Source organism: Haliscomenobacter sp. (genome assembly GCF_040403615.1).
In the GTDB taxonomy this organism is placed as follows: Bacteria; Bacteroidota; Bacteroidia; order Chitinophagales; family Saprospiraceae; genus Haliscomenobacter.
Genome location: NZ_JBBAKG010000023.1, coordinates 1 through 57,671 on the forward strand (window position 1 = coordinate 1; position 57,671 = coordinate 57,671).

44 protein-coding genes (1 of these 44 running past the window's edge) are annotated in these 57,671 nt (G+C 46.5%); 18 read left to right on the plus strand and 26 right to left on the minus strand.

Translation table 11 applies throughout. The annotated features are described in order from the left end of the window. The 3 genes from ABW391_RS09470 to ABW391_RS09480 form a co-directional block, all read left to right on the plus strand. Positions 1 to 720 (plus strand): IS4 family transposase (locus ABW391_RS09470; RefSeq protein ID WP_353481611.1); only part of this gene is annotated, 720 nt, incomplete at its 5' end. Between the two features lie 226 nt (positions 721 to 946). Continuing rightward, positions 947 to 1,345 (plus strand): DUF4258 domain-containing protein, encoded by a 399-nt coding sequence (locus tag ABW391_RS09475; protein WP_353481612.1) that lies wholly within the window; start codon positions 947 to 949, stop codon positions 1,343 to 1,345. Next, the gene (locus tag ABW391_RS09480) at positions 1,342 to 1,575 is read left to right on the plus strand and encodes a DUF2283 domain-containing protein (RefSeq protein ID WP_353480714.1); all 234 of its coding nucleotides are present in this window, start codon (positions 1,342 to 1,344) and stop codon (positions 1,573 to 1,575) included. Before ABW391_RS09475 ends, ABW391_RS09480 begins: the two co-directional genes overlap by 4 nt. 291 nt (positions 1,576 to 1,866) lie before the next feature. Here the strand turns inward: ABW391_RS09480 and ABW391_RS09485 are convergent, their stop codons facing one another. Beyond that, positions 1,867 to 4,674, minus strand: coding sequence for a TonB-dependent receptor domain-containing protein (locus ABW391_RS09485; RefSeq protein ID WP_353481613.1), 2,808 nt, complete (start codon positions 4,672 to 4,674; stop codon positions 1,867 to 1,869). 187 nt (positions 4,675 to 4,861) lie between these two features. Beyond that, complete coding sequence (locus ABW391_RS09490) at positions 4,862 to 6,304, minus strand: MFS transporter (RefSeq protein ID WP_353481614.1); 1,443 nt, start codon at positions 6,302 to 6,304, stop codon at positions 4,862 to 4,864. A 567-nt stretch (positions 6,305 to 6,871) separates the two neighbouring features. On the opposite strand from ABW391_RS09490, the gene ABW391_RS09495 reads away from it, so the two are divergent. Next, a complete protein-coding gene (locus ABW391_RS09495) occupies positions 6,872 to 8,509 on the plus strand; it encodes an aspartate:alanine exchanger family transporter (RefSeq protein WP_353481615.1) in 1,638 nt (545 codons plus the stop codon). 90 nt (positions 8,510 to 8,599) lie between these two features. On the opposite strand, the gene tyrS is transcribed toward ABW391_RS09495, so the two are convergent. Then, a complete protein-coding gene (gene tyrS / locus ABW391_RS09500) occupies positions 8,600 to 9,874 on the minus strand; it encodes a tyrosine--tRNA ligase (RefSeq protein WP_353481616.1) in 1,275 nt (424 codons plus the stop codon). 283 nt (positions 9,875 to 10,157) lie between these two features. Between tyrS and ABW391_RS09505 the strand changes: the two genes are divergently transcribed. Next, entirely contained in the window at positions 10,158 to 12,311 is a 2,154-nt protein-coding gene (locus ABW391_RS09505) for a T9SS type A sorting domain-containing protein (RefSeq protein ID WP_353481617.1), read from the plus strand. A gap of 288 nt (positions 12,312 to 12,599) precedes the next feature. Here ABW391_RS09505 and ABW391_RS09510 read toward each other — a convergent pair whose 3' ends face one another. From ABW391_RS09510 to ABW391_RS09525, 4 genes are all read right to left on the minus strand, one after another. After that, complete coding sequence (locus tag ABW391_RS09510; protein ID WP_353481618.1) at positions 12,600 to 14,660, minus strand: S9 family peptidase; 2,061 nt, start codon at positions 14,658 to 14,660, stop codon at positions 12,600 to 12,602. Between the two features lie 66 nt (positions 14,661 to 14,726). Next, on the minus strand, positions 14,727 to 16,211 hold the full coding sequence (locus tag ABW391_RS09515) for an acyl-CoA synthetase (RefSeq protein ID WP_353481619.1): 1,485 nt from the start codon (positions 16,209 to 16,211) through the stop codon (positions 14,727 to 14,729). Positions 16,212 to 16,248: 37 nt separating this feature from the next. After that, positions 16,249 to 16,587 (minus strand): DUF5615 family PIN-like protein, encoded by a 339-nt coding sequence (locus ABW391_RS09520; protein WP_353481620.1) that lies wholly within the window; start codon positions 16,585 to 16,587, stop codon positions 16,249 to 16,251. Continuing rightward, entirely contained in the window at positions 16,587 to 16,814 is a 228-nt protein-coding gene (locus ABW391_RS09525) for a DUF433 domain-containing protein (protein ID WP_353481621.1), read from the minus strand. The genes ABW391_RS09520 and ABW391_RS09525 overlap by 1 nt, the downstream gene beginning before the upstream one ends. A 166-nt stretch (positions 16,815 to 16,980) precedes the next feature. Here ABW391_RS09525 and ABW391_RS09530 point away from each other — a divergent pair, with 166 nt between their 5' ends. Then, on the plus strand, positions 16,981 to 20,052 hold the full coding sequence (locus ABW391_RS09530) for a WD40/YVTN/BNR-like repeat-containing protein (protein ID WP_353481622.1): 3,072 nt from the start codon (positions 16,981 to 16,983) through the stop codon (positions 20,050 to 20,052). A gap of 151 nt (positions 20,053 to 20,203) precedes the next feature. Here the strand turns inward: ABW391_RS09530 and ABW391_RS09535 are convergent, their stop codons facing one another. The 6 genes from ABW391_RS09535 to ABW391_RS09560 all read right to left on the minus strand — a co-directional run bounded on the left by ABW391_RS09535 (position 20,204) and on the right by ABW391_RS09560 (position 29,118). Further along, positions 20,204 to 21,127, minus strand: coding sequence for an AEC family transporter (locus tag ABW391_RS09535; RefSeq protein ID WP_353481623.1), 924 nt, complete (start codon positions 21,125 to 21,127; stop codon positions 20,204 to 20,206). 18 nt (positions 21,128 to 21,145) lie between these two features. After that, positions 21,146 to 21,958, minus strand: coding sequence for a nucleotidyl transferase AbiEii/AbiGii toxin family protein (locus ABW391_RS09540; RefSeq protein ID WP_353481624.1), 813 nt, complete (start codon positions 21,956 to 21,958; stop codon positions 21,146 to 21,148). Then, on the minus strand, positions 21,958 to 22,785 hold the full coding sequence (locus ABW391_RS09545) for a type IV toxin-antitoxin system AbiEi family antitoxin domain-containing protein (protein WP_353481625.1): 828 nt from the start codon (positions 22,783 to 22,785) through the stop codon (positions 21,958 to 21,960). Before ABW391_RS09545 ends, ABW391_RS09540 begins: the two co-directional genes overlap by 1 nt. An 82-nt stretch (positions 22,786 to 22,867) precedes the next feature. Continuing rightward, positions 22,868 to 24,694, minus strand: coding sequence for a CocE/NonD family hydrolase (locus ABW391_RS09550; protein WP_353481626.1), 1,827 nt, complete (start codon positions 24,692 to 24,694; stop codon positions 22,868 to 22,870). A 231-nt stretch (positions 24,695 to 24,925) separates the two neighbouring features. Continuing rightward, the gene (locus ABW391_RS09555; protein ID WP_353481627.1) at positions 24,926 to 27,817 is read right to left on the minus strand and encodes a 3-keto-alpha-glucoside-1,2-lyase-like domain-containing protein; all 2,892 of its coding nucleotides are present in this window, start codon (positions 27,815 to 27,817) and stop codon (positions 24,926 to 24,928) included. A gap of 20 nt (positions 27,818 to 27,837) precedes the next feature. Next, positions 27,838 to 29,118 carry a Gfo/Idh/MocA family oxidoreductase gene (locus tag ABW391_RS09560; protein ID WP_353481628.1) on the minus strand — a complete coding sequence of 427 codons (1,281 nt, stop codon included), beginning with the start codon at positions 29,116 to 29,118 and terminating at the stop codon, positions 27,838 to 27,840. 216 nt (positions 29,119 to 29,334) lie between these two features. Here ABW391_RS09560 and ABW391_RS09565 point away from each other — a divergent pair, with 216 nt between their 5' ends. The 3 genes from ABW391_RS09565 (at position 29,335) to ABW391_RS09575 (ending at position 31,123) form a co-directional block, all read left to right on the plus strand. Next, positions 29,335 to 29,727 (plus strand): nuclear transport factor 2 family protein, encoded by a 393-nt coding sequence (locus ABW391_RS09565; protein ID WP_353481629.1) that lies wholly within the window; start codon positions 29,335 to 29,337, stop codon positions 29,725 to 29,727. 52 nt (positions 29,728 to 29,779) lie between these two features. Continuing rightward, positions 29,780 to 30,283, plus strand: coding sequence for a nuclear transport factor 2 family protein (locus tag ABW391_RS09570; RefSeq protein WP_353481630.1), 504 nt, complete (start codon positions 29,780 to 29,782; stop codon positions 30,281 to 30,283). 174 nt (positions 30,284 to 30,457) lie between these two features. Then, complete coding sequence (locus ABW391_RS09575) at positions 30,458 to 31,123, plus strand: hypothetical protein (RefSeq protein ID WP_353481631.1); 666 nt, start codon at positions 30,458 to 30,460, stop codon at positions 31,121 to 31,123. A 65-nt stretch (positions 31,124 to 31,188) separates the two neighbouring features. Here the strand turns inward: ABW391_RS09575 and selD are convergent, their stop codons facing one another. The 3 genes from selD to hemF are packed head-to-tail and all read right to left on the minus strand — an operon-like array spanning position 31,189 to position 34,159. Beyond that, a complete protein-coding gene (gene selD, locus ABW391_RS09580; protein WP_353481632.1) occupies positions 31,189 to 32,229 on the minus strand; it encodes a selenide, water dikinase SelD in 1,041 nt (346 codons plus the stop codon). Beyond that, on the minus strand, positions 32,213 to 33,244 hold the full coding sequence (gene mnmH, locus ABW391_RS09585; RefSeq protein ID WP_353481633.1) for a tRNA 2-selenouridine(34) synthase MnmH: 1,032 nt from the start codon (positions 33,242 to 33,244) through the stop codon (positions 32,213 to 32,215). The genes selD and mnmH overlap by 17 nt, the downstream gene beginning before the upstream one ends. Continuing rightward, positions 33,245 to 34,159, minus strand: a complete 915-nt coding sequence (gene hemF, locus ABW391_RS09590; protein WP_353481634.1) for an oxygen-dependent coproporphyrinogen oxidase — start codon at positions 34,157 to 34,159, stop codon at positions 33,245 to 33,247. A 230-nt stretch (positions 34,160 to 34,389) separates the two neighbouring features. Here hemF and ABW391_RS09595 point away from each other — a divergent pair, with 230 nt between their 5' ends. Beyond that, complete coding sequence (locus ABW391_RS09595; RefSeq protein WP_353481635.1) at positions 34,390 to 35,277, plus strand: nucleoside phosphorylase; 888 nt, start codon at positions 34,390 to 34,392, stop codon at positions 35,275 to 35,277. A gap of 80 nt (positions 35,278 to 35,357) precedes the next feature. Here the strand turns inward: ABW391_RS09595 and ABW391_RS09600 are convergent, their stop codons facing one another. Next, on the minus strand, positions 35,358 to 35,747 hold the full coding sequence (locus tag ABW391_RS09600; protein ID WP_353481636.1) for a GxxExxY protein: 390 nt from the start codon (positions 35,745 to 35,747) through the stop codon (positions 35,358 to 35,360). A 183-nt stretch (positions 35,748 to 35,930) separates the two neighbouring features. Continuing rightward, positions 35,931 to 41,540 carry an MG2 domain-containing protein gene (locus tag ABW391_RS09605; RefSeq protein WP_353481637.1) on the minus strand — a complete coding sequence of 1,870 codons (5,610 nt, stop codon included), beginning with the start codon at positions 41,538 to 41,540 and terminating at the stop codon, positions 35,931 to 35,933. A 143-nt stretch (positions 41,541 to 41,683) separates the two neighbouring features. Between ABW391_RS09605 and ABW391_RS09610 the strand changes: the two genes are divergently transcribed. After that, positions 41,684 to 42,319, plus strand: coding sequence for an LON peptidase substrate-binding domain-containing protein (locus ABW391_RS09610; RefSeq protein WP_353481638.1), 636 nt, complete (start codon positions 41,684 to 41,686; stop codon positions 42,317 to 42,319). Positions 42,320 to 42,464: 145 nt separating this feature from the next. Next, positions 42,465 to 43,244, plus strand: a complete 780-nt coding sequence (locus tag ABW391_RS09615) for a 3-keto-disaccharide hydrolase (RefSeq protein WP_353481639.1) — start codon at positions 42,465 to 42,467, stop codon at positions 43,242 to 43,244. A 49-nt stretch (positions 43,245 to 43,293) separates the two neighbouring features. Here ABW391_RS09615 and ABW391_RS09620 read toward each other — a convergent pair whose 3' ends face one another. From ABW391_RS09620 to dusB, 3 genes are all read right to left on the minus strand, one after another. After that, complete coding sequence (locus ABW391_RS09620; RefSeq protein WP_353481640.1) at positions 43,294 to 44,109, minus strand: c-type cytochrome; 816 nt, start codon at positions 44,107 to 44,109, stop codon at positions 43,294 to 43,296. Positions 44,110 to 44,128: 19 nt separating this feature from the next. After that, positions 44,129 to 45,544, minus strand: a complete 1,416-nt coding sequence (locus ABW391_RS09625; RefSeq protein WP_353481641.1) for a CCA tRNA nucleotidyltransferase — start codon at positions 45,542 to 45,544, stop codon at positions 44,129 to 44,131. A gap of 61 nt (positions 45,545 to 45,605) precedes the next feature. Continuing rightward, complete coding sequence (gene dusB, locus ABW391_RS09630; protein WP_353481642.1) at positions 45,606 to 46,607, minus strand: tRNA dihydrouridine synthase DusB; 1,002 nt, start codon at positions 46,605 to 46,607, stop codon at positions 45,606 to 45,608. A 221-nt stretch (positions 46,608 to 46,828) separates the two neighbouring features. Here dusB and ABW391_RS09635 point away from each other — a divergent pair, with 221 nt between their 5' ends. After that, the gene (locus ABW391_RS09635) at positions 46,829 to 47,203 is read left to right on the plus strand and encodes a lipocalin-like domain-containing protein (RefSeq protein WP_353481643.1); all 375 of its coding nucleotides are present in this window, start codon (positions 46,829 to 46,831) and stop codon (positions 47,201 to 47,203) included. A gap of 53 nt (positions 47,204 to 47,256) precedes the next feature. Here ABW391_RS09635 and ABW391_RS09640 read toward each other — a convergent pair whose 3' ends face one another. The 3 genes from ABW391_RS09640 to folE form a co-directional block, all read right to left on the minus strand. Beyond that, a complete protein-coding gene (locus ABW391_RS09640) occupies positions 47,257 to 47,877 on the minus strand; it encodes a MiaE family protein (protein WP_353481644.1) in 621 nt (206 codons plus the stop codon). Positions 47,878 to 47,919: 42 nt separating this feature from the next. Beyond that, entirely contained in the window at positions 47,920 to 48,573 is a 654-nt protein-coding gene (locus tag ABW391_RS09645) for an ABC transporter ATP-binding protein (RefSeq protein WP_353481645.1), read from the minus strand. 63 nt (positions 48,574 to 48,636) lie between these two features. Next, positions 48,637 to 49,317 carry a GTP cyclohydrolase I FolE gene (folE, locus tag ABW391_RS09650; protein ID WP_353481667.1) on the minus strand — a complete coding sequence of 227 codons (681 nt, stop codon included), beginning with the start codon at positions 49,315 to 49,317 and terminating at the stop codon, positions 48,637 to 48,639. A 412-nt stretch (positions 49,318 to 49,729) separates the two neighbouring features. Between folE and ABW391_RS09655 the strand changes: the two genes are divergently transcribed. Together ABW391_RS09655 and ABW391_RS09660 are read left to right on the plus strand one after the other, a co-directional pair. After that, a complete protein-coding gene (locus ABW391_RS09655; protein WP_353481646.1) occupies positions 49,730 to 51,040 on the plus strand; it encodes an NAD(P)/FAD-dependent oxidoreductase in 1,311 nt (436 codons plus the stop codon). Between the two features lie 138 nt (positions 51,041 to 51,178). Continuing rightward, complete coding sequence (locus tag ABW391_RS09660; protein ID WP_353481647.1) at positions 51,179 to 53,077, plus strand: KUP/HAK/KT family potassium transporter; 1,899 nt, start codon at positions 51,179 to 51,181, stop codon at positions 53,075 to 53,077. A 45-nt stretch (positions 53,078 to 53,122) separates the two neighbouring features. On the opposite strand, the gene ABW391_RS09665 is transcribed toward ABW391_RS09660, so the two are convergent. Next, the gene (locus ABW391_RS09665) at positions 53,123 to 53,413 is read right to left on the minus strand and encodes a DciA family protein (RefSeq protein WP_353481648.1); all 291 of its coding nucleotides are present in this window, start codon (positions 53,411 to 53,413) and stop codon (positions 53,123 to 53,125) included. A gap of 55 nt (positions 53,414 to 53,468) precedes the next feature. On the opposite strand from ABW391_RS09665, the gene ABW391_RS09670 reads away from it, so the two are divergent. Then, positions 53,469 to 54,050: an LOG family protein gene (locus ABW391_RS09670; protein ID WP_353481649.1), complete on the plus strand. Its 582-nt coding sequence runs from the start codon at positions 53,469 to 53,471 to the stop codon at positions 54,048 to 54,050. Positions 54,051 to 54,088: 38 nt separating this feature from the next. Here the strand turns inward: ABW391_RS09670 and ABW391_RS09675 are convergent, their stop codons facing one another. Further along, on the minus strand, positions 54,089 to 55,414 hold the full coding sequence (locus tag ABW391_RS09675; RefSeq protein ID WP_353481650.1) for a DASH family cryptochrome: 1,326 nt from the start codon (positions 55,412 to 55,414) through the stop codon (positions 54,089 to 54,091). A gap of 150 nt (positions 55,415 to 55,564) precedes the next feature. Here ABW391_RS09675 and tilS point away from each other — a divergent pair, with 150 nt between their 5' ends. Next, positions 55,565 to 56,914, plus strand: a complete 1,350-nt coding sequence (gene tilS, locus ABW391_RS09680; RefSeq protein WP_353481651.1) for a tRNA lysidine(34) synthetase TilS — start codon at positions 55,565 to 55,567, stop codon at positions 56,912 to 56,914. A gap of 48 nt (positions 56,915 to 56,962) precedes the next feature. After that, a protein-coding gene (locus ABW391_RS09685) for a T9SS type A sorting domain-containing protein (RefSeq protein WP_353481652.1) crosses the window boundary here: on the plus strand, positions 56,963 to 57,671 show its 5' portion. 362 nt of this gene lie beyond the right edge of the window; 709 of the gene's 1,071 nt are visible here — the first part of the coding sequence; the start codon lies at positions 56,963 to 56,965; the stop codon falls past the right edge of the window.

Here is a 57,671-nt window from a genome sequence, read left to right on the forward strand (position 1 = left end):
GAAACATTAGGGATAAAAATCGTTTCTGGTCATGAAAATGATGCATGTTACTTAGAAGACTTAAATAATCATTTAACAGAAAAATGTTTATACATAAAAGATTTAGGCTACGTCAATTTGAGTCACTTTGAGCGTATTGATAAGGAGAAAGGATATTTTCTATCTCGTTTCAGAAGTTCAATTAATTGTTACATAAAGGATGAAGCTGGCAACTATGAGGAGGTACAGATGCATGATTTAGTACCCGCCTATGGAGAGAGCAAAGATATAGCTTATATATATATTGGTCAAAAGAAAATAAAAGTCCGTATGGTAATTCAGTCAATACCGGAAGAATTCGTAGAGAGACGTAAGAAAAAAGTGATTCGGAATAATAAAACACATGGTTCAAAGACATTTCATGAGAATACGCTGCTGCTGTGCTACTACAATGTGTATATAACCAACGCAGATGTTTCAATTTTACCAACGGATAAAATAAGGCTTTTATACGCTTTGAGATGGCAAATCGAATTGATATTCAAAATTTGGAAGTCAATTTTTGATATTGATAAAGTCAAACAAATGAATATTTTCCGCTTTGAATGCTATTTATATGGGCGATTGATGGCAATTTTGCTCTTTGAAAAAATCCAAAATCTCTATAGAGACTATTTGTGGGAGGAAGAAGAAGTAGAAATAAGCGAATACAAATGTGCTAAAATTTTAAAAAAAACTTGATGTGCTTCGGGAAGCAATTGAGCACGGAGAGCTGGCGATTTTAATCTTTTTTGAAGCTTTTTTTCAACTTATTGTTAAAAAAGGCAGGAAGGATAAAAGAAAATTACCTGATAAATCTTATAGACCTACACCAAGAGAGTTCATTAATAGCTTAGCCTGACGGCTATGGTCGGAGACGCGGGGATAATGGGAACAAGTCTGGAGACGTTGTTCCAGCGGTAGCGCAATGTTTTTGGTTGGTTTGGAAAGACTCAGGCTAGCGGGTATAGCATTTATTTTAGATGTAGCCCTTAAGAAGGCCGAAACGCGGTTATCAAACTTGATTTTTGCTTTGAATTACTTTACATTTGTTAGCCTAACCTTTAAAATAATGGAGCGTAAACCCTTTATTTTTTCACAACACTTGGAAACACGTCTTCAGGAGCGCAATTTGAAGCGTGAATGGATTGAAGATACCCTTGAAAATCCAGATTCCAAAGAAGAAGTAGAAGTAGACGAAACTCATTTTTTCAAAAGAATTTTGGAAGCCGCAAGCCGCTGCTTGAAGGTTGTATTGAATCCTTTAACGAATATTGTCATTACTGCGCATTTTGATCGCAAGAAAACCAAAAATGACTGCAAATGAAATTTACCTACGATAATGAAGCGGATGCGCTCTACATCCAACTTAGCAATCAGTCAATTGTAGACAGTGAGGAAGTTGAGCCACATGTCGTTGTCGATTACGATAAAAGCGACCAAATTGTTGGCATTGAAATCCTGTATTTTGTACAAAAGCACAAGAATGAGTTATTCCCTGCTTTTAAGGCAATGGAACAAGCAGTTTGGCAAGAGGAATATAAAAAAGTGGGATGAGAATAAGTTAGGATTTTGGTCCGAGCATATTCAACCCCGTCAAGCTGGTATCAAAGAGAGAAAGACTTCGTATACCGAGAAGTAGAAGGCGGAAGGCACGATCAAACGACCTGGGGAAGGGTGATGCCCGAGTTTTTGAAATGGGCGTTTTAGAATTGTAATGTTTCTATACTGAGTGGCATTTTATTTCACGCAGATGTTACACGGATTAAAACGCAGATTTTTTCTGTGTGAAATCTGCGTGAAAATCTGTGCTTCATCTGCGTGAAATGAAAACCCTAAATCAAAACCTTACCGCATCATCCGCATATTCATCTGGTTATTGTTGTTGCTTTTTTGAAAGCCTTTAACCGAGTAGATGAAACTTAACAGGAAGTAACGCGCCAGAGAATTTACATTTTGATCCTGGAATGAGTTCAACTGTACCGTACGGCTGATGCCTTTATTCTGATTCAGGATGTCGTACATGCCCAATTTCAGTTGACCCTTATTGGCTTTGAGGAAATACACCGACACTGCTGCGTTCCAGATGGGAATGTCCTGATTGTAAGCTGCACCCAATCCACGGAATTGGTTGTAATCCAGATCCGTTTCGATGTTGAGTTTGTCTTTCAGGAAAAACTTGCGCACTCCTGCGGTATAGGTGTAGGTATAGTAGTCCTGATTCCGCTCGCTATTGAGGGAGTAAGCCGTGTTGGAATAGTTGACGGTGTAGCCAAGGTTCCAGTCCCACTTCTCTTTTTTCTGGTTGTCAAAAGTGATCCCCGCAGTTGGGTTCATGGTTTTGGTGTTGTTGCGCGCGGCATTGACGAAGGTGATGCCCCAGTTGTAGTTGAATCCTCCCGAGAAGTTAAAGCGCGTTTTCAAGCTTTTGATGCGACCACCGTAATTCAAGCGGCTGATGAAGCGATAATCATCAGAAACGTTGATGGGTGTACGCTCGGTCACCAATGTTTCCAAGTTGATGGTTTGCGCCGTTTGAATGCGGTTGTGGGTATAAGTTAAATTGGCAAAACTGAAGAAGTTCGTAAAATTGAACTGGTTGAAGTGGTTGTAGCGCACCGTAAAACGGTTGCTGTATTCCGGCTTCAAATTTGGATTGCCAATATAAATGCTCAGTGGATTGCTGATGTCCCGTACGGGTTGCAGTTGGGTTACCGAAGGCTCATTGATGTCGGTGCTGTAATCAAAGTTGAAGCTGCGCATTGAACTGAAGTTGTAGCGCAGGCGCAAACTTGGCAGCAAGTTGGTGAATTCCTGCTTGACCGTTTGCTCGCTGGTCAGCAAGTCTCCTTCCAATTTGGCTTGTTGAATGGCCAAACCCGTTGAAAAGTTCAATTTTGGATTGGCAATTCTGAAGTTGAATCCTGCATTGTGGAAGTTGAAATCACTCAGGATATGGTTGGTTTGCGTACGGTTAAGAATTTGCCCGGTTGGGGTTACATCGTATACTTCGCGGTTGTTGTCGTTGCCCCGGTGGTTGTACGAGTAGTTGAGTTCCAAAAACTTGCCGCGTGACAAAGGCTCCGTGAAGGACAAGCGCCCATTGTAGCTCGTACGATCATTGTTGATATTGTTGACTTGGTCGTACAACTGGGTCCGCGTCAAAGCACCATCAGTACCAAAGAATAGGTTCTTGGAAAGGTTGGTCCCATCGGAATTGCCGAAGACATTATTGAGTGCAAACGTTGCGCTGAAATTCCGTCCTTGGCGGCTGAACCGTTTGCGGTACAACAAGGAATTGTTCAAATTCATGTTATCTCCATTTGATACACTATTCTGATCACTGGAGTTGCGTGGGATATTCAATTCATTGGTGGAGAAAGAATTGGAAATTAGGTCGTTGCCATTGTTGCTGAAAGACAGGCGACTGACCACCCGAATTGATTGGGTAGAATCCAACTGGTGATCCAATGTGAAGTTAAGTCGGTGCACATTGCTGCGCTCTTGCTGTTGGGTCGTATCTTTTTGAATAAAAGAAGATTTTTCCAGGAAGTTTTCGGTACTGGATCTTTTATCCGTTTCTTTCTTGAAACCACTGTACAAGTAACTACCATTCAATTTGGTCTTTTTGCTAAAGTCCCGGCTAAAGTTCACCCCGGTGGAGTAAAAAGTGGTAAAGCCATAGTTGCGACCAAAGTTGATGGGAGCATCATTTCCGCCACCACCAAATCCGCCACCACCACCACCAAATCCGCCTCCACCGCCGCCACCGCCGGAAAAGTCAAGGTATTCATTGATGGAAAAACCATTTTTGTTGATGTTGTTGGCCGAAGCAATGAACGACAACTGACCCGTTTTAGAAAATCGGTTGAGGTTGCCACCCAAGTCAAATTGCTTGAGTCCGTCCGCACCCGAACGGCCACCTGCCCCTGCACGGAAATTGCCGAATATGCCATTTTGGCGATCAGGCCGGAGGGTAAGGTTGATGGTTTTTTCGCGCTGGCCGTCGTCTACGCCAGTAAATTCGGCTACGTCGGTCATTTTATCAAATACCTGAATCTTATCGATCGCATCGGCGGGCAGGTTGCGGGTAGCCGTTTTGGGGTCACGGCCAAAAAATTCTTTGCCATTGACCAAAACGCGGGTTACAGTTTCACCCTGTGCTTTTACATTTCCGTCTTTTTCTACTTCAACGCCAGGTAGGCGCTTGAGTAATTCTTCCACGGTGGAGTTGGGTTGTACTTTAAATGCAGCAGCGTTGAATTCCACCGTATCTTTTTTCATGGTCATGGGCGTGCGCTCCCCTTCTACCACGTATTCATTGAGGGTAGAAGTTTGTTCTTTCATCACGATTTTGCCCAGGTTTTTTTCTTTCTCGTCGGCCAGGGTAATCGGAATTTTTTTCATGCCATAACCCAAAAAACTGAGTTGTAAGACGTAATTGCCGGCTTTGACGCCAGTTACCTCAAAAGCGCCTTTGACATCTACAAGAGCAAAGCCACTGAGTAAGGAGTCTTTGGCCTGCAAGATCATCACGGTTGCACCAGTCAAAGTGGTTCCAGTGGTATCTACTACCGTTCCAAAAATTTTGGTTTGAGCCTGGGTACTAACAATGGTCAGGAATAGGGCGCAAACGAGGGTAAAAATGTTCTTCATAAACAGAAAATTAAATCGAGTGATTTCTTTCTGCAAATATACCTGCGCCTTTCCGGGAAAGAAGTTAATCTGCCTTGATATAAGGTTAAAAATTGTTAACGACGAATAGATGGGGCTAATTTTAATGGGTTTTGAGTTGCACACAAGTTTCCTACGATTAGTTTGTGTGCAACTCAAAACTCAACTTCTAAACTACTGCAACCTCATCAGCGCTTTTTACCTCCTTGACGAGGAAGCAAGAAGCCGCTGCACAAACCATACAAACACCCGCTAGAATCAACGCATTGCGCGGATCATCACCCAAAACCGACTTGTAATACAGCGGCACAGTCAGCATGCCGATGAATTGGGGTACACAGATGAAGCCATTGAAAATGCCCATGTATACGCCCATTTTGGCAGATGAAACCGCGTTGGCCAACATCAAATAAGGCATCGACATGATCGAACCCCAGGCCAAACCAATCAAGGTCATGCCGGTGAAATATATCCATTTGTCGTTGCTCAGAATGACACTAAAAAAACCGATCGCGCCGATGGTCAAAAACAACGCGTGTGTTGCCCGCCGACTGCCCAAACTCCTGGAAATGGCAGGCAAAAAGACCGAGATCACAAAGCAGGAAATACTGAACATGGCAAAGCACAAGCTGCCCCAGTTTTTTCCAGCCTCAAATCCAGTAGGGTTGGCATCAGGACTTGGTGCGTTAAAAGCATATTTGGCGACTGCCAAAGACAAATATTGCCACATCAAAGGCAAACCGTACCAGGTAAAGAATTTCACCCACCACAATTGGCGCATCACTTCCGGCATTTCAGAAAGTGAAGCAAGGATTTCTTTGAAAACCGGCAACATCAAAATAAAATACAACCCCACGCCAATGCCTGCTGCCCAGATCAGCGCATTGCTGATTCCGGCCAAACGCCATGCAAACAGGCCCCCAATCAGCGCCGACCCAATGGTAATGGCCAGGTGCCAAAAGGAGATGTTCTTCTTTTGCTCGGCACTGAAGGTGGGCTTGAGTTTATAATCATCGTTTTCTGGTGGATATTCTTTAGTGGTGGACATCGTGAAAAACACCGTCAACAAAATGGCTGCCGCACCGATGTAAAATGGCAAACGCACCGAATCGGGAATGCCATTACTGAAGGTGCCGCCAACGGCCATCGAAATCCCCACCAAGGGTAAAATCAGAGGCATCAAGTTGGAAAGGGTTTGTCCAAATCCCACCATGAAGGATTGCACCGCAAATCCGGTTGGGCGCTGCTTAGGATTCAATAAATCGCCTACAAAAGCACGAAATGGCTCCATCGAAGAGTTCAAACCCGCATCGAGCAACCACATCAAACAAGCGGCCATGAACACCGATTTGGAATTGGGCATCAAAATCATGGCAATACTGCCCACAATTGCACCAATAAAGATGTACGGCCTGCGGCGTCCCCAGGTATTGGACCAACTGCGGTCGGATAAAGTGCCAATGATCGGTTGCAACAGCAAGCCCGTGAGTGGACCGGCCAACCAAAGACCGGGAATGCTGCTTTCTTCCGCACCCAAATAACGGTAAATCGGACTCATGTTGGCTTGCTGCAAACCAAAGCCATATTGAATACCCAGAAATCCGAAACTCATGTTCCAGATTTGCCAAAAAGAAAGATCCGGTTTGTTTTTCACTGTAAAAATTTTGTACGCCTGCTTAACTATCTATGTGTAACAAGCGTTTAGTTGCTAATCTAAGGACTTCAAAAACTATTTGTAATGATATTCAATTTTTCACGAAAAGAAAAATTGTAAAAGTTGCAATGAAAAGGAATGCCATTTTTTACTCCAAAGAATATCTGTTCAGCAGGAGGCATAAAAAAAGAGCGCAAGCACAATGCTCCGCTCTTGTAAGAAATCACCCGACTGTTATTATGAAGGATCTAAAAAGCAATTCATAAGTCGTTAACGAAATTAACAACTTTGTTAAGGAAACCTTAATTCTGAGGGCAATATAGGGCAATTTATGAATACTCACAAAATTTTACCAAAAATTTTAAACGTAGGTCGATTTTTTTGTCGACGCTCGTCATCGCCAATTTAAATTTGGTCGATTTTAACACTTTAACTCCTGGTGATGATTGCAGGAGTAGAACATGATTTTTTATCTCCCTTTCGTTCACCTTGAAGTTGTATTTTGGCTTTCGTAAAAGTAATTACATGATAGAAGCATTGACCTCCAATCCAATTCTGTTGCTCTTTATCGTAGCTGGATTGGGCTATGGGGTAGGCAGCATCAACATCAAAGGCAACAGTTTGGGTGTTGCAGCAGTGCTGTTTGTCGGCCTCTTTGTCGGAAGCTTTAGCCCTGAATTGCGCATTCCCGAAATCATTACCTTTTTAGGACTTTCCATCTTTGTGTATACGGTCGGATTGGGCAGTGGGCCCAGTTTTTTCAGTACTTTCAAGCGCCGAGGCTGGCAGGATTTGATCTTTGTCTTCATCATGCTGACTTTTTCGGCCAGCATTGCAGCGGGTTTGCATTACCTGTTGAAATTTGATGGCAGCATCACCGCGGGCTTGTTTGTGGGCAGCACCACCAATACTCCGGCATTGGCGGGCTTGGTAGACATGATCCGCAATATGGGTCTCGAAGACAGCGTCAGCAAACTCGACGCCGAAAACAGCGTAATCGGCTATTCCTTGTCTTACCCCATGGGCATTCTGGGGCCCATGTTGGCAGTCATTGTGATGCAGAAATTGCTCAAAATCGATTTTCAAAAGGAAGAGCGCGAATTGCGCAAAGACTACCCCGTGCGCCAGGATATCCTCACCCTTACCGTAGAAGTCAACCACGCAGAGGTACTGAACAAATCCATTCGCGACCTGCGCAAAGAACGCGGATGGACAGTCCTATTTGGCCGTTTTGAGCGCGGCGATCGCATGCACCTGAGCTCTTGGGATACTGAATTTCAGTTGGGCGATAAGCTGGCACTGGTTGGCGATCGCGAAGAAGTAGAACAGGTTGCCCATGAAATTGGCACCATCCTGCCGATTCAACTCTCCTACGACCAAACCGAATACGAGACTCGGCGCATGTTTGTATCCAATTCCAAAGTGGCTGGCCTCAAACTGGCCTCCTTGAACCTGAACGAAGATTACGCGGTACTCATCTCCCGGGTGCGCCGGGGCGACATCGACATGATGGCCAATGCGGATATGGTGCTGGAACTGGGCGACCGCGTGCGGGTGATAGGCAAGCGCAAAGACATGCCCGATATCGCTAAATTGTTTGGTGATTCCTACGATGAACTGAGCCAAATTGACTTGCTTTCGTTTGGCCTGGGCATGGCCATGGGCATGATCCTGGGGATGGTCACTTTCCAGTTGCCAGGTGGGTTTGATTTTAAGTTGGGTTTTGCCGGGGGGCCGATTATCGTGGGGCTGATCCTGGGAGGCTTGCGCCGAAGTGGCCCCATCAACTGGTCTTTGCCTTATAGCGCCAATTTGATTTTGCGGCAAATCGGTTTGATCTTCCTTCTGGCGGGCGTGGGCGTCAATTCCGGCCACCAATTTGTAAAAACCATCACCGACGGCGGCATTGGCCTCTGGATTTTTGCCAGCAGTGCGGTGATCAGCATTCTGACTGTATCGGCCACCTTATTGGTAGGCTACAAAATCTTGAAAATTCCTTTCAGTATCTTGATTGGCCTGGTGTCCAACCACCCGGCGATCCTGGATTTCAACGTGCGCCGCAGCAAAAACAAACTGCCCAACGTAGGGTATTCCCTGATGACGCCCATGTCGATTGTGGTGAAAATCGTTTATGCGCAGTTGCTGTATCTGTTGTTGAAATGAGGAAGCCGGTCACTGAGCGTAGCCGAAGTGCTGGTCACTGAGCGTAGCCGAAGTGCTGGTCTTCGGCTACGCTCAGTGACCGACACTTCATCACTCAAAAACCAAAATATACTTATTCTTCTTCCCGTTCTCTACCATCAAATACTTGCCATGCAGCAATGAATCCTCGGCAATCAGGGCTTCGTGAGAACTGATTTTTTCTTTGTTGATGCTGATCGCATTGCCTTGAATGGCGCGGCGTACCTCGCTTTTGGAGGCCAAAATTTGGGTATGCTCAGCCAGCAGATCAGATACGTTGAGTCCGGCAGCAATCAAAGCTTTGCTCACCTGAAAAGAAGGGATCTCTGCCGAAACGGTATCCAGTTCTGCGGCACTCAATGACAACAACATTTCCCGATCGGCATTGCGGCCAAACAACAAATCCGATACTTTGAGCACACTCTGGTAAGCCTCTTCACCGTGAATGCGCTTGGTAAGCTCTTCGGCCAGAAGTCGTTTGAGTTCACGGGGGTCAGCAGCAAATTCCTGCTCGCGGGCTTCGATTTCGGCCTGCGAATGCAAGGTGAAATAACGGGTCAGTTTAGGAAGGTCAGCGTCGTCGGCGTTGATCCAAAACTGGTAAAACTTATACGGCGTGGTCATTTGAGGATCCAGCCAGATGTTGCCTTCTGATGATTTGCCAAACTTGGTGCCATCGGCTTTGGTCAGCAGCGGAGTGGTGATGGCGTACGCTTTTTCAGCCAGGTTGCGGCGGATGAATTCGGTGCCAGAGGTAATGTTGCCCCATTGGTCGGAACCGCCCATTTGCAGGATGCAGTCGTGTTTTTTAAACAAACACTGAAAATCGTAGCCTTGCAGCAATTGGTAACTGAACTCGGTGAAGGAAATCCCCGATTCCAGGCGATTTTGCACCGAATCTTTTTGCAGCATGTAGTTTACCGTCAGGGTTTTGCCCACATCGCGCAGAAAGTCCAGCACGTTCATGCCACTGTAAAAATCCAGGTTGTTGACCAGCATCGCGCCATTTTCTCCTCCAAAATCGAGCATTTTTTTGAATTGCTCGATTTGATGCGCCAGGTTGTTGTCCAGCTCATCGGTCGTTTTGAGGTCGCGCTCTTTGTCTTTTCCGGAAGGGTCGCCAATGCGTCCGGTGGCGCCACCCATCAGCACAATGGGTTGATGGCCACTGAGCTGAAACAATTTCAACAACATGACCTGCACATAATTGCCGATCGTCAGCGATGGCGCTGTTGGATCAAAACCAATGTACCCGGCTATTTTGCCCGCATTCAATTTTTCTTCTATGCCATCAATTTTGGAATGTAACATTCCACGCCATTGCAGTTCTTCCAGAAAATTCTTCATCGTTTTGGATTAAATCGGCGCAAAAATAGCCTTTTGTAGGTGAATTATTCGCCTTTTGCAAGGAAGTAACAAAAGAATTATGTGCCGAAAATGAAAAATCCTGTATCTTGCACAAAATTTAGAAGGGGAAATTGAAACCCTTTTTAATGACTTTTCGTTATTCAAGCTGTGCTTCAAAAAATAATTTGAAAACAGTTTACTTTCTCTCCATTCCATCAGGTAAACATTTTTTCCTCCCACCCGGTATCAGGCCATTAATAAACAGTTACAATTCAATCGAGTTATGCTCAATTTGACTCAACCGTCCTTGCGTAGACGGAATGCCATGAATGCATCCCATTTGTTATTATTGGCAATGTGCTTCGGCCAGTTTACCTGCCTGCAAGCCCAAATCAACAAGAATTGGTGGCCCAAAATGCCTCCACCCAAAGTGCACAATTACGACATTTGTTTCCCGGCGGATGTACAAAGCAACACCTGCGTTGCCCCAACCAACATCCCGGGTGTACAGACCATTGAACTGGGTGACGACAAGCTGGCCGTCAATGTGACCGACAAAATTTACCGCACCAGTGCGGATGCCTGCTACAAAATCTTCCGCACCTATACGGTCATGAACTGGGCGTTGTACAATGAAAAATGCCAACTCGATCCGATGTCGAATCCAGTGATTGTAGATCGGGACGAACCCGTTCTGGATGGAAAATTCGGCGAAGGCGTTTGCGTTTTGGTGCGCGGAAACGAAGCCTACTTCAGCCGGGATCGGGTAATTTCTAACGATGACCGCAAGATCACCCTGACTCCGATTTGTCTTGACAATGGTGGTTTTCACTTCCGGGCATTCATGTACACCCAGGTCATCAAGGTGTACGACGACGTGCGGCCAGTGGTAACGGTGCCTACTTTGCCCAAATTCTCTACTTCCCTCACCTCCTGCAAAGGAGCAATTGAAGTAACTTTTCGCGCCAGCGACAATTGCTCGGATCAGGTAAGCCTGGAAGTGCCTTCAATCATGATTGCGCCGCTGCAAACCATCAGCCCAAGCGCCATCCGCATGCCAGCCAACTTCGACGCAAAATGGTCTTGGAAAGACAATAAAAATGGTACTTTCACCATCAAAATCGCCAATTTGCCTGAAGGCAAACACGATTTAATTGTGGTGGTGCGGGATCAATGCGGCAACTTGTCGCTGCCTACGCGAATCCCTTTTGAAATCATCGACAACAACGCGCCTTCTCCAATTTGCAAACAAGGACTGTCTTTGAGCCTGATGGCTGACGGCCAAGGTGGCGGGGTCAATACCGTGTGGGCAAGCGATTTTGTAGCCAGTCCAGCTTACGATTGCAACGGCCAAGGGCCGGAAACCAACAAGGATGGACTGAAAAAGATCACCGTTTATTCCATCAATCGAGTAGGGGAGACCCCCAAGCCCAGTTCTACTTCGCTGACTTTTACCTGCGCAGAAGCGGTTCAAAAAGTGGACGTAGAGCTGCATGCCTGGGATGCACTGGGCAATCATGCCTACTGCGTAACCTACATTCTAGTACAAGACAATCGCCGCATTTGCCCAATTCCTCCTGGCATCAATGGTTCGATCGTATCCGCATTGGGACAACCATTGGAAAAAGTTGGATTGCTTGCCACCCAGGGGGACAGCATTCACCAAACGGAAACCAGTCGGAACGGCAGCTATCGTTTTTCAAACTTACCAGAGGAATCGAGCTACACCGTACGCCCTTGGAAAAAAGACCAGGGTACTGATGGAATTGGCACGGTTGATTTAAACCTGCTGCTGGAAATGTTGCGTGGCAAATTGGATCAATTCAGCGCTTACCAAATCCTAGCCGCCGATGTGGATCAAAACGGAGAAATCAATGCAGACGATTTTGGTAAATTGTTGCAAATCCTTTACAAGCGAGATTCCTTCCCCGGTGGAAATTGTTGGCGTTTTGTGGATGCCGATCACAAATTGTCGGTTTCCTTAAAACCGGGAGCATACCCCGATTCCGTTTGGGTCAAAAACCTGGAAACCGGGGTAATCGCCAATTTTGTGGCCTTCCGACTCGGTGACATCGATGGAAGCTACAACTCCAAGTCTCAAAAATCATTAACCAGTGATGAATTGCTGGACTTGAGCGCTTTTGACCTCAAGCAAATCAAAAAGAACCTGAATCCAGGGCTCATCCTAGGACAAAACCAACCCAACCCTTTCCAGGACGAAACCACCATCAATTTCCACTTGCCTCAGGCCGGATTGGTTGATCTGATGGTATGGGATGTACAGGGCAAATCGATTTACACATCCTCCAATAACCTGCCCAATGGCGACCACCAATTGATCTTGGATTCGGAGCAGTTGGGCAACGCCAAAGGGGTGTTTTATTATACGCTGAGAACGGCGTTTGGAACGGAGACTAGGAAGATGTTGCGGTTTTGATTGAATGACGAGTTTTTCGAGTGATGAATGACGAATGGTTGGATCCTGTGAGGGTTGGCCATTCGTCATTTGTTGTTTAGAGTGTTTGGGTTTGAACTCAACCCCGAAGGGGTGACAGGATTATAGCAGAATAATCACGTTTATCCCATTAAGAGAAACCCTGAAGGGGTGACATTATAAAAAAAAGTTGAGGTGGGTCAAATAATGTCACCCCTTCAGGGTTCAAATACATCCTCATGCCATTTTTTCTATAATCCTGTCACCCCTTCAGGGTTGAAAACCGCGTTCCTATTCCACCGCCTTCCCCGCCAGATCCAGCAAGAAAGTCCATTCCCGTGCCGTTTCCTTTAGTCTGGCAAAACGCCCGGAAGCACCACCGTGTCCTGCTTCCATATTGGTATGCAGCAGCAAGGGATGTTGATCGGTTTTGAGCAAGCGGAGTTTGGCCACCCATTTGGCGGGTTCCCAATATTGTACTTGTGAGTCGTGTAAGCCAGTGGTGATCAGCATGGCTGGATAGGCTTTGGGTTCCACATTGTCGTATGGCGAGTACGACTTCATGTAGTGGTAGTATTCTTCCTCGTTGGGGTTGCCCCATTCGTCGTATTCGAAGGTAGTGAGCGGAATGGTGTCGTCCAGCATGGTGGTTACCACATCCACAAAAGGTACCGAAGCAACCACACCTTTCCACAGGTCGGGTCGCAAATTGACCACTGCACCCATCAGCAAGCCACCAGCGCTGCCGCCCATGGCGTATAGGTTGCTCGAATTGGTGTAGCTGTTGGCAATCAGCCATTCTGCACAATCAATGAAATCGTAGAAGGTATTTTTCTTGTGGAGCAGTTTCCCGTTTTCGTACCAATGGCGACCCATTTCTTCGCCGCCCCGGATGTGGGCAATGGCGAAAGCAAAACCCCGATCCAGCAAACTCAGGCGTGAAGAGCTGAAATAAGGTTCCATGCTGTATCCGTAGGAACCATAAGCATACAACAACAAAGGTTGCTGTCCATCCATTGCGAAATCGCGGTGGTACACAATCGAAATCGGCACCAGCGCTCCATCACGGGCTGTAACAAAATGGCGCTCCGAGCGGTAATTTTCTTTGTTGAAACCACCCAGTACCGGCTCTTCTTTCAGCAAGGTGAAAGCCCGGGTTTGCATGTGGTAGTCAAAAGTGGAATTAGGGGTAGTCAACGACTGGTAACCAATGCGCAGCAAATCAGTATCCGACTCAGGGTTGGTACCCACATAAGCCAGGTAAGCCTCTTCGGCAAAAGGGATGTAATGCTCGTTTTGGCCCGTCCAGGTGCGGATCCACAATTGGGTGATGCCCGCTTTGCGCTCTGAAATCACATAGTAATCCTTAAAAAACTCCATGCCTTCAAACAGCACATCGTCGCGGTGAGGGATCAACTCTTGCCAATGCTCCTGAGTAGTTGCCGTTTCACCGCAATACATCAGCCGGAAGTTTTTAGCCTCCAGATTGGTGCGGATGTAAAAGCGGTCGCCGAAATGATCGATGTCGTATTCCAGGCCGCGTACCCGGGGGGCAAAAATTGTAAATGCCGCTTCCGGCGTTTCCGCATCCAGGTACAAATACTCCGCAGAGATGGTCTGCTGCGAGCCAATCACGATAAATTTTTTCGACTTGCTGATGCCTACGCCTAGGTCAAATGTTTCGTCGGCTTCGTGGAAGACTTCTACGTCGGCTTCAGCGGCGGTGCCAAGTTTGTGGCGAAAAATCTTGTAGCCACGCAGGGTTTGAGGGTCTTTGGCGGTATAAAAAAAGTGAGTATTGTCTTTGGCCCATACCGCAGCACCAGTCGTATTGGGTATTTCATCGCTTAGAAATTCCCCCGTTTCCAGATCGCGAACCCGGATGGTGTAAATGCGGCGACTTACCGTATCCTGCCCAAAGGCCAGGTAGCGGTTGTTGAAGCTTACATTTTTGCTGCCGATCGAAAAATAGCTGTGGTCTTTGGCCATTTCGGGCATGTTGAGGATGATTTCCTCAGGGGCATCCAGACTGCCTTTTTTGCGGGTATGAACAGGGTATTCAGCGCCTTCCTCGAAGCGATTTTGGTACCAATAGCCATTTTCAAAGTAAGGAACAGATTGGTCGTCTTGCTTGAAACGGGCCACCATTTCGGTGTACAGATTGTCTTGAAAGACCTGCGTATCAGCCATCGCGGCCTTGGTATAAGCATTCTCTGCATCGAGGTACGCGATGACTTCGGGGTTTTCCCGATCGTTGAGCCAAAAATAATCGTCGATGCGTTGGTCACCGTGGGTGACGAGTGTTTTGGGATCGCGCTTCGCTAGAGGCGCAGCAATGTTGGTAGTTGTCATTAGGCAATTGTCGTGTGGGGGGTAAAAATACTCAACTCCGTCAAGATGATCTGCTTTAATTTTTAATCAAGGATTGAACAGCACTTTCACATCCTTTTTTGTCACTTTCCCCATCGCATTTCTGGGCAATTCCTCCAGGATCAAATACTGCCGGGGCACCCGATACGCAGGCATTCTTTCGCGCATCCAACCGTTCAGTTCCTGGAGGTCAATTTCGGATTTGGTGACCAGGGCTGCGGCCACTGTTTCGCCCCATTCTTCGTTGGGCAGGCCCACCACCGCACAATCAAGGATGACCAAATGAGTACGCAATACTTCTTCAATTTCGAGGGCAGAAAGTTTATAGCCACCCGATTTGATGATGTCCATCGAGGTGCGCCCCAGAATGCGGTAATACCCGTTTTCCACAATCGCCGTATCCCCGGTCATGAACCAGCCATCGGGGGTGAAACTTTGCGCCGTTGCCTCCGGGCGTTGCCAGTATTCCAAAAAAACGGTATCGCCTTTGATCTGGATTTCACCTACTTCGCCTTCCGCTAGCTCATTTTGTTGCTCATCTACCAGTCGCACCTGCACTCCAGGAAGGGGCTGCCCGATGTAACCTGCCCGGCGTTCGCCGCGGTAAGGATTGCTGATGGCCATGCCAATTTCGGTCATGCCATAACGCTCCAGCAAGCGATGGCCACTGATTTTCTCCCATTTTTCCATCACGGATACAGGCAAAGCTGCCGATCCGGAAATCATCAAACGAAAAGCCAGCAGTCTTTTACGCAATTGCGTTTGGGTTGCAGCATCCAGGCTTTCCACGGCTTCAATCAACTTAAAGTAAATGGTCGGCACAGCCATAAAGACGTTGAGGTTGCCGTGCAAAAACAAGTCCAACACTTTTTTGGCGTCAAAATGGGGCATAAATTCCACCGTACCCCCCGCCCACAAAGTGCAGGAAACCACGTTAATGATGCCATGCACGTGGTGCAAAGGAAGGATGCAGAGGGTATGGTCGGATGCACTGTATTCCCATGCCTGTAGCAGGGATTCGATTTGGGCTGCGATGTTCTGATGGGTGGTCACCACGCCTTTGGGCAAATTGGTGGTGCCGCTGGTGTACAGGATCATGGCGCGGCGGGCCAGGTCAATCTCTGGCAAATTCCCTTCGAGTTGTGGCCTGTTTTCAGTCAAAACAATCAAGCGCAAGCCTTTTTCACGCGTATACTCTCCTAAAATGGATTCAAACTCTGGCGAAACCACCACGATTTCGGCTTGGGTATCTTCCAGAACGTATTGTAGCGATGGCAATGGATAGCTGATGCACAAGGGTACGGCAACGCCACCAGCCTTCCAAATGCCCCACTGGGTACTGACGTAGTCAAAACCCGGTTTGACCATGTAGGCTACCCGCGCTTCGGCCAGATCAGTCTGTGCCTGCAACAATTGCAGGGCGAAACCCTCTGCCGCTTGCAGCAAATCTGCGTATGAATAGGTTTGATTGTCGGAAAGGATGGCGGTGCGTTCTGGATGGGTTTCGGCGTAGTTGAAAATGGGCAGTGGCATGATAAAATTGTGTTGTTTTAGTGGAATTGATTTCTCTTTAATAAATCTCCAAAAGATCAACATCATCTGATTCAGCCAAATCGATGATTCCTGATTTATGCTTAAGCAATATTGACGCAATTTCCTCGGTGCTTTTATTGCCAGTCTTTAGTAAAATTACTTTAGGTGGACCTCCAAATCTTTCCAGCAAAAACCTAAAATCTTCATCATTTGAAACGAGGATAAGGTATCCATTTTTTTTTGCCCAATCCCAGATTGCAACATCACTTGCAGGAATTGGCAAACCAGTTCTTGTTACATGTAGACACTCAGTAGAAAGATCAGCGAGTTTTTTTACCAAGCGGAAGGAAAGGTTGGCATCGAGTAAAATCTTCATTAAGCAGCCAAAACTTTAGTACGTGACTCTCGATATGCCGAGTAGGAAAGTGCAGCTTTGATCATATCCATGTTCAATTCGGGGAAATCCTCAATGATTTCTTCAAAACCCATGCCAGCGGCAAGCCAACCAAGGATGTCCTGAACAGCTATTCGAGTGCCAATTACACAAGGTTTTCCAAAACGAATGTTTGGGTCAATCCCGATGTATTCATTGAGTTTAAACATTTCAACTTGTTTTGTTTTCAAAGATAATAAATTTTTCTTGAAAAACATCCCTCAGTCAATGTGCTACATTCGATTTTTCGGCTACATACAAAGAGTCCTGCCGAAATGTACCTTTATTTGATTTCTGTTCCTTAACTTTCCATCAACCAACAATCACGGATACCGTATGAAAACAAAAATGCTCCTGACCACACTCTTCTTTTTTACCCTGGCGCTTAGTCAAATCCAGGCCCAACCTTACGATGCCAAGCTTTTCGATGCCATGCGTTGGCGCATGATCGGGCCGCACCGCGGAGGGCGCACCGTAGGCGCAGTCGGTGTCCCCCAACAACCCAATGTGTTTTACATCGGGGTCAATCACGGAGGTGTTTGGAAAACCACCGACTTTGGCCGTACCTGGAAACCGATATTTGATGATCAACCCACCGGATCGATTGGCGATGTGGGAGTAGCGCCTTCCAACCCCAATGTGCTATATGTGGCCAGCGGCGAAGGGCTGCAACGTCCCGATCTATCCGTGGGCGACGGCATGTACAAATCCACCGATGCTGGCAAAACCTGGCAGCACCTGGGACTCAGCGACGGGTTGCAAATTGGTGGACTGGATATCGACCCCAAAAACGAAAACCGCGTTTTTGCCGCTGTACTGGGTCACCCGTATGGCCCCAATACCGAACGAGGCGTGTACCGCACCACCGATGGCGGCAAAACTTGGCAGCGTGTGCTGTACAAAGACGAAAACACTGGCGCCATTCAGGTCACTATTGATCCCAGCAATCCCAATACCGTTTACGCTTCCCTTTGGGCTGGTCGGCAGGGCCCCTGGGAAAACGGTGCCTGGCAAGGCCCCGAAAGCGGCTTTTACAAATCGACTGATGGAGGCGATACCTGGAAAAAACAAACCAAAGGACTGCCCACCTTCGCAGAAGGTTTGGGTCGGATTGGATTTTGCATCGCGCCCAGCAATCCCAAACGTCTGTACGCCACCGTTGATGCGCCCAAAGGCGGCATTTACCGCAGCGACGATGGCGGTGAATCCTGGACGCTGATGAACCCAGATCCTCGCCTCTGGGGTCGGGGAAGCGATTTTGCCGAAGTAAAGGTTGACCCTAAAAATCCTGACATTGTTTTTTCCGCCAATGTTGTCACTTGGAAATCTACCGATGGTGGCAAAAACTGGAAAGCCTTCCGTGGCGCCCCTGGTGGCGACGATTACCACCGCATCTGGATCAATCCCGATGATTCCAACATCATCCTGCTGGCCAGCGATCAAGGAGCCATCATTACCGTGAATGGCGGTGAAACGTTTAGTTCCTGGTACAACCAGCCTACGGCGCAGTTTTACCACGTGAGTACCGACAATGCCTTTCCCTACAATGTATACGGTGGCCAACAAGAAAGTGGCTCGGTGGGCATTGCTTCCCGGGGCAACGATGGCCGCATCACTTTCCGCGAATGGCACCCAGTGGGGGTCGAAGAATATGGTTATGTAGCTGCTGACCCTTTAGATCCAAACATCATTTACGGGGGTAAAATCACCAAATTCGACAAACGGACGGGGCAAAACCAAAACATAGCGCCCGAGGCGGTGCGCAGTGGCAAGTACCGCTTCATTCGTACTGCTCCAGTGTTGTTTTCACCAATCGATCCTAAAACGCTCTTTTTTGCGGGAAATGTACTGTTCAAAACCCAAAACGGCGGCAACTCCTGGGAAGTCATCAGTCCGGATCTGACCCGCGAAACTTACGATATCCCCGCCAGTGTGGGGGTGTTCACCACGCCAGACATGAAAACCATGCCACGGCGGGGCGTTATTTACACCGTGGCACCTTCGCCACTCGATGTCAACCTCATTTGGGCCGGAACGGATGACGGGTACATCCAAGTGACCCGCGATGGGGGCAAGACCTGGACGAACGTGACCCCGCCAGCCATTACCTCCTGGAGCAAAGTGTCCATCATGGAGGCCAGCCATTTTGACCCCAATACGGCCTATGCTGCCGTAAACCGCATCCGCTGCGACGATTTGCGCCCACACATCTACCGCACCCGCGATGGGGGCAAAACCTGGCAGGAAATTGTGACAGGTTTGCCCAATGATCCCATCAATTCCGTCAAGGAAGATCCCCTCCAGAAAGGCTTGTTGTTTGCAGGTTCTGAGCGGATGGTCTCCGTTTCTTTCGATGATGGCGAGCATTGGCAGCCGCTCAGATTGAACATGCCCGCCACTTCAATCCGCGATTTGGTGATCAAAGACGATGACATTGTAGTGGGTACGCATGGACGTTCTTTCTGGATTCTGGACGACATCACGCCGCTGCGGCAATTGACCAAAGCTTTGGTTGCGCAAAATTCGATCTTGTTCAAACCTCAAACGGCTTATCGGGTGCGTTGGAACATGAACACCGATACCCCTGTACCGCAAGAAGAAGCTGCTGGCGAAAATCCACCAGATGGAGCAGTAATCAATTATTACCTGAAAAATCAAAGCGAGGTAACGCTGGTGATTTATGATAAGTTTGGCACAGTGGTTCGTAGTTACAGTACCAATGACAAACCCATCGAAATCAACCCTGGCAATGTACCTCCTTATTGGATTCGGCCGCAACAAATTTTGTCGGGAGCACCCGGATCACACCGTTTCCTTTGGGATTTGCACTACACGCCACTGGATGAACCGGTATCTTTTTCGATTGCAGCAACTTATCAGAATACTGCTCCAGAACCAACGGGCCCTTGGGTATTGCCTGATACCTATGTGCTCAGACTCGTAGTAGATGGTCAATCGCTGACTCAAAACCTGACGGTTAAAATGGACCCACGGGTAAGCAGCACGACTGCACAATTGAAGCAGCAGCACGATTTGTCGCTGGATTGTTACAAGGGTAAGCAAAAAGTGACCGAGTTGGAAGCAGCGGCCGCCAGTTTGCGCAAGCAAGTGGCACTGACGTTGCCGATGATCAAAAAAGGCCCACTCACTAACTCTTTGCAACAATTGGATCAAACCATTGCAAGCATCCAAAACAATGAATTGGGTCGCCTGAATCGGGCCTTTGGAGGCGTTTTCAGCGGATTGCAAGAGACCGATATGCCTGCTACTACCCAGGCTATCGCGGCTGCACAGGAGTCGAAGAGCAATCTTGAACAAGTCACCAAGAAATGGGATGCTCTGTACAAAGAGGTATTGCCGGGTATTAATGAGCAATTAAAGAAAATGAAATTGCAGGGGATTGAATAAGGCAGCCTAAATCACCAATTTGACATGATGTTTCGCGCAGATTTTACACAGATTAATTCGCAGATTTCACACAGATTTTTCCGTGAAAATCTGCGAATTAATCTGCGTCAAATCTGCGTGAACAAAAACTTCCAATAATAAGGCGTCATACTTAAGGTATCAATCCCAGCACCAAAACCAGCACCCACATCAAGCCAAAACTGATCAACAGGGAGATGTTGAGCAGGGTGCCAGCAATGCGCGAATCAAAGTTCATTTCATCGGAAAAAGGTAAAATGGTCATGCCCAGAGGCAGTAGCACGCAGATGATCAGCACGCTTTGCATGAGCGAGGGCGGGAGAAAAAAATACAGAATGGCCACCATCGATAAACCCACCACATAGCGGATGCTCAATACTTTGGAGATGGCCTTCAGTTGATTTTTATCCAGGTTGAAACTCAAATAAACGCCCATCAACAACAGTACCAGCGGTTTATTGCCCTTGGCCAATACATCCAAAGCATCGAATACCAGGGGTGGCATTGGAATCGACAAGGCATTGATGCTCAAACCCACAAACAAGCCCAAAAATGGAGGAAGACTGAAAACGCGCTTCAAAATGGCTTTCCAATCAAGACCCGCTGCGCTGCCACCCGATGCGAAAAAGCGCCCCAGGGGGTAAACTACGCCAAACGCAATCAGGGTATTGCCGATGTCGAACATTACCGCATACACCAGTGCTTCCTTGCCAAACAAGCCCTCAATAATGGGGAAACCAAACAAACCCACATTGGCGGTTCCTGCGCCCATGGTGAGTACGCCACGCAAGTCATTGGTGTAATTGGAAAACCAAAACCAGGCGATACTCAGCATGATCACGCAAAAGCCAATGCAAAACAAGGGGATCAAAAACAATCCTGGATCCAACTGCACTCGCGCCGTAGACACAATCATCAAGGCGGGAAAAGTGGTGTGCATCAGAAATCTGGAAATTGTCTTGCCGTCTTTTTCGGTAACAAAGTCATATTTTTTCAACAAAAACCCCAAAAGGATGATGCTGAGCGTGATGACAAAGACGTTGTTCGCTTGGGTCATGGTCGGTGCAGCTTGAGATTAGAGTTGTCCAAATGTCTTGAAGTGTCGATTTACAGCTCGATTTATTCCTTCGAATTTTGGGAGGTCAGCAATTTGGTGATTTAGATACTGATTCCATAAGTTTTCAAATTGTTTGGATTTTCGTTTCCATGTAGTCAAAAACTGGGTTGCTTGATGTCCTTTGTGTTGGGCTTTTGCAACAAACTCAAGCTTTAATAATTCTAAATCCAATTCTGTTTCTTCAAGTAAATACCAAATGTCATAAAGATCTCTGGGTTGAGTTCGACCCATCAAAGCAACTAATTTTTCTATCATAATTTCTTCAAGTGGATAACAGCGCAATAGGAATTGATCAGGCGGTAAATCTGGATAGTTCTTAAAAATAGGACGATCATGAGGGGGGTATAATAATTTTTCACCTCGGGTTATGTCCACTTTTACAGATTTGCTGTCAATTTTTCCACCAAGTGGGCCTAAGAAATAAATGTAAAAGGCTATACTGCCACTGATGTGAACCTCAAGCGGACTTAATTTGAGTTGTATTCCGGATTCTTCTTCAATCGCATTTATCGCTTCATTGAAACCATCAATAAGTTTTTCGTTGCTTATTGTATCTGGAACAAGTGTGAAATCCAAATCTTCAGAAAATCGATAATTAGCAAAATATACCATTTTCAAAACTGTGCCACCTTTAAAAACTAAACTGTTACGCAGCAACTCTATTTGTGAAATGCCCCAAAGCAGCCAATTGATGACGTAATCTTTTTCAATTTGCGTGTCATTGACTTTATTCTTGCCTGCAATGATTTGAATGTCTTTGGGTTTAAGCATCAGTTGAAGTTTACAGATAAGATGGTTTCTTCATCCAAATTTTGAATGATACCCCAACGACTCAGCATATGTCCTGATTTAGGCAAAGCAGTATCCAAGAGAACGTAGGTCTGAGAATGTTTAACCAGATCATTTAGTTCACGAGACAGCTCTGGTAGAATATCCAGTGTCTCTAATAAGTATCCTATCCTTCGGATTGCTCCATCTGAATCAAATAAACGGATGTACTCCAACAATTTCTCTTGATTTAAATCTTGGCGTGATTTGTACAATGCTCGGCCTAATTCAGAAATTCCTCCGGCGTATTGGGGCATAAATGCACAATCTATGAAGGTCTTTTCCAGATCGGAGCAATTTATTCTAAAGGTTCCTTCTTGCACCCATTTCTTAGTGATACCAAAGAAATGCTTAGAATTGTGGGCAATGAATTGAAACGGAATGCCATTGATGACCTGCAAAGTTGGCCGTAACGAACGACTAACTACCACTTGTTCACCTAAAGAGGGTTGTACTGTTTGGTCATGCAATGCAAGGGCACTGTAGTATCCAATATAATAAGGAGTATCTCTAGCCAAGTGATGAGCAACTACATGCCAGTTTGGAAAATAAGTTTCAGGATCCCGATCATAGGGGATGATGTGGTACAATCCATCTCGCAAACGCATGAGTAATCCCTTGCGAACCATATCACTCAATAGCCGACGTACAATTGGTTCATCATTTTTTTCCAAAATTTGTGTAGCATCAGAAATGCAAAAATACTCCATGTTTTTCATGTAAAGTCCTTGGAGCAGTAGTGCGGCGGATTTTCCAATGGTTTTGAGCACGTGTTGATTTTGTGTTTAAAAACGAAACAAAGTTACATCAAAATACAATATTTTTTTGTGTTTTTTTTGGCAATATTTTGAATTACTTCACCACCGAAACCATCACCTTCGACGCATTCGCCCCTGTTCGGTAAACCCGATGCTCTGCCTTCACGTAATCACTGGCCTTGGCCGTAAAGATATTCGGTACAAATTTTTGTGGGTTGCGGTCAATCACGGGAAACCAGGTGCTTTGTACCTGCACCATGATTTTGTGGCCTTTCTGGAAGGTATGATCCGATTGCAAGAGATCGACGTTGTATTCCACTACCTCGTTGGGTTTGACGGGCAATGGCGTTTCAAAACTTTTGCGGAAGCGACCTCTCAGCACGTCGGCAGTTACAATTTGCTGGTAGCCGCTCATTTTGAGGTTTTTTGCATCCAGGGCAGGATAGACATCGATCAGTTTCACGATCCAGTCGGCGTCAGAGGCGCTGGTGGAAGCAAAAAGATCGGCGATTACCTTGCCGGTGATGGTTACGTCATTTTCCAATACATCGGTTTCCCAACTCAACACATCGGGGCGGCCATCTACAAAACGTTGGTCTTCCGTCATCCAGGTAAACCAGCGTGAACCAGGGCCATAGGTCTGTTCGATGGGGCGGGTACGATAAGGAACGGGATTGGCGGGATCGGAGATGAAACTGTCGAAACCAGTGCTGGCTTTAGGTTGGTCAAAAGACAATTTTCCGTCGGCATGGAAATACAAGGCTTGTTGGATGGCTTGTTTTGTAGGCCATGAATCATACCGCTTCCACTGGTTGGAACCCGTTTGAAAAGTAATGGCTTCCGCAAATTTCCCGTCGCCCTTGCCTTTAAGGTGATAATTGAACCATCCGAGCTGGATTTCTTCGCGGAAAGTTTTGGAGGTTGGTGCGTCAAACTGCAAATTGCCCAAACTGCGTCCTTCTGAACGTGACCAACCACCGTGGTTCCATGGGCCGATCACAATGCAATTCAAGTTGTTTTTGTCCTGTTTTTCCAACAGTTCGTACATGAAAAGAGGGCCAGCAAAATCTTCCTGGTCAAACCATCCCGCCACGTGTTGGGTCGGAACGGTCAGCGGGCGATTGGCAAAGCGGGTGAACAAGGATTGTTTTTTCCAAAAATCATCGTAATTGGGATGATTGACGAAATTGTCCCAGGAAGGAATGGTATGCTTGAAATACTTGTCATTGACGTTGGACAATGGGCCCAGGCGCAAGTACCAATCGTAATTGTCGTAGGTATCAAAAGGAAACAAGGTGTCAATTTTACCCGCTTCCTCCATAAATGCGTAATCAAAGCCGTAGCTTAGGCGAAAAGCTCCGTTGTGGTGCATGTCGTCGTTGATGAACCAGTCGGCTGGGGTGGCTTGCTCGGAAATGGCCTTGAGTGCGGGGTGCGGATCGATGAGCGCCATCATGCTGGTCCAACCGCCATAAGAAATGCCAAATACGCCAACTTTGCCGTTGTTGTTGCCAATGTTTTTCAACAACCAATCAATGGTATCGTAGGTGTCGGTGCTTTCATCAATGCTGTTGGGCAACTTAGGATCGCGGGTCATGCGCAGCATTTCAAACTTGCCTTCAGACAAGTAGCGCCCCCGAATGTCTTGATCAACAAAAATGAAACCTTCTTTGGCGAGTTCTGGGTTCGAGCGCTCAGGATAAGGGGATTCGGCAACACCGTAGGGCGTTCGGCTCAACAAGAAGGGGAGTGGGTCTTTGCTGTTTTTGGGTATAAAAATTAAGGTGTTCAATTTGATGCCATCGCGCATGGGGATCATCACCATTTTTCTTTCGTATCGGGAGTCTGGTGCGGGTTCTTGGGCCTGGAGGGTGGTGCAGAAGACAATCAGCAATAGAAAGAGTGGGAAGAATGGTTTCATAGGTTTTATTTTTTGATGGCGATGATCAATTTGGTTTCGCATTGATTTTCCGAAAATCTGCACGAAACTAAAATACATTACTTACTCAGATTAAGCAGGCAGCTTCGCTGCTTTGATTTTCCACCACCTTAGGCACTTCAGACACCTAAGACCCACCTGAGAATCCGAGAACAGTATTCTTCATGTGACTCTTAGGTGTCTGAAGTGCCTAAGGTGGTGGAAAAATGTGAGTTACTTACTCAAATCCTTGATCCTTATGTTCCGAAACTTCAGCACCGAACCATGCCCCAAAAAGCCAATATGGCCTTTGTTGCGTTTTAGCCCGGGGTGGTCTTTGTGGTCCATGGTTCCCTTTCTGGAGGCCAGGTTCATGTCGCCTTCCAGGATTACCGTGCCATTCAGGGTGACCCGGATGAAGTCACCAATGACGTATACTTCTTCCTGGTTCCACTCACCAACGGGTTTGAGGAAGTCGCGTTTGGCAGGAATTACCCCATATACCGAACCGTGGTATTGATAAGGCTCCAACTTGGCATAAATTGGCGCGGTATTGTCCAGAATCTGGATTTCCTTGCCCACATATGCGGCGTCACCTTCCAATGGCGCGTGAATGCCCAATCCATTGTTGGCGCCAGGCGTCAATTGAAACTCAAAGCGGAAAGTGAAATCACTGAATTCTTTAGCGGTATACAAGTTGCCCCGGTTTTGAGCCGCAGTAGGGTAGATGGCAATGTTGTTGTCTTCAACTACGTAATCCGTTTTGTTGCCCACCCAGTTGTCGAGGTTTTTGCTGTTGAACAGGATTTCAAAACCTTGCTGGATCTCCTCTGCGGACAGTTCATAAGGTTTGCTCACTTCGAGGCTGGAAGGCGGCAGGGTAGCCAGGTAGGTCTCGATGTCGATGCGCTCGTATTGGCTATCCGGGCCACTCAGCGTGGTGCGGGCCCGTTCAAGCGCATTGCGTACGATGCTTCCAGTAAGGCCGGGTTTGGCGTCAGCGGTGGGCAAGGCAATTTGCATCACAGAGCGACTGGCCGCAGCGCTTAAATCGGGATTGTCTTGATAACGATTGACCGACATCAGGGCAGGCAGTCCCCGCAAACGGCCCATGCCACGAATTACTGCGGATTGGTCTTGCTTGGAGGTAACGGCCAGCATAGACTCTTGCAGCATGGCCAATTTTTCGTCGTCAGACCAGCTCGATTTGTTGATTTGGTTGATCAAGGCGCTGAATGCCCGATCGTGGTAAGCAGTTAAAGCGGCGTCCTGGCGAATGCCCAACAAGGTGCGGATGGCATCGCTGTTGTTCCAATTGCACAAGGCAGTAAAAGCAGCTTCTTTTTCTTTGCCGGTACCTTGAGTAAAGCTTGCCTTGGTTTTTTCAAGGGCACTTTTGTCTTCCATAAAGGCCAAAATAGGAATGATCTTGGTCTTGTCGCGCTGATACGCCTCTGTGATCAGACTGGTCGCATTGGCATCCAGGGCTGAAACAATGGCACTTTGAATTGATTTGATTTCTGCTTCTTTTTCAGTAGCAAAAAGCAGGTTCAACAGGTCTGGAATTTTTTTACCAGAAGAAAGATTGGACAGCGCTTGAAAGGCTGCGTTTTGCACCATTGGATCGGTAGATTTTGACAAAGCAGCTACCTCATCAAACTGATTGACTGCCCGGCGGTCGGACAATATCTGGATCAACGCGATTTTGGCTGCGCTAGATGCACTGCCTAATTTTGCCGCTAAAAGGTTGGTGTTGTCTTTGTCCACCAACTGCAGTAAGGCCAATTGGGCTGCTTTGATCTCCTTTTCATCGCTGGACTTGGTCAAATAACCCAGGATGGCTGGCGCAAATTTTTTGTTTTTGCTGCGGGCAATGGCATCGGCTGCCACCATTCGCACGGCAGAATTGGTGGAATTCAAGGCAGGCACCAATTGCGCTTCCAGGTAGGAATCCTCCGTTTGAGCCTTGGCCAACATGGCCAAAATATCTGCCTGTGCATCGCCTTTGGCCTTTTTGTAGGCCGCTTCCCATTGCATTTTTACGGCTGGATTCTGTAGGCTCAAGCTGGCAATTTTGAGGATTTCAAGGCGGTAGCCGTCGTCAAAACGGGTTTGCTCTGCGATCAACAGTTTTGCGGTAGCAGCAACATTGGCCCAGGCCAGACTTTTGAGGGCAGCCAGGCGGAAATGCTGTTGATCAGCTGCCAGCGTGCCTGCCAAAATAGCTTTGCTCAAGGTACCTACCAAAACGGTATTGCCTTTTTGGCGGATCTGGTGCAAATATTCTACCAAGGCGTTACCTGCCTCGGTGGGGTCATTTTTGAAACCTACCGCTTTGGCTTTTTCCAGCAGGGTATTGCTACCGCTGTTTTCGCCCATTAGCGCCAGCGTCCAGAGGGCTTGCTTTTGCAGTTCAATGTTTTTGTTGGCGGAAAAAGGCAGAATGGCTGCAATGGCGGGCTTGTACTTGAGTTCACCCAATGCTTCGATCAAACGATTTTGGACATTTGCTGGGGCACTTGGCAATGCTGCGGTCAGCGCTTGTTTGGCATCTGGGGTACCAATGGTAACCAAGGCTCCAATGGCTGGCGCAAACAAATCCGCGTCGGTAACGTAGGTGGTCAAAGGGGCAACGCTGGTATTGCTGCCAACCAAGCGGATGTTGCTGATGAAATAGGCTTTGGTCTCGGTGGTCTTGGCTTTGGACAGAGCTTGCACAAAGGCTTTTTCGATCAAGCCTTTGTCTTCTACTTTTTTGGCGTAGTGCGTGAGCAAAGAGACTGCATAGCGAGGGGCTACACCGCTGGCCTGGCCACTGGCTTGTACCTGCTCGGTGATGAGGTTGATGCCTTCTTCGCCAGTACGCATCAATTCAGCAAAACTGCGTTCGGCTTCGGGATTGCTGGTGCTGGGCAGGGTGGCCAGAACGTCAGCAATTTTGGTCTTGGTGCTGCGCTGGTCTTGAGCAGAAAGAGGGTGGAGATTGGTGAGGAAAAGGACGAGGATGGCAAGTGCTCCTAAATTTGTTGGATTTGCCCATGACTGAAGTCGTGGGGTGGGGGTATGGCGTGCCTGCCCACGACTGAAGTCGTGGGTTGCGGAAAGCGAAGATATATGTGCTTGCATGATTGATTTTTGGTTGGTGACTAAATTTTCCAAGGGCCGCGCATGGGCTGGTTGATCAAGCGGTTGGCGGCTTCATCGTTGATGAATTCCTGCTTGACTGGGTCAAAATTGAGGGAGCGTCCGAGTTGGAGCGCGATTTTCCCCATGTTGACTACCGTGCAGGAGCGGTGACCATTGAGTTCGTTGAGTCCGAATTTTTGGCGCGATACCACGGCCTCGCTGAAACTGGTCACCTGTGGAGCCGGATCGGGGAAGGTGTCAATGGCTTGCAAAATGTTTGGGATGGTGGATTTGAATCCACGGAAAATCTTGCCATTGGGCCCTTCGATGTAAGCGGCGTTGGTGTCTTTGTTTTCACCATCCAGGATAATTTTGCAACCATCGGCGTAGGTGAATTCAATTCTGCGCCAGGTACCTACTGCATCATCGTGCTGCTGTGGGCAATCAATATCTACCCGTACCGGACTGGTGTTGTCTTTGCCCAGGATGTACTGAACGGGGTCAATGTAATGCTGACCCATATCGCCCAATCCACCGCCATCGTAATCCCAATAGCCGCGGAAGGTGCCGTGTACGCGGTGCGGATGGTAAGGCTTATAGGGTGCAGGCCCGAGCCACATGTCGTAATCCAATTCGGCAGGTACTGGAGTGGGTTCGAGGTTGGTTTTTCCTACCCAGTAAAATTTCCAGTTGAAGCCCGTAAAACCGCTGATGGTCACGGTAAGCGGCCAGCCCAGAATGCCACTTTCTACCACTTTTTTGAGTGGTTTTACGGTGGTGTTCATGCCGTAAAAATTATCGGTAAAACGAAACCAGGTGTTCAGGCGAAACATGCGTCCGTACTGCTCCATGGCTTCGATTACCCGCTTGCCTTCACCAATGGTTCGGGTCATGGGTTTTTCACACCATACATCTTTACCTGCTTGGGCAGCCATCACCGACATTACGCCGTGCCAGTGGGGAGGGGTGGCGATGTGTACAATATCGATATCGGGTTGGGCCAATAATTCCCGGAAATCGGAGTATCCTCTGGCTTGTCCTCCAGACAAATCAATGGCTTGCTTGAGGTGATTTTTGTCCACATCGCAAACCGCCAACAGTTTGGTGCCTTCGTAGCCAAAGTGGCCGCGGCCCATACCCCCTACGCCGATGATGCCCTTGGTCAGGGTATCGCTAGGGGCTAAAAATCCTTTTCCTCCCAGTACGTGGCGAGGCACGATGGCGAATGCGCCCAAAGCCAAAGCTGAATTTTTGATAAAATTCCGGCGAGAATGGCTGATCGTGTTTTTCTTTTGATTCATGCTTGATCTTTTAAGGTTAGGGAAATATAGGCATGATTTGGCAAATTCAAGTTGAAAATGCAACGATGGAATTGAAATTCACATCTAAACAACAAAAAGCCAAGCCAAGCAATGTTTCATAAGTAAATAGCATTAATTTTATGCCCAAATTGGCAAGCATGAAGATAGATGCTTCGGTTTAATTTTTTCACCAAAGACTGACAAATCCTTATTGTTATGTTGAGTAAACTGGAAATCGTTCGAAAATTTTGGGATCATTTTGATCAGGCTAACTTCAAAGCAGCGTCTTCCTTAATGCATGAGCACGCCATTGTTTGGGAACCCAACACGCGAGAAGTATTCCGTTCCCGAGATGCGTTTATCCACATGCATGAAGCCAACCCTCTGCCCTGGCGCATAGAAGAAATCGACATGTTATCGGAGATGAAAGAAGGAATTATTGTCACGGTGGTGAAGGCTTACTCTGATCAAACTCCTGAAAATTACTTTATTACGTCCTTCTTTACCTTTGCTGGAGAGTCAAAGATAATCGAGATTATTGAGTATTGGGGAAAAAACAATGAGATTCCGGTATGGCGCAAAGGTCAAAACTTTTCTGAAAAATATTAACACCAATCGACATTTTTTACCAAAATGTAAGCCCTATTCAAAATTAACTGGCATGAAAAAAATCAGCACAATCATGGTTTTGCTTGCATTGTATTTTTTTTCATGCAAACCTGAAAACCAGTCCAACCCTCCATCCCAAAGCAGAAAAAATAAAAACATTGCTGCTGAACTGCTTCAATTGGAAAACAATAGAAACAACGCCATCAATACTTTGGATTCAAATCGCTTGAAAGAAATGGTTATCCCTGATTTCGTGCTTACCACTGTTTATGGAGAATTGAAAAACGTTGGAGAAATTATTAAAAGTTTGCAAACAAATTACCTTAAAGGCTCGACTGAAAAGCATTATACAAAATCAACTCAAGTAAATATTTACAACAATGGAAAAATTGCGATTTTGCGTGGTATTTATGCGATTGAAAAACATGAAAAAAACGGAGTCATCGTGTTCAATTCGCGTTATACCGATACCTATGCCAAAATCAACGGCTTTTGGCTACTGGTAGCTTCACATCAAAGCAGGTTGAAGCGGAGAAATGGGAATGCCAATTGGTAATTATATTCTAATCAAGTAACTAGATGAGTTTTAAATAAATGTGTTGAAAAGAATGTTCAAAAATCCTGAGTAAGCCTCTAAAGAAAGGAGATGTTAAAATAGAAGATCTCAAAATAAAATAGATTTTGCTTGCATTAAATATAGAATAGAATTATCTTTACCAAAATTTTAGAAATGGCAAAACTAGATTTATCTGTGTTAGACATTAGATCGTTGATAGACGCGTATACATCCGATCTAAGAAAGCTTGATTATCAAGCTCATGCAATCAAAGCGAATATTGATGCTTTGGAAGACTTGTTGGGAAAAACCGCTTCTGCTAGAGACAAAAAAGAAAGCAGCAAGATCGAAAGCCCAGCAAAAAAACAAAAAGCTATACTTGAAACCGCTTCGGTTAATGGTGAATCAACAGCGAAACAATCCAAAGTTAAGGAAGAAAAAGGCCCCAAAAAAGGACCTGGTCGCCCAAGACTCATTCCGCTGGAGGACATTAAAGTTGAACCCTTTCAAAAAGTTGAAAAACCCAAAAAAGTTAAAGAACCTAAAGCGGCAAAAGCTAAAAAAGAAGCTGGTGCAGGCAATGGAAAGCGCGGGCGCATTCCTGGTTTTAACAAATGGGAAGAAGGTATTTTGAGCGTATTAAGAGACGCCAACAGACCGTTAAAAAATGATGATTTCATGCCTATCATGAAAGCCATCGCCGAACGCGACAATGTTCAGGAAGGTCCAGCTCAACTCAAAGTTCGCCTGAATCAGGCATTGGTAAAATTGGGCAACAAACTTGGCCTATTGGACAAACAAAACTTTGATGGCAAAGGCTATTTGTACAGCTTGAAGTAAATGACACGATTTGAGGGTTAAAAAACAAGATGACCCTCTGTTCTTTTAACCCTCTTCCTTCCCTGTCACTTGACCTCGACCCGTTTTTCCCTCTCAGATATCACTTCCCCAATTGGTTCCAGCCCTAAACCCAGTTGAGCGGCAAAATTTTTAAAGGTATTTTCCTGACTGGCTGATACAGCAACCAGTAGGCCTCCCGAGGTTTGTGGATCGCACAATATATTGCGCTGCAAGTCGGTTAGGGTAGTCATTTTATGTCCGTAACTTTCGAAGTTTCGGTTGGTGCCGCCTGGCACACAGCCCTGAGACAGGTAATAATTGATGGCTTCGGAATCCAAAAGGGGCACCTTGTCCAATTCTACAACCGCACTGGCATTGGAAGCTTCGCACATTTCGATCAAATGTCCCATCAATCCAAATCCGGTTACATCGGTCATCGCTTCTACATAAGGTAGCGTTGCAAAAGCTGCACCTGCGTCATTGAGCTTCAACATGGAGTTGCGCGCCAGAAGGGCATGGTCTTCTTGAAGGAGTCCTTTCTTTTGAGCGGTGGTCAAGATGCCAACCCCTAGAGGCTTGGTCAAAAATAACTTACAGCCCACCGAAGCACCTCCATTGCGTTTGAGATGCGCAATGTTTACTCTGCCTGTAACTGCCAGTCCAAAAATAGGCTCCGGACTGTCAATACTGTGGCCTCCTGCCAATGGGATGCCTGCCGCCAGACAAGCTTTACGGCTGCCTTCTACCACCTGATTGGCAACCTCGGCGGGCAAGGTATTGATTGGCCAACCTAGTATGGCAATGGCGAGGAGAGGCGTTCCGCCCATGGCGTAAATGTCGCTGATGGCATTGATCGAAGCGATTTGACCAAAATCCTGGGCATCATCAACAATGGGCATAAAAAAATCGGTGGTGGAGATGATGGCGGTTCCATCGCCCAGATCCATTACGGCTGCGTCATCGCGCTCTTCATTGCCGACCAGAAGTGCTGGGAAATGAATTTTTTCACCCGCTTGTTTCAGGATTTTATCGAGTACACTGGGTGAAATTTTACACCCACAGCCTGCTCCGTGGCTGTATTGCGTTAGTTTATAGTTGCTTGTCATTGGCAAATTGAATCAATTGATGGGCCCGTTCGGTAATAGAATCTGTTTCTACTGGAAACGCCCAGGTGGTTTGAAAGTTGCATTTCAAGTTGGCGTGCAAATAGGATTTGTCGTAGTACCGCAAGGCAATTTCAGCAGCAGTAGCAAAGTCATCTGCGGCCAATGCAGCTAGGGCTAACTTGACATTGCCGCCACCCAAACGGGGTTCGATGGCTACAAATGCATGGATCAGTGCCGATTTTTCAAAACTGGCATATCCTTCAACCAAAAATGCTACCCGTTTTTCGAGAGGGATTACCAAGTCTACCATTGGTGCAACCCGGAATTGATCCCAAAATCCTTGAGGCATAAAAACCCGACCGATGCCTCGACTTTCGTTTTCGACCCAAACCCTGCGTTGCGGATCGATTTGGGTAAATGTCTCGTAGAGGTTGTTTTCGTACTGCTCCCCGGTGGGCTGAGGTGCTTCACCTAGGTCGCCAAATGCAGAACCCTTGTGGTGCGCCAGCATTTCGAGGTCGATGATTTGTTCGCCCTGTGCAGCCAATTCGTGCAGGGTTTTGGTTTTGGCGCTGCCCGTCGCACCGCCCAGCACCAGAATTTTGAGCTGGCGTTGTACAAATTCCTGGTGGATGAGCTGTCGGTATGCTTTGTATCCATCTTGTAGGACAACTACGTCCATGCCCGAAAAAGACAAGAGCCAGGATAGGCTGCCACTGCGCTGGCCACCGCGCCAACAATGCACCACCACTTTTCCCCGAGGGGCGAGCAAGCGGGCTTGTTTGACGTAATCGGGCATACGCGCTCCGGCGTATTCCAATCCTTTGATGAATGCCTTGTCGGAGCTTTGTTGCTTGTACAAAGTGCCAACCACTACCCGTTCTTCATCCGAAAACAAAGGGAGATTGTAGGCGCCAGGGATATGCCCATTGGCGTATTCAGCCGGGGTGCGCACATCGAGTAAAACACGATCTTGTAAAACCGCTTGAAGATTATCTGCCGTAATTCGTTGCATTTAGATCCATTCTTTCCCTTTGTCGCTCAGCCATTTCAGGGTTTGTTCTTCGGGAGATCCCGGTTCGGGGTGGTGATTGTATACCCAATTGGCGGTGGGAGGCAAACTCATCAGGATGGATTCGGTTCGACCATCGGTATCTAGGCCGAATTTGGTTCCTTTGTCCCATACCAGATTGAATTCTACATAGCGGCCACGCCGGAGGTATTGCCAATTTTTTTCCCGCTCGCTAAAAGGGGTGTTTTTGTGTTTGTGCAGTAAAGGAATGTAAGTAGGGCAAAACGTTTCGCCCACTGCGCGCACAAAAGCAAAGGTTTCTGCTTTGCTGTTTTCCTCGCAGCCAGCGAGTTGATCAAAAAATATTCCCCCAATTCCACGGGTTTCCCCACGGTGTTTGATGTAGAAATACTTATCGGCCCAAGCTTTGAAAGTTGGGTAATGGTCATGATGGTGCTGATCGCAAGTGGTTTTCAAAGCCTGGTGGAAAAAGGCTGCGTCTTCGGTGAATATGTAATGAGGCGTAAGGTCAATACCGCCGCCAAACCACCAATGTCCACCGTCGGTTTCAAAGTAACGGACATTCATGTGGATAATGGGAGTATAAGGATTGCTTGGATGCAAAACGATGGATACTCCGGTAGCAAAGAAGTCGGCTGAATCCAGTTTCAATGCCTGGGCTATTTTTTCGGGCAATGCACCGTGCACCGCAGAAAAATTCACGCCCCCTTTTTCGATGTGTTGCCCAATAATGACCCTACTCCGGCCACCACCGCCACCTGCGCGTTCCCAGGCATCTTCTTGAAAGCGCCCCATTCCGTCGGCAGTTTCCAATTGCTGACAGATATCGTCCTGTAAATCTTTGAAATATTCAGTAATGGAAACACGATCGACGCTCGGCGCAGAAAAAGTTTTCATTTATTGTCTCTTTAGTAAAGCAGAAAAATTAACTTCCCGATTTTGGCTTTTGAATAAGGAGTCGAACGGTTCATTTCAAGTGAGCTTCCTATTCAAAAGCCTCTGAAAAAATCGGGAAGTAATTTTTTGCGTCAAATTTAATTGCTAGAGGAATTGCAAAGGAAACGTATTTTTCCTACTTTTTTACTGCTTTTGATTACTTTCATTCCTTTACTAAAATACTATACCTTATGCAAGCACTGGCCGATACTGAACTCATCATTACCCCCAAAGGAAGAATTTACCACTTGGATCTGCATCCTGATGAACTGGCCGATACGGTCATTACCGTGGGAGACCCAGCAAGAGTGGCCGCGATTACCAAGCATTTTGATTCGATCGAATCTCAGGCAGCACACCGCGAATTTGTGACCCATACCGGCTGGGTAGGCAAGCAGCGGATCACGGTTTTGTCAACAGGCATTGGCCCAGACAATATCGACATCTGCCTCAATGAATTGGATGCATTGGCCAATATCGATTTTACAACCCGCATTCCCCAAACCAATCTCCGGCAACTCAACATCATCCGATTAGGTACTTCTGGGGCTTTGCAACACGACATTGAGCCTGGGACTTTGATCTTGTCTCGATATGGATTAGGGCTGGATAACCTGATGCATTTTTACCATTATCAACCCAATCCCGCGGAACTGGGACTGATGGCTGAGGTGCAACACCTGGAAACCAAAGTGGAAAAATTCCCGGTATCGCCTTATGCCTGCGAAGGAAGTGCTGAATTGGCAGAGCAATTGGGAGAGGGCATGGAGCAAGGCATCACGATCACTTGTCCGGGCTTTTATGCGCCACAAGCCCGGAGTTTGCGCGCACCTATATTGATGAGCATCGCCACGCTGGATGCCTGGAGCAGACTCAGTTACAATGGCATTCGCCTGACCAATTTCGAGATGGAAACGTCGGCTATCTTCGGATTGGCGAGTTTGCTGGGGCATCGGGCTATTTCCTGCAATGTGATTTTGGGCAATCGACTCAATGGGAAATTCACAGATGATCCGGGAAGGGTGGTGGAAAGAATGATCGAGGTGATGTTGCCGAGGATCGCGGGGTTGATGGGATAAGCTTCCAATTCCCAAAGCGACATTAATAGGAGAACGGATAACCCGGATGAGGGCGGATTTAAACGGATTTCAGGGGCTTTTCATTTTGGAATATTCTTTTTATTGTTGAAAAAGACTTTCCTGGCAAATTCAGGCTCCTTTCCAAGATTCAACAAAAGGCCAACTTCAATAGCGCTAGCTTTGAGATAGTTCTGTAATTGTCGTTTGTGAGAAGTGTTGATGCACTCAACCGATTTTAATTCTAAAATAACAACATCATTAACAATCATATCCGTGTAGTATTCACCAACTTCTTTGCCCTTATAATAGACAGGGCATCTTTGTTGAGGGATTACCTGATGGCTTCTTTCCCTCAATTCTAAAAATAGGGCATTCTGGTACACTTTTTCTAAAAAACCGTGTCCCAACTCATTGTAGACTTCATAAAAGGCATCCAGAATATCCTCTGTTAATTCTTTATGCAACAACATGTTAGTGTGTGATTAAAATCCGTTCAAATCCGCCCTAATCCGGGTTATCCGTTCTCCTGTTTATGTCGCTTTAGTAATTAGTGGTTTGCTTTTTCAACAAATTTCGCCATAATCCTGAAAACCTCTAAAAAACAACCAATATCCAGGTACTCCGCCCGAACATTGGTTGTTTTTTTCTTTTCATTATCTCGCCACTACCTGCACCCACATCCCCTTAGTGTTCGCACTAATCGAGTTGTCGTACATAGCGGCGCAAGACACTGCTGGCAAATAATACCGCCCTGGATATGCCGCACTCAAACGCACCCGGAAAGTTTTGTTTTGGCTCTCTGGCAAGTCGAAGAACGTATTCACCCGATCATCGCGAATGTCCTGGTAATCAAAGGCCGATTGAGAAGTGCTTTCCACTTCCGTCATGCGGCTGTTGATGATTTCCCAACCTGAGGGGAAGGTTTGATTCAAGGCCAGTTCCTGATAAGGTACAGGTCTAGAATTCGGGTGTACGACCCGCACTTCGGCAATAAAATCGGTGCCTTGCGCCAAATTGGCCGGATCGATTGCTTTGCCGCTCATATCGGTGTAAGTCACTACAATTTTCAAGTCATTGGCCTGTGCGGATTCCTGCCCGGCAATAGGCTGACCGCGCTGTACCACCCGGACAAACAGCTTGGCTTTGCTGGTATTTTTCAGGGTCAGGTTGCTGTTGCTTGCCGTGGGGAGGTTGATTTGCATCACCACATTTTTGGAATTGGCGGAGGTACTTTGGCCACCATTTACCGCGTAGCTGAAGCTAAAGGCTTGTGTAGCCTTGTCATCTCCGAGGTATTTGGAAATGGCCATCAGGGTGTACGATATGGTTTGGGTGGAATACCAACTCGTGCTGCTCAAGCCTTTGGAGAGGTATTGCACCAGTGCACCAGCTTTCTTCATTTCCTTGAGTAAAACCAAAGTTTCGAGAATCATGGCCCGGTCGCGCATGCCCGAACCGTAGGTGTAGCTCATCTCGGTATAATCAGCCACTTCGGTAGGTTTGTCTTGTACCAGTTCTTTGGCCACTTCCGGTTTGCCAGCCAGGGCATAAGCTGCGGCAAGGCGCCAACGTGCACTCAGGTTGATTTTAGCATTTTCGCGCAAGCGGTTCATTGAAGCCATGTCGGGGTCTCCTGCCAGAGCAAGCGTGTATAAGCGGTATGCCTGGTTCAATTCGTGGCCTTCCATGCTCCAGAAACCCAGTGCGGGCAATTTGGAGTCCCACATGCGGGCTACTTTTTTCTGGAATTTCATCCAGTCTTTCAGTAGGTTATTGGGTACATCGTAGCCTTTGTTTTTGGCTTCCAGCAGGAAATGTCCGGTGTAACTGGTCGACCAATGATCAGGCGTGCCGTTGCCGGGCCAGTAAGTGAAGCCACCTTCGTTGGTTTGGAAGTTTTTGATGCGCTCGATGGCATATTTGATGTTGGTGGCTACTTCTTTTTGGCGTTTGTCGTCCAGTTCCAGCATATTGCCCACAAACAACTGTGGGAAAGCCGCTGAAGCGGTTTGTTCAATACAGCCGTAAGGGTAGGAGAGGAGGTAACCCAGGCGCTCGCCCAGGTTCAGCGGTGGCACATTGGATACTTCCAACACGGTGCTGCGCGTACCTGCCGTACCAAATACATCCATTGCTTGTTCCCACGATTTGCCCACTTCTACAACCTCACTGAAAACTTTGGTTTGGAAGGGGTTGGGATTGCGCACATCGATTTCAATTTCTTCAGAAGAGGATGCGCCGCCACCAGTGGCCACGATTTTGAACTTGGCGATGCCCACTTTATCTTTCACCTTGATTTTGAAACCGGTGATCTGGTCAGTATTGTTTCTACTGAAACTCATGTCTTGGTTGCCATCTTCGATGCTCACCAAGCCGCTGCTTTCCGTCACTTTCACCTGTACGTTGTTGATCTTTGCATCGGTCACAAAAACATTGACGGGCAGTTCAAACTGATCGCCAGGAGAAATCATCCGGGGCAGGGTAGAGCGCACCATCAGTGGATTGCGCACTGGGATACTCTTTTCGGCAGCGCCATAGGCATTGTCTTTAGCAGCTACCACCATGATGCGGACTGCGCCGATGTAATTGGGTATTTTGATCTGGTGCTTGTTGCTGCGGCCACTGGCCAGTAGAAATGGGCCCATGGTGACCACCATCGGCTTGAAGCGGTTGGCGGTATTGTTCAAAGCACTTGGATCCACAGCTCCATCGCCGCCAATGCTGAGGATACTTTCCAGCTCGCCGGCAAATGCACCCAGCACTTTGTCGTAAATGTCCCAGGTTTGAATACCCAGGGCTTCGCGGGCATAAAAAGCATCGTGTGGATTGGGTGTTTTGAAACGGGTCAATCCCAGCAAACCTTCGTCAACAATGGCCAAAGAGTAAGCCATGGCTTTGCCCGCCTTTTCTCCAACTTCAACACTGACCGTGGTTTCTGGTCGGAATTCAGCAGGCGCAGTGATGGTTGGTGTAAGGATGGTTTCAGCATCTTCGACTTGGATTGGGGCGATGCCGTAAAGGCGGATGGGCAAGTCGTTGGCCACTTGTCCGTGTGGCTGAATGAGGGCCACGTTGGCGTATACGGTGGGCGACATGTCTGGAGTGGTCTTAAAGGTGATCTTGTTTTCGCCTTCGACGGATTTTGTCCAGAAAGTCTTGATGATCTTGGTGCCTGTTTCGAGCGAGACCAGTACCCGACCACCTTTTCCGCCAGGGATGGTCAAGGTGACGTTTTCACCAACATTGTATTTTTCTTTGTCCGCTTGGAAACTCAGCATGGCTGCGGCTTCGCGGAAACTGTCGTCTTCGTCATCGCCTTCGTACCAAGGGGTACCGATGTAGATGAATCCTCCTGTGCAGTGGCCACTTTCGGCATCACATACCCGAATCATGTAACGGCCCCAGGTGGTGGTTTTGAAATTCCAGGAAGCTTCACCTTTGGCATTGGTGCTTACTGCCGCGGTTTGAACCGCACCAACGTGCTCGCCAGAGTTGTAGTTGGCTTCGTTTTCCTGGTACTGATCCCACCACCAGCGCCATTCTACTTTGTACAAACCGATGGAGAGGCGGCGACCGCTGACGGGTTTGCCATTTTTGTCGACGTCTACGAAGCGAATGGCATTGGACTTGCCGACTTCAAATTGTGGGCTACCGTATTTGTTGCGCGGAATTTCAATCCCGGCATAGGTATCGTAAGGAGAATATTTGACAGAAACATTGTCGGTACTAAAATCGCCGCCTTTTTCAAACACCCGGGTTTGGAAGGATGCGGTCAGCATTCCAGGAGCAAGTTCTTCTTCCAGGAGGGTGGCGCTGATGTTGGCTTTGCCTTCGCCATCCAAAACGTTGTCGAAAATGATGCGCGGTTCGGTTTTGGTCAGTTTGCGGGCTGGATCATCGAAGTTGTAGCTGGGGTACTTGGGGAAACTGGTGTTGGCTTCGCGCAATTGGACTTCAACTACTGCTTTCAAACCGCTGGCGGGTGATCCCGTCAACCAATCCGCCGATAAGCGGGCATTCATTTTGCCTCCTTCGGCCTGCAATTCTTTTTCACTGCCCGTATTCAAATCAACCCGAATGCGGTTAGGTTTAACCGTTTCAATTTTGAGGATTTTTTCAAAAATAGCTCCGCCTGCTTTGACTTTTACCCGCCAGTTGCCCGTTGGTGCGTCGGGATGCGTAGCAAAATACAGCGGATAAATGCCTCCGACTGTTTTGGAAGTGGTTCTTTTTTCTTGCAATTGCCCCCGTGCATTGAACAATTCCATGGTGATGGGATAGCTCTCAGGCAGGCGTTTTTCGCGGTCTTCAATCATGAAATTGAGAAATACCGAATCGCCAGGCCGCCAAACGCCCCGCTCGCCATACAAGAATCCTTTCAGCCCTTTTTGGGTTACTGAACCATTGACGTCGAATTTGCTCAAGGATAGTGATTCCCCTTCTTCCAGGCGAAGGTAACCCCGCTGGCCATTGTGGGTGACGATGGCCACAAAAGGGCTGCCTTTGTAAGCCACATCAGCGATGCCATCGCCGTTGCTGCTGCCTTTACCAATGGGCTGATTCTGACGGTCAAACACTTCCACCTGTGCGCCGGAGATTGGGTCAGTATTGCGTAAGTCGGTTACGATGACCATCAGCTTGCGGTTGCCGCCTTTTTTAGCGATTAAGCCCAAATTGGAAGAAATGACGTTGCGCTGTACAAAATGATCTGAGTTGTAGTATTCTTTGGAACAAGGGTCACTTCGTTTGTCGTAATCGTATTCTTCAAAATAACCATCGTATCCATAGTAATGATCCATGATGCTTTCCAGTGGCTCGTCTTCGTCTTCACCCGCTTTAGAGAAAGGATCAGCGCTAAGGCTGGCGTCTGCACTTTGACTGGCCATGCAAGAAATGGCCGAATATTCTGGGCGAAAACCGATGCGTACCTGATAGATGGCTTGCTCGTCGGCTTTGATCAATTTACTCAAGTCGATGGCATAACGTGACCAACGTCCTGCTTTGGCATTGGGACTCAACATTTGGAGGTTGACTTTTTGTTGCAGCACGATGCGACCCACTTTGTAAAGGTCGTATTCGCCGTCGATGGGGTTGTCTTGCAGAAATTGCAGGATGTTGTTGTTGAAAATTTTCAACACTTCGATGTCTACCGACTTGAGGCCAACCGATTCAAAGGGGAACATCAGTCCTTCGGAGTTGGGTAAGATTACCCCTTTGCCCACCAGGCGAACGCCGGGTTTGATTTCTTCAAAATTGACATCCCAAACGGTTGTTTCGGTAAAGGTGCTGCTTTTGGTATTTTCGATACCCGTTAAAATGCGTACGCGAAAGTTGCCGTTCAGGTTTTGGTCAGGGTATACCCGTACCACGTTGTCTTCAATGATGTATTTGAGTGTCCCCTCGTAATCATCGATGGTAATCAAACCATCCAGGTTTTGAGCTTTATTCAATGGATCAGAAAATACGATGCGGATGTATTGTTCCGGAATTTGTACGGCATCCGCGTCCATGACACTGAAATTGCCTATGGCCGGAATTTTATAATCTTCTGTTTTGTTGGTCTTTACTCCAATCGAGCTGCCATCGTAGGCCAATTTCACTTCAGAAGGCTGTTTGCCCCGGTTGACTGGTTTTACGGTAAAGTAGTGTACAAGTTGATCGTTGGAGTGTTGCCACTGCACATTGAGTTTTTCGCCTTCTTGTTTGGCGTTGACGATTTCTTCAACTTCTTTGTTTTCAGCCACATCGGCAGTATAAACCGCACCTTTTAAGCTCTGCTTGGAGTAATCGGTGTTGCTGGCGGAGCGCATTCCTTCGAGGTCGATTTGGTAGTGCTGCTCGCGGGTGTGGAATTGAAATGTAAAATTAGCGTTGTCTCCCTTGGCATCCTGGATGACTTGTTTTACATTTACGGAAACATCATAGGTTGTACCAGAAGCCAGATCCTGGTTGGGGTCGAAACGCAGGGTATTGGCGTCTTCCCAGGTGAGCTTGCCTTTTATGTTGGGTGAAAGCGAGAGTACCGCAGGTGCTTCTTTGCCGATTTCGGTGCTATTGGCAATACTTTGAGCAAAACGAACGCGCACCGGATCACTTTTGGAAATTACCCCGGACGTGTAGGCGTACACAAAGGGGTTTTCAGCGGAAAGGGTAGTCAGGTCGTGGTTTTTTCGACAACCCGTACTCAAAAGGGCAAGAAAAAGAACTACAGTCGTTGTCCCGAGTACAAGTGGGCGCAGAGTTTTGGCGTTAAACATTGACATGGTGTGCAGTTAAAATGGTTTTTCAGGATTGATTTTTGAAACTATTGACACGAAAACTCGTTCAATTTAAGCTCATATACGGGCTTTTACAATGAAAGGTTACATATTTATTTTCCTGTAAGTTAATCTAAAAAAATCTCAGTATGGAATTTGTTTTATTGCCGCAATTTCCGCTGCAGATTGTCGTATACCCAAACGAAAATCTGAACCTACATATTTTTGAACCCAGGTATCGTCAATTGATTGCAGAAAGTGAAGAAAAGGGAGTCACCTTTGGCATTCCCACTTTTCTCAACCAGCGTGTAATGCCCTTTGGCACTGAAATCCAGCTCCTCAACGTTGAAAAGCGGCATGATGGCGGGGAAATGGACATCAAGACGAAAGGTATTGGTGTGTACCATATGGAGCAATTTATCAATCCTGTGCCTGGAAAATTGTATGCCGGAGCAACCATCCGAAGAATTGAAACAGACCAGGAATACGACTGGGGCTTGAACGAAAAAATTCTGGGTTTTTTATTGGAACTATTTGATTTGTTGGACATTGACAAATCCCTGCCCGAGGGGCCTAGTGATTTTATTTCGTTTGATGTGGCTCATCATGCCGGTCTATCCATTGATCAGGAATACGAATTGTTGATTTTGCCTACCGAAAAAGAAAGGCAAGCGCTGCTGCTCGAACACCTGGAACAGTTTTTACCAATGGTCAAAGAAATGCGGAATCTGCAGCAAAGGGCGTTGCTGAATGGTCATTTTAAAGACCTCAAACCGCTCTTGTAAATTTTTGCGCTGCTCAAAACTAGCAAAATGTCTAATTGTTTTTTTACTCAGACGATCTTTTCTTGCTGTTTAGATGCAAACAAAGAAATAAAAAAAGCGAGAACCCAAAAAAAATCCAGATTTTGAGGGTCATAAATCGCAAGACATGATCGCAAAATCAACCATCAACTGCGCCAAATTAATTTTGGTCGCGCTGTGCCTCATTGCAGGCATTGCTTCTCTGAGTGCCCAAGTGGGACTCAAACCCATTAAAGGCGCCAAAGTTTACTTCAATGGCAGCCGTAAGTCGCTGGACAAAAACTGGACATACTGGAATGGTCCTCGCTTGGCGGCAACCTTGCCCATCAAATGGACCATAGAAAAAGATCCTGTAGATGCAGGTACAGCAGTCAACAGCAATGACCCTACGGCTGCGGGAGGAAAATACGGTTCTGCTGATATCGTAACCCAAAAAGCATTTCGGGACTTCCGCCTGCATGTCGAATTTTTTATTTCTGCGAAAGGTGGAAACAGCGGAGTTTACCTCCAAAACCGCTACGAAATTCAAGTACTGGACGGAGATTCTACCTCTCATGGTATGGCCGCAGTGATCAATGAAACCAAATCACCTTACTATGCGTACAATGGGGTAAGCAAGTGGAATGCGTACGACATTAACTTCCGTGCTGCCCGGTTTATAGATGGCAAACTGACCGAAAAGGCGTTGGTTACGGTTTATTTCAATGGCAAAAAAGTACACGTGAATCAGCGCATCCAACAAGTATGGGGAGGACCCAACTCGGGAATTGACGGTGGCAACGATGGCGGCAAGGGCATCACCGATGTACCCGGTGGCCTGAAATTACAAGCGGAAGGACACAACGTGCTGTACCGCAATATCTGGATTAAGGAATTGGACATCAAAGAACCGAACACGGATTTCTAAGAGCATGTCTAAAGACAAATGGTATGTAGAGGCGTGATGCTTCGCGTCTCTACATACCAGGTTTTACCCCCTTCATGGATTTTAAATAGCCATAAATTTCTTCAAATTCCTCGCTGGAAAGATTTCCAATGGCAGGCATTTTGGCGCTGTAGCGGTAAGATTGCGGATTGCGCAGAAAATTCCAGATGTCTTCTTTTTGCCAATATTCAGTGATGCTTTTGGGGTAATTGAATTCAGGCCCCATCACGCCACCTACCTTATTGATGGAATGGCATTTCATGCAATGGAGTTGAAACAAATTAAAGCCCTTTTGTGCGGCTTTGTTGTGCATAGGGTAGGCATCGGCAAAATCTTCGATAAAAGAGGCAATGCGGATTTCGGCAAGTCCAAACGGCCAGGCAAAAGTATCGTCGGTTTTTCCAGTCCCTTGCCAAACCAGGTAAAATGGCCTGAACTTGGCAGCCAGCGAATCTGCCCAATCTTTTCCGGCAGCGGACTGATCCAGGTCTTGTACTGCTATGTACCCATCATTGTTTAGCACTTTACTCAGGCTCATATTCGGAGCGTATCCATCCGTACAGGTAAAAGTGATGCGCAAGTTGCTGGTGTCCTTAATGTTTTTGACCAAGGGCTTCAGAATTGCAGCCAATGAATAGGCTTTGAAGCGCTTTTTTCGTTTGAAAAAATGATCGTAGGAAATGGTGATCAGGGTATCTGGTGGAAATTTACCGGCATTTAGCAAATCTTCCAAATCCACTTCAAGGGGTTTGAAATCAGCGTTAACCAAGACCGTTGATGAATCTGCATTGGATGTGCAGGACGCAAACCAGAACGCGAACATTAAGAACAGGAACAAATAACGCATATGACTTAGGTTTTAATTGCTAGCCTTTCTTTATCCCCATCTCATTCGCTTTTTCCATCATCAAGGCATACGCAGCCTCATACTGATTCGGGATTAAACCGTCCAGAATGGCTTCACGCACAAAATTTTTGATTTCGCCTACTTCTTTGGATGGGCCAATGCCAAAAGCTTCCATGATGACCTCTCCGGTGATGGGCGGCTGCCAGTTGCGCAAATGGTCGCGTTCCTCTACTTCTTGCAGTCGCTGGCGGACCAATTCGTAGTTTTCGAGGTAGCGTTTTACTTTTTCCGGATTTTTGGAAGTAATGTCTGCTTCACAGAGCAGCATCAGGTCTTCCTGCTCGTCTCCTGCATCTACCAACAGACGGCGCATGGCTGAGTCGGTTATTTCTTCTTTGGTCAAGCTGATGGGGCGCAGATGCAGGCGTACCATTTTCTGCACGAACTTCATTTTGTGATCCATCGGCAAGCGAAAACGCCGGAAAATGACAGGTACCATGTTGGCGCCCATCACTTCATGTCCATGAAATGTCCAGCCTTGTTCTGGTTGAAAACGCTTGGTGGGTGGCTTGGCGATATCGTGCAGGATGGCCGACCAACGCAGCCACAGGTTGTCAGATTTTTTGCACAGGTTGTCGAGCACTTGCAGGGTGTGGTAAAAATTGTCCTTGTGTGCGCGTCCATTGCGGATTTCTACCCCGTGCAATGCCGTCATCTCCGGGAAAATGATGTGCAGCAATCCTGAATCGAACAACAATTTGAAACCAACCGAGGGCTTGGAGGTTTGGATGATTTTATTGAGCTCGGTGGCAATTCTTTCGGCAGAGATGATTTTGATGCGCTCCTTGTAAGTGCCAATGGCTGCAAAAGTCTCCGGTTCGATTTCAAAATCGAGTTGTGTGGCAAATCGAATGGCGCGCATCATGCGCAAAGGATCGTCCGAGAAGGTTTTGCCAGGATCAAGAGGGGTACGGATGATTTTGCGTTCCAAATCACCCAGGCCATCAAAAGGATCGATAATGGAACCAAAATCCAGTTCATTGAGACTGACTGCCAGCGCATTGATGGTGAAATCCCGCCGATTTTGATCGTCTTCCAGGCTGCCATTTTCAACTGCTGGTTTGCGGGAATCGTGGCGATACGATTCTTTGCGGGCACCAACGAATTCTAATTCAATGTCGCGGTGTTTGATCATGGCCGTACCAAAACGTTGAAATACCGTAATGCGCGGCACCGGGTGCAATTCTCCTGCCACTTGTTGCGCCAGATCAATGCCGCTGCCCACACATACGATGTCGATGTCTTTGGATGCTCTGGCCAATAGCCGATCCCGGACGTAACCGCCCACTACATAAGCAGGAACCTGCATTTTTGTAGCTGCCTGGCTGACAATTTCCAGGATCTTGCGTTCGGTATCTTGAATCTTAAAAACCACTAAATATCAGGTTATTATGCCGATTCGAATTCGCTTTGATTTCTGATGGTGCAGAAAAAAATTAAACCAATTCAATGGCCTCGACAGCGCTGTATTGCTCTTCCATGCAATCGAGTATTTCAAAAAGAACAGATTGCGTTTCTTCAGTGACCAACTTGCCACGGAATTCCTTGATTCCAGGAAAACCTCGGAAATAGTTGGTGTAATGCCGACGCATTTCCACTACGCCTAATTTTGGCCCCTTCCAATCGATGGAGTGCTGCAAATGCTGACGCACGGCATCCACCCGCTCGTGAATATCTGGCGGGGGAAGCAATTCTCCGGTAGCGAAGTAATGCTTGATTTCCCGAAAAATCCAGGGGTAGCCAATGCTTGCCCGACCGATCATGATGCCATCTACGCCATAGCGGTCTCGGTATTCTTTGGCTTTCTGGGGCGTATCGACGTCCCCGTTGCCAAAAATGGGAATGTGGATGCGGGGATTGTTTTTCACCTTGGCGATCCAACTCCAATCAGCATCACCCTTGTACATTTGCATCCGAGTCCGGGCGTGAATGGAAAGCGCCTTGATGCCAATGTCCTGTAGGCGTTCGGCTACTTCTTCGATGAAAATCATGTTGGAATCCCAACCCAAACGGGTTTTTACCGTTACCGGCAAAGAAGTTGATTTCACTACGGCTTCGGTCAGCTCTACCATTTTTTTGACATCCCGCAGAATGCCTGCTCCGGCCATTTTGCAAACCACCTTTTGAACGGGGCAACCGTAGTTGATGTCCAACACTTCGGGTTGAGCGGCTTCTACAATTTCGGCAGCCCTCATCATAGAATCGAGTTCCGCTCCGAATATTTGTACCCCAATCGGGCGTTCGTAGTCGTAGATGTCCAGTTTTTGCAAACTCTTGGTGGCATCGCGAATCAAGCCCTCTACCGAAATGAACTCGGTATACATCATATCCGCACCTTGCTTTTTGCACAAAGCCCGGAAGGGAGGATCACTCACATCTTCCATTGGTGCCAGCAGCAATGGAAACTCACCTAATTCTATATGCTCAATTTTTACCATATCCCTTTGCGCATTAATGGAACAAAAATAGATTGAATTAACCATTTGCGTTCCAAAAAAATTCCAAATTGAAGAATTTATTCGGCTTTTTACTTAAAATCATGTTAATTCTGGTTCGAATAAACACAAGGGTCTGTACTTTTGTGTTTTGTGGCTTTGGGGAGAAATTCAAATGAAGGAATGTATAACCCGAAAAACCATTTCAAACAACAGAATTCGTCATGCAGACAAAGTTGGTTATTGTTGCTTTTTTAATTTTCGTGGGCTTGAGCTGTTCTCCGTATCGGCAAAAAGATTTGATCGGCGACTGGCAAGCCATTTCGATCACCCAGGAAGGGGATACCTTGAAAATTGATCCAAAAATTGTCAAATTTACCTTCAACAAAGACGAAGGATATACTTTCAGAAGTACCCTCAATTACCAGGAGTCGGGGACATATTACATCATCAACAAGCAATTGTTTACGATGGATACACTCAACCGGGCTTCTACCGAAAAAATAGTTGAAATATTGCAGCTGAGTCCAGATTCCATGAATCTCAAGATGAATGACGCAGGTAAAGAGCGGTTGATGAAATTGAAAAAAGTGCATTAAAATTAAATACTTAGTAGTGGGACAAAAATGAATACTTATTTTTTTGTCGCCCCTTAATGCATTCGGTCACCCCGTAAGTCCAGGTTTTCTAAAATTTCGGCTTCTTTGCGCAGGTATTCTTGCCAACGTTGTTTGACCTTTTCTTCATCGTTGTAACGCTTGGCCAAATCGATGAACAAACGGTAATGACCTGCTTCAGAGACCATAAATTTGTAGTAGAAATCCCGCAGGCTTTCATCTGAAATGTGCAGTGAAAGTAGTCGAAAACGCTCACAACTGCGGGCTTCGATCAGGGCACAGGTCAATAACTTTTCCAGGAGGCGATCTTCTCTGGTGCCGCTGCTGTTTTTCTGGAAAGCCAATAATCCATTGACATACTCATCTTTGCGTTGGCGGCCGAGTTTGAGCCCTCGCTTGTCCAGCTCATTAAGAACCAAGCGGAAATGGCCCCATTCCTCAGTTACGATTGGCGCTACTTCTCGTACCAGATCTTCTTTGTCATGAAATCCCTGGATCAAGGAAATACAGGAAGTAGCTGCTTTTTGTTCGCAATAAGCGTGGTCGGTCAGAATTTCTGCCAAATCCATCTCCGCAAGATTGACCCAACGAGGATCAGTTGGTAGTTTCAGCCCTAACATTCGTACGGTGTAGAGCTCTTTTGAATCCTGGTCCATAAAATATGGTTACATCAAGTCAAATAATTCAATAAATCGGGCTCAACTCAGCAATAATCCATCCTTCATTTCCAGCCTGCGGTCACTCATTGCAGCCAGCTCTTCGTTGTGGGTAACGATGATGAAAGTTTGTTGAAAATCTTTCCGCAAATTAAAAATCAGTTGATGCAAATCCTGGGAAGATGCAGAATCGAGGTTTCCGGAAGGTTCATCAGCAAAAATAACCGCTGGTTGATTCATCAGTGCACGGGCTACCGCCACCCGTTGTTGTTCGCCGCCCGAAAGCTGAGCTGGTTTGTGGGTAGTGCGTGCCGCCAGTCCCAGGTAATCCAGCAATTCGTTGGCTCTTTTTTTGGCTACGCCATCGCTGGTACCATTGATGTAGGCCGGGATGCAAACATTTTCCAGGGCGGTAAATTCTGGCAACAGGTGATGAAACTGAAAAATAAACCCCAGGTTTTTGCTGCGAAAATCGGCCAGTTTTTTTTGATTTAACCTGGATATTTCTTCTCCCGCAATGTGAATCTGGCCACTATCGGCAGCGTCCAGGGTTCCTAAAATGTGCAACAGGGTGCTCTTGCCTGCGCCAGATTTACCAACAATGGAAACAACCTCTGCTTGTTCAACATGCAGATCAACTCCTTTCAGCACAGTCAGCTTGCCGTATAATTTTTGAATTTGTTTTGCTACAATCATGCGGGTAAAATTAAGCAAAAAGGAATTGGAGCAAATGAAAAAAATTAAGCCAGTGGAAAAAGATTATTTGAGGTAATCCAGAAATTCTCTTCTCATCTCTGCATTTTCGAAACATCCACTGTATTCCAGGGTCAAAGTAGTGCTTTCGTCGTGTTGAATACCCCGGTGACTGACGCACATGTGCTTTGCATCTACCACAATAATGACGTCTGTTGTATCGAGGGCTTCTTGCAATGCCAGCAAAATTTGCTTGGTCATACGTTCCTGCACTTGGGGCCGACGGGCATAATAATCCACGATGCGGTTTAATTTGGAGAGGCCAATTACTTTGCCACTGGACACGTAACCCACATGAGCTTTGCCTGTAATGGGCAAAAAATGGTGCTCACAGAATGTTTTGACCGTTATGTTTTTTTCAACCAGCATCCGGTTGTAGTCGAAGCTGTTTTCGAAAGCTGAAATTTCTGGTTTGTTGGCCGGATTCAAACCCTGGAAAATTTCCTGAACAAACATCTTGGCCACTCGTTTGGGCGTGTCTTGCAAACTATCATCGGTCAGATCCATTCCCAAGGTATCCATGATTGCAGCAAAATGATGCGCAATAATTTCCATCTTCTCTTTGTCATGCATCTCGAAAGCATCAGGTCGCAAAGGAGTTTCTATTCCTGAACTGCTATGGTTGTCTCCCATGATTTGAGCTTTTTGACTCAAGATCAAATCGAGAGAATTCTCAGTAGTCACCATACTGGATTGTGGTTTTTTTTCGTGCATTTTGACGCGCTTACCAACTAAAGTAACGGTGTTGCTCTTATTGTGGTTTAACATGGTAAGTTATGTCAATTTGGATGAGAAAAACAATTATCGGCAACTTAACAAACCTAAATCCATTTTGGTTTGAGAAAGCACAAAATAAAAACAAATCGAAGGCTCAATTTACTTGGTACAGTCTGTTATTTGTACGTAAGGAGTGTAAGTCCAATTTTATGCGGTTTTTTTTCTAATTTCAAATTCGTCTATCGACATAACTTATTGATTCAGTGTAAAGTATTTATTTTCAATTTAAATTGAAAATATTGAAAGTTTTGGTTGACTCACAAGTTGTTTAGACTTAACTTTGCTTAGTTTTAAATCCAAACTTAGATAAATTAGACTTATTATGGATGCTAACCTTCCCATTTTGCCCGATCACCCCAGAGTGGTGATTATTGGCGGCGGCTTCGCCGGATTGGCTTTGGCAAAAAAACTGCGCAAGCAACCCATTCAAGTGGTGATGCTGGATCGCAACAACTACTACACCTTTCAACCCTTGCTGTATCAAGTCGCTACTGGTGGTCTCGAGCCCGATAGCATAGCATATCCTCTGCGCAAAATTTTTCAGGGCAATCCAAAATTTTCATTTCGCATGACCGATGTACTGCGCATCAATCCTGAAGAAAAACAAGTTGAAACCTCTATTGGTACCATCAGCTATGACCACTTGGTGGTCGCTACGGGTAGCCAAACCAATTTCTTTAATTTTGCAGATCAGGAAGAGCACATGATGGGGCTTAAATCAGTACCTGAAGCCCTGAATTTGCGCAGCTATATCCTTCAAAATTTTGAGAAAGCAACAACTTCCGCCAACCACCAAACCCAGGATTCCTTGATCAATATTGCCATTGTGGGTGGCGGCCCAACGGGGGTAGAGTTGGCGGGTGCGCTGGGAGAAATGAAGAAATTCGTTTTCCCCAAAGATTATCCAGACCTGGATATGAACAGAATGCGCATCGTTTTATTGGAAGCTGCGCCAAAACTGTTGGGTGGAATGAGTGAAAAGGCCAGTTCAAGGGCCTTGAAAGACTTGCAGGATATGGGGGTAGAAGTGCAACTGAATGCCAAAGTTTCATTTTACGATGGCGCAGTTTTAATTACGGAAGACGGCTTTAAATTGCCAACTGAAACCCTGATTTGGGCTGCTGGAGTAAAAGGACAATTTCCAGAAGGCATTGCCAGTGAAAAAATTGTAGGCGGCAATCGCATTCAGGTAGATGGATACAACCGTGTCAATGGATACGATGGATTGTATGTATTGGGAGATGCTGCGGCGATGATTACCCCTGAAACGCCCCGGGGTTACCCCATGATGGCTCCTGTAGCCATTCAGCAAGGCCAACAATTGGGGGTGAATCTTATTCGTACCCGCAAAGGTCAGGCTTGGAAACCCTTCAAGTATTTTGACAAAGGAACCATGGCAACCATTGGCCGAAATCGGGCGGTGGTCAACTTTTTAGGTCAAACTTTTCATGGCCTGATCGCCTGGTTGATGTGGATGTTTGTACACATCATGTATTTGGTTGGTTTCCGCAATAAGGTGGCTACTTTGATGGGCTGGGTATACAATTATTTGACTTACGACCGAGCTTTGCGCTTGATTATCCGTCCTTTTGCTAAAAATATCCGCATTGAAAACTACGATAAGATTCAATAACTAGGTTTTTAGTTTGAAAAAATCTTGGAGAAGAAGGGGCTTCTCCAAGATTTTGGCGTTGATTTTTAATGAGAATATATCAATTGGGTTACCTTTGCTGCTCTCAACAAATATTTATTCAACCAAGTTGAACAAACAGTGAAAGAACAACAGCACAAGGTTACCTTTGGTAGCCTCATTGTAACCCTAGGAATTGTTTACGGTGATATTGGGACTTCTCCTCTTTATGTTTTCAATGCCATCGCCGGGACGGATATTCTCACCAAAGAACTCATTTACGGCGGCTTGTCTTTGATTTTTTGGACACTCACCCTCCAAGCCACTTTCAAATACATCTTTATTACTTTGAATGCCGACAACAATGGGGAAGGTGGGATTTTTGCTTTGTACTCGTTGGTCAGAAGGCGTGCCCCCAAATGGACGATTTATGTAGCCATGATTGGGTGCGCAGCGTTGATTGCCGATGGCATGATTACGCCAGCGATCTCGTTAACCTCTGCCCTGGAAATTGCCGAAAAATCAATTCCCAAGCTTCCGATTGTGCCGGGAGTGATCACGATTTTGGTGGCCATTTTTATGTTTCAGCAGTTTGGCACCGATACGATTGGTAAATTTTTTGGCCCTTTGATGTTGGTTTGGTTTACCATGCTCACGGTTCTTGGAATAGGCTCTATAACTCATCACCCCGAAATATTTTTTGCCTTTAACCCTTATTATGCAGTAAAACTCTTTCAGCACCACCACAATGCCTGGTGGGTAGTTGGCGCCGTTTTTCTTTGCGTAACAGGGGCAGAAGCCTTGTACTCTGACTTGGGTCATGTAGGTAAGCGGAACGTACAAATTTCCTGGATTTTCGTCAAAACAGCCTTAATGCTCAATTATCTTGGGCAAGGTGCCTGGATGATGGGGCATATTGGCCACAAGCTGCCCTCCAATCCCTTTGGCGGCTTGATGCCAGATTGGTTTGCGCCTTTTGGTTCGGCCATTTCTACAATTGCGGCAATTATTGCCAGTCAGGCTTTGATTACGGGATCATTCTCCCTGATTCACGAGGCCATTCGCATCAAAACCTGGTTTAGAATTGTGGTATACCACCCATCGCGGCACCGTTCGCAGATGTACATTCCATTTGTCAACTGGTTGCTTTTTTCAGGGTGTTTGGCTGTGGTATTGTATTTCAAGAGTTCATCCAGAATGGAAGCTGCGTATGGTATTGCCATCACCATTGCCATGTTGAGTACTACCATTTTGTTGTTCTTTTATCTCAAAAGCCGCAAGGCCATGCCTACGGCAGCCATATACATTCTGATCTTTTTGTTCATCATGATTGAAGGAACCTTCTTTGTGGCCAATGCTCAAAAAATCGCCCATGGTGCTGGCTTTGCCTTGATTTTGGGAGGGTTGTTCTTCTTGGTCATGTTTACGGTGTACAATGCCAAGTTGCTTACCAAGCAAAAGCGCAACGTGATCATGTTGGCCAAAGCTTTGCTTACAATACGGGCGGTTAGTCGGGATGAAACCATCCCGCTTTATGCGTCTCACCTGGTATTTTTGACTTCTACGCGTAAAAAAGACCTGATCGAAGAAGCCATACCCCAATCCATCTACACTGGCCAACCCAAGCGGGCGGATGTATACTGGTTGCTTCACTTTTCGGAAGAAGATGAACCGTATACCAATTACTACAAGTTTACAGAAATTGAAGCGGGGCTGATGTATCGTCTTGATTTCCACTTGGGTTACAAAATTCACCCGGATGTAAGCGAGTTCTTCCCAAGGGCAGTGAATGAACTGGCCGCTCAGGGCAAAATTGAATTAAAAAACCATTACCCTACCTTGCAAGAGTACGAAGTCGGACCTGACTTCCGCTTTGTATTGTTGGATACGGCGTTCCTGATTTCACCGGTGATGCCAATCCGCGAGCAACTTTTGTTGAAAGGATATTTGTTGCTGAAAAAGATCGGCGTGTCTTCAGAATCTTACTTTGTATTGGAACCCGGTAGCTGGGTCAAAGAGCAAGTCATTGTGAATGACTAAGTTAATTTGGTGATGGGCTGTCCAGAACATCAGTCCATTACCAAATTATTTGATGATTACTTCTTCGAGGTATTCTTCCCCAAGCTCTTCATTAAGCATTTTGCGGATTTTTTCACGGCCGTAAAAAAGTTCCTGACACAGGGAGGGAGAATCAATGAGGAGATAAAGCTTGCGGCGGATCACCCGCACTTGGGTGGTGTGTTTGGCAATGCTTGGCCCCATCAAGCTGCTCCAGGCTGCTTTGATTTGCGCTTCACTGATGCCTTGCTTGAGGCGGTATTGGTTTACCAACTCCAACAAAGCTTCCTTCAATGTTTTTTCATCGTATTTTGACATGCTACGAAATTAACGCTATTTTTGATTTCTTTCAACCCAAAATTCTACTTTCACCATGCAAGCAATTACGGTTTTTTGTGGGGCAAATACAGGCACAGATCCTATTTATACCCAAGTAGCCCGTCAAATGGGGCATTTGTTGGCTGAAGAGGGCATTGCTTTGGTTTATGGAGGGGGTAAAGTAGGACTGATGGGCGTAATCGCCGATGCAGTATTGGAAAAAGGAGGTAAGGTGATCGGTGTAATTCCCCATTTTTTGGCTCAAAAAGAAGTGGAGCATACCGGAGTAACCGAGATGCATTATTCTGAGACCATGCATGAGCGAAAAATGAAAATGTTTGAGATTTCGGATGGTGCAATTGCCATGCCGGGGGGCTTTGGTACCTTGGATGAATTGTTTGAACTCTGCACCTGGGCTCAGCTAGGGCTACACGGAAAACCTTTGTGCATCCTCAATGCCAACGGCTTCTACGATGGACTCTTGCAGTTTTTGGATCGTTTGGTGGCAGATGGATTTCTTAAGTCAGAAAATCGAGGCATAATCGTGGATGCCAATCAACCAACAGACGCATTAGCGAAAATGCGCGCATACACACCAGTTTCCGTTCCAAAATGGATCACCAAAGAAGAAATTTAGCAACACAAAAAACCGGGCAGTAATTTTTTGCCTCAGACTTAAACGACAGGTGTTGCCAATTCTGCTAACCAGTGCTTGATGTAAGCCCCATCGGGATCATAGCGTTTTGCCTGAGTTTCGATGTTGAAATAACGATCTTCCCGAGGGTCGGAACCAACCCCGGCGATGTAATTCCAGTTGCCCCAATTGCTGCAAACATCGTAGTCAATCAGTATGGACTCAAAGTATTCTGCACCCATTTGCCAGTTGAGGTTCAGGTCTTTGGATAAATAGCTGGCCACATTTTGCCGTCCGCGGTTCGACATAAAGCCGGTATTTTTCAATTCCAGCATATTGGCATCAATGAAGGGGATGCCGGTTTTTCCTGCTGTCCAACGCTCCAATAGTTCAGCATTTTCAACCCATTTTGGATCAATCTGACCACGGGTGCCTCCTTTCTGAAAAATTTTATTGCCGTATTTTTTACCCATGAAGCGGAAAAAATCGCGCCAGAGCAATTCAAAGAACAACCAGTAGGTCGATTCATTGGCACCGCGTTCCTTTTCGTATTTTTTCAGTTCGTGGTAAACCATTTTGGGTGAAATACAACCTTGCGACAGCCAGGGACTGAGCTTGGAAGAGTAATCTCCGCCGAGCATTCCATTGCGGCTTTCTTTGTAGTCTTTAATAAAATTGGTTTCCCAGAGGTAATACTGCACGCGTTTGAGTCCTTCAGTTTCTCCGCCTTTAAAATTCAATGCTGCGCGGGGATCAGGCTCAAAATGTTGGTGTCCTAAATCTTCCAAGGTGGGTATTTCCCCTGGCTCGAGGTCGATAGAAAGTGGATTAAAGGTTTGGATTGGCCGAGGCAAAGGGTCTCGTACTGGAACGATGCGTTCTACTTCTTTGCGAAACTGGGTGAATACATCGGGCGTATGCTGAATCGGGAAAGGCAAATCCGCAGTGTAGTACAGCATTTTGCCCCGATTGTAACGCATTTCCTGGCCGATGCTCCACAATTTTTGCTCCAGCGTGTCCTGGACACGTGCTTCTTCCTGGGTGCGTTCGCGATTGCAAAAGATCCAACTGGATTTGGTGGCTTCAGCCAGGTCAAACAGCACCTCTTCTGCGTTGCCCACCAGAATGATCAAGTCGCTATTGAGTTTGCGCAATGACTGTCGCAAATCGGCTACACTCTCCAGGATAAACTTGGTGCGGTATTTTCCAGTTTTGGGAAAACCAAAAGAGGTATTCCCTTTGAACAGACGGTCTTCGAAAACAAAAACCGGAATCACTTCATAGGCATTGCGCATTGCATCTTGCAGTGCTTCGTTGTCGTGCAAGCGCAAATCCATGCGAAACCACACGATTGCTTTTCTCTTCATGGTTAAAAAGGTTGAGGAGGACACAAAATCCGATATCATAACAAAAGCACCTAGCTGTAGTTTAGGGTAAAATGTATTTTTTTCCAAAAAGTCAATTCCTCTAACGAAATTTGTAGCGTTGGAGAAATTTGAAATTCCAACAAGAGCGTTATGTTGAAAGGTTTTCAGGAATATTTAACCAGGTTGGTTGGGGATTTGCCCAGCAATTATCGGTTCTTGCTTGCGGTGAGTGGAGGAAAGGATTCTGTCGTATTGAGCGATTTATTTTATTGTTCAGGAATACCCTTTGCGATGGCACACGTCAATTTTCAATTGCGTGGGATCGATTCTGATGGGGATGAGACCTTTGTAAGGGCATTTGCAAGACGCTGCGAAGTCGAGAGTTTTTGTACCGCCCTGGATACAAAAGCTTACGCGACAGCGCATCAATTGTCTACCCAAATGGCGGCCCGAACCTTCCGATATACCTGGCTGGAACAAATCAGGGCCGAGCATGGATTTGACTACATCGTCACGGCTCATCACCTCAATGATACTGTTGAGACCATCTTGTACAATCTGGCCAAAGGCAGCGGCATTAAAGGCATTCTGGGCATTCCGGCTATCAATGGCTACGTGATTCGCCCCATGTTGTTTGCTACCCGCCAAACGATTGATGGCTACTATCTAAAAGCGGAATTGGTGCACCGGGAAGATTCCAGCAATGCCCAGGTGGGGTATGCCCGCAATTGGATCCGCTATGAAGTGGTACCTGCGCTGCAAAAATTGAATCCTTCCCTGGAATTGACGATCAACCGCAATTTGGTGTACTGGCAGCAAATGAATGCCTGGTTTGAACTGGAAGCTGCCAGGATTCGTGCCGAAATCTGGCAAACCCGAGAGCAAAGGCATGTTGTTTCTCTTGATTCTATCCGCAAGCACCCAGCACTATTGACCTTGTTGTTTCATTGGTTGCAGCCTTTTGGGTATGTTGCTGATCAGGTTGCTGATCTTTGTGAGGCAGTATTGGAGCAAAAGCAAGGCAAGCTTTTTTTTAGTAAAACCCACCAGGCACTTCTTCACCAAGGCACTTTGATCATTGAGCTTCAAACGCCCCGGGATGATACGGTTATGATTTGGCCAGCAGGTCAGTCAAGCCTGTCGCTGGACGGACATAAAATAATTTTTTCTACCCATGCTGAAAGCCCTCAGATTCTGCCCAATCAACCCGATATTGCCTGGCTAGATGCTGATGCTTTGCAATTCCCTTTGCAGCTGCGCCACTGGCATGCTGGCGACTACTTTTACCCCCTTGGAATGGCTGGAAAGCCTAAGAAAGTGCAGGATTATTTCACCGATGAAAAGATCGACCGCTTCGCCAAAGACCGCATTTGGTTGCTCATAAATGGCAACGGAATGATCATTTGGGTAGTGGGTTTTCGCATCGATGATCGCTTCAAAATCCAGGAAAACACCACCCGTTTTGCCTTGTTGCAGGTTTACTCCTTGATGCATTTCTGATCAGAATAGCCTATTTTTGGAGAGTAATTAAAAATTAACCTACCGATTATGAGACAGCTCATCTACTTATTTTGCTTTTTGGGACTTGCAACTGCGGTCACTGCTCAGACTCAAAACATTGTAGTTCCCAAAACCCAGCGTGGGGTAGTAACCAAACTCGCTGCTACCTGGTGTCCATTTTGTGGGGGGCAAGCATGGGAAACTTACAAAAAAATGGTGAGTGATCTGAGCCCCAAATCATTGGTTATGGTGGTACATCGCAGCGCCTCAAGTCGTTTGTATAGCGCTACCGCCGAAAAAATCCTGGGTGGATATGATCCGGTTTTCTACCAACCCTATTTCTTTTTTAATACCAAGGTGGTGGGTGAAGGTGACGCTGCGACGGGTACCGAAATGAAAAAACAGGTAGACAATGCATCAGCGCTTGCTAATCCCACTGCACAAACAGGACTACAGGTACGTTACAATGCCTCTAATCGCGAGCTGGAAGTGATGGCGAAAACCGAGTTTTTCAAAACCGCATCTGGTGAATTTTCCACAGGGATCTATCTCATCGAAAAATCGGTAATCGCAGCACAGGCCAACCGCACCAATGCCGAAAATCACCTCAACGTACTGCGTACGCATTTTGGAACCAATGAATTTGGTTTTGAAATTGGCCAGGGCACAATGATGAGCGGTTTTTTTAAAGTAACCTCCACCAAGCTTACTTTGCCCAGCACCATCAAACTCGAAAACACCATTGTTGCCAGCATCA

What these genes read in the sequence shown, in the direction of transcription:
- ABW391_RS09475 (WP_353481612.1), top strand. Translation starts at nt 947, where the DNA reads ATGTTTTTGGTTGGTTTGGAAAGACTCAGGCTAGCGGGTATAGCATTT.
- ABW391_RS09480 (WP_353480714.1), top strand. Translation starts at nt 1,342, where the DNA reads ATGAAATTTACCTACGATAATGAAGCGGATGCGCTCTACATCCAACTT.
- ABW391_RS09485 (WP_353481613.1), bottom strand. Translation starts at nt 4,674, where the DNA reads ATGAAGAACATTTTTACCCTCGTTTGCGCCCTATTCCTGACCATTGTT.
- ABW391_RS09490 (WP_353481614.1), bottom strand. Translation starts at nt 6,304, where the DNA reads ATGAGTTTCGGATTTCTGGGTATTCAATATGGCTTTGGTTTGCAGCAA.
- ABW391_RS09495 (WP_353481615.1), top strand. Translation starts at nt 6,872, where the DNA reads ATGATAGAAGCATTGACCTCCAATCCAATTCTGTTGCTCTTTATCGTA.
- tyrS (WP_353481616.1), bottom strand. Translation starts at nt 9,874, where the DNA reads ATGAAGAATTTTCTGGAAGAACTGCAATGGCGTGGAATGTTACATTCC.
- ABW391_RS09505 (WP_353481617.1), top strand. Translation starts at nt 10,158, where the DNA reads ATGCTCAATTTGACTCAACCGTCCTTGCGTAGACGGAATGCCATGAAT.
- ABW391_RS09510 (WP_353481618.1), bottom strand. Translation starts at nt 14,660, where the DNA reads ATGACAACTACCAACATTGCTGCGCCTCTAGCGAAGCGCGATCCCAAA.
- ABW391_RS09515 (WP_353481619.1), bottom strand. Translation starts at nt 16,211, where the DNA reads ATGCCACTGCCCATTTTCAACTACGCCGAAACCCATCCAGAACGCACC.
- ABW391_RS09520 (WP_353481620.1), bottom strand. Translation starts at nt 16,587, where the DNA reads ATGAAGATTTTACTCGATGCCAACCTTTCCTTCCGCTTGGTAAAAAAA.
- ABW391_RS09525 (WP_353481621.1), bottom strand. Translation starts at nt 16,814, where the DNA reads ATGTTTAAACTCAATGAATACATCGGGATTGACCCAAACATTCGTTTT.
- ABW391_RS09530 (WP_353481622.1), top strand. Translation starts at nt 16,981, where the DNA reads ATGAAAACAAAAATGCTCCTGACCACACTCTTCTTTTTTACCCTGGCG.
- ABW391_RS09535 (WP_353481623.1), bottom strand. Translation starts at nt 21,127, where the DNA reads ATGACCCAAGCGAACAACGTCTTTGTCATCACGCTCAGCATCATCCTT.
- ABW391_RS09540 (WP_353481624.1), bottom strand. Translation starts at nt 21,958, where the DNA reads ATGCTTAAACCCAAAGACATTCAAATCATTGCAGGCAAGAATAAAGTC.
- ABW391_RS09550 (WP_353481626.1), bottom strand. Translation starts at nt 24,694, where the DNA reads ATGAAACCATTCTTCCCACTCTTTCTATTGCTGATTGTCTTCTGCACC.
- ABW391_RS09555 (WP_353481627.1), bottom strand. Translation starts at nt 27,817, where the DNA reads ATGCAAGCACATATATCTTCGCTTTCCGCAACCCACGACTTCAGTCGT.
- ABW391_RS09560 (WP_353481628.1), bottom strand. Translation starts at nt 29,118, where the DNA reads ATGAATCAAAAGAAAAACACGATCAGCCATTCTCGCCGGAATTTTATC.
- ABW391_RS09565 (WP_353481629.1), top strand. Translation starts at nt 29,335, where the DNA reads ATGTTGAGTAAACTGGAAATCGTTCGAAAATTTTGGGATCATTTTGAT.
- ABW391_RS09570 (WP_353481630.1), top strand. Translation starts at nt 29,780, where the DNA reads ATGAAAAAAATCAGCACAATCATGGTTTTGCTTGCATTGTATTTTTTT.
- ABW391_RS09575 (WP_353481631.1), top strand. Translation starts at nt 30,458, where the DNA reads ATGGCAAAACTAGATTTATCTGTGTTAGACATTAGATCGTTGATAGAC.
- selD (WP_353481632.1), bottom strand. Translation starts at nt 32,229, where the DNA reads ATGACAAGCAACTATAAACTAACGCAATACAGCCACGGAGCAGGCTGT.
- mnmH (WP_353481633.1), bottom strand. Translation starts at nt 33,244, where the DNA reads ATGCAACGAATTACGGCAGATAATCTTCAAGCGGTTTTACAAGATCGT.
- hemF (WP_353481634.1), bottom strand. Translation starts at nt 34,159, where the DNA reads ATGAAAACTTTTTCTGCGCCGAGCGTCGATCGTGTTTCCATTACTGAA.
- ABW391_RS09595 (WP_353481635.1), top strand. Translation starts at nt 34,390, where the DNA reads ATGCAAGCACTGGCCGATACTGAACTCATCATTACCCCCAAAGGAAGA.
- ABW391_RS09600 (WP_353481636.1), bottom strand. Translation starts at nt 35,747, where the DNA reads ATGTTGTTGCATAAAGAATTAACAGAGGATATTCTGGATGCCTTTTAT.
- ABW391_RS09605 (WP_353481637.1), bottom strand. Translation starts at nt 41,540, where the DNA reads ATGTCAATGTTTAACGCCAAAACTCTGCGCCCACTTGTACTCGGGACA.
- ABW391_RS09610 (WP_353481638.1), top strand. Translation starts at nt 41,684, where the DNA reads ATGGAATTTGTTTTATTGCCGCAATTTCCGCTGCAGATTGTCGTATAC.
- ABW391_RS09615 (WP_353481639.1), top strand. Translation starts at nt 42,465, where the DNA reads ATGATCGCAAAATCAACCATCAACTGCGCCAAATTAATTTTGGTCGCG.
- ABW391_RS09620 (WP_353481640.1), bottom strand. Translation starts at nt 44,109, where the DNA reads ATGCGTTATTTGTTCCTGTTCTTAATGTTCGCGTTCTGGTTTGCGTCC.
- dusB (WP_353481642.1), bottom strand. Translation starts at nt 46,607, where the DNA reads ATGGTAAAAATTGAGCATATAGAATTAGGTGAGTTTCCATTGCTGCTG.
- ABW391_RS09635 (WP_353481643.1), top strand. Translation starts at nt 46,829, where the DNA reads ATGCAGACAAAGTTGGTTATTGTTGCTTTTTTAATTTTCGTGGGCTTG.
- ABW391_RS09640 (WP_353481644.1), bottom strand. Translation starts at nt 47,877, where the DNA reads ATGGACCAGGATTCAAAAGAGCTCTACACCGTACGAATGTTAGGGCTG.
- ABW391_RS09645 (WP_353481645.1), bottom strand. Translation starts at nt 48,573, where the DNA reads ATGATTGTAGCAAAACAAATTCAAAAATTATACGGCAAGCTGACTGTG.
- folE (WP_353481667.1), bottom strand. Translation starts at nt 49,317, where the DNA reads ATGGTGACTACTGAGAATTCTCTCGATTTGATCTTGAGTCAAAAAGCT.
- ABW391_RS09655 (WP_353481646.1), top strand. Translation starts at nt 49,730, where the DNA reads ATGGATGCTAACCTTCCCATTTTGCCCGATCACCCCAGAGTGGTGATT.
- ABW391_RS09665 (WP_353481648.1), bottom strand. Translation starts at nt 53,413, where the DNA reads ATGTCAAAATACGATGAAAAAACATTGAAGGAAGCTTTGTTGGAGTTG.
- ABW391_RS09670 (WP_353481649.1), top strand. Translation starts at nt 53,469, where the DNA reads ATGCAAGCAATTACGGTTTTTTGTGGGGCAAATACAGGCACAGATCCT.
- ABW391_RS09675 (WP_353481650.1), bottom strand. Translation starts at nt 55,414, where the DNA reads ATGAAGAGAAAAGCAATCGTGTGGTTTCGCATGGATTTGCGCTTGCAC.
- tilS (WP_353481651.1), top strand. Translation starts at nt 55,565, where the DNA reads ATGTTGAAAGGTTTTCAGGAATATTTAACCAGGTTGGTTGGGGATTTG.